Genomic DNA, 55,806 nt, shown 5'->3' with positions numbered 1-55,806 from the left:
CACCCGGGCCGTGGAAGTCCGAGCCACGCGACGCGAGCAGGCCGTAGTAACGCGCCACGTCGGCATAGCGACGGTACTGATCCGGCGTATGGCTGCCGGTCACGACCTCGACCGCACGGCCGCCGAGGGCCGTGAATTCGTCGAACAGCGCGTCGTGCTGTGTATCGGTGTAGTTGTAGCGGCCCGGGTGGGCCATCACGGCAATGCCGCCGGCCGCCCGGATCCAGCCGATAGCGTCGGACAGGTTCGCCCAGCGGTGGCCCACGTAGCCGGGCCTTCCTTCGGAAAGGTACTGGCTGAACACATCGCCGATCGTCGCACAGTGGCCCTGATCCACCAGCCAGCGCGCGAAGTGCGTGCGGGAGATCAGGTCGGGATTGCCAACGTACTTGAGCGCGCCCTGGTAGGCGTTTTCGATACCGATCTTTCCGAGCGCTTCGCCGATATCACGCGCGCGCCGTGCGCGGCCGGATCGCGTGTCGGCAAGCCCGTCGATCAACTCAGGAGCGAACGGGTCGATCTGCAGCCCGACGATATGCACGGTCTGTCCGGCCCAGGTCACCGAGATCTCGACACCGCAGACATAGCGCATGCCCAGCGCCTCGGCGGCGGCGCGCGCCTCCGCCTGGCCGCCAACCTCGTCATGGTCCGTGAGCGACCACAGCCGCACGCCGCCGGCATGCGCGCGTTCGGCAACGGCGCGTGGCGACATCGTGCCGTCGGACACGGTGGAATGGCAATGCAGGTCGGCGTTGATCGTTTGCAAGTCAGGCATATGCCTATTCTACTCTTGTATGTGCTTTCGGGCTGGCCCGCACGCATGCACTGCCCCCCACACAAAGCCCTTGCCGGCAACGCTGGCGTCGGGAGAATGGCGCCTTCCGCGCGGTATAGTCGGGTTTTGGAATCCCTCTGCCGCACCGCCAATGTCCACCGACAACACCACTGCCCTGCCCGGCGCCGGCGCCGCCGACACCACTACCACCGACGTGCTGATCGTCGGCGCGGGCCCGGTGGGCCTGTTCGCCGCGTTCCAGGCCGGCGTGCTCGGCCTGAAATGCGAGTTGATCGACGTCCTCGATCGCGCCGGCGGCCAATGCACGGAGCTATACCCCGAGAAGCCCATCTACGATATCCCGGCCGTACCAGGCTGCCTGGCCCAGGACCTGGTGGACCGCCTGCTGGAACAGTGCGCGCCGTTTGCCTTTCCGATGCACTTCAACCAGCGCGCCGAAAGCGTGGCAGAGGTGCTGCCCGCGCAGGACGGCGTCCATTCGCGCCTCCTGGTAACGACCGACAGCGGCAAGCGCTTCGACGTGGCCGCCGTGCTGGTCTGTGCCGGCGCCGGCGCGTTCGCGCCCCAGCGTGTATCGCTGCCTGAAGCACCCGGGCTAGAAGGCCGCCATGTGCACTATGCAGTGCGCGACGTATCGCGGTTTGCAGGCAAGCGCGTGGTAGTCGCAGGCGGCGGCGACTCCGCCCTCGACTGGGCGCTGGCGCTGCGCAAGGTCGCCGCGCGCGTGACGCTGCTGCACCGGCGCGAAGGTTTCCGTGCGGCCGATGGCAGCGTGGCCGAAATGCGCGCGGCCGTGGAAGCCGGCGAAATGGACTTCGTCATCGGCATGCTCGGTGCACTCAAGACCTCCGGCGAAGGCGAGCATGCGGCACTCATGGAGATCGAAATCCGCAGCCGCGACGGCGTGCAGACCCTCGCCGCTGACGAACTAGTGGCGCTCTACGGACTGGTGTCGGAGCCGGGCCCGATCGCTCAATGGGACATGGACATGCGCGCCGGCCGCATCCTGGTGGACACCACGACGTACGAAAGCTCGCGGCGTGGCATCTTCGCTGCCGGTGACATCGCCTATTACGCCAACAAGCAGAAGCTGATCCTTTCAGGCTTCCACGAAGCGGCGCTGGCGCTGCGCAAGGCCTATCACTACGCGTTCCCGCAGAAGTCGCTGGTGCACGTGCACACCAGCAACAACGCGGCGCTCAAGGAAAAGCTCACGCACGCCTGAGGCACGCGGCCCGCGTCAGGCAATGAACGATTCGATCAGCGCCGCCACCGCGGCGGGCTGGTCGTGGTGCAGCATGTGGCCCGCGTCGTCGATCACGACCTCGCGGAAATCGCGGAACGCGCGGAAGCGCTCGCGGAATTCTTCGAGCGTCTGCTTGTGGGCGATATGGCGCAACGTAGCCGAGTCGCGCGCCTCCACATGCAGCACCGGCGCGCTGACCTCCGCCCAGATCGCCATCACCTCGTCGACCCGGTACAGCACGGGATTCACCAGCTTGTGCGCCGGATCGCCGAGGATTTCCCACTGCCCTGCCTCATTGCGGCGCGACCAGTGCTCGGCCAGGAACGCGGCGCGATCGTCAGGCAGGCGCGGATTGGTTTTCTGCAGACGCGCCGCCACGCCACTCACATCGTCGTAGGTACGCAGTTCGGGCCTCTGGCGCAGTTCGTCGAGCCAACGCGCATAGCGCTTCGGCGCCTGCTCGGCACGCGTCTGCGTCAAACCAAACCCTTCGAGGTCCACCACACGGTGCACGCGCTCGGGCCGGATGCCCGCGTACAGGGAGGCCACATTGGCGCCCATGCTGTGGCCGACAAGATCGACCTGCCCGTTGGGCTGGTAGTGGTCCAGCAGCGCCTCGAGGTCGGCAATGTAGTCGGCAAACCAATAGGACTCGGTGCCCGGATAGCGCGTCGGCCAGTCGGTCTCGCCAAAGCCGCGCCAGTCGGGCGCGATCACGTGCCAGTCACGTTCGAGGCAGTCCACGAGGAACTGGAACGATGCCGCCACGTCCATCCAGCCATGCAGCATGAATAGCTTCGGCGCGCCCGGCGTGCCCCACTGGCGCACGTGGTAACGCAGGCCGCGCAACGTGATAAATTCAGAGCGCGAGGTTTCCTTGATTGTCATTTGTCTCCCCTGGTTGCGGTTCTTCTCATCCTTGCACGGAGTTTGGGGACCGGCGCCGAAGCCCGCATAAAATAGAACGACCGTTCGCAAATTATAACGAGACTCTCAAGGAGACAGCCATATGGCTGCAGCGGCCCTGCCGGCAAGCCGGCGCGACGATTACCAGGCGCTCTACGATTCCTTCCACTGGCACGTGCCCGAGCACTTCAATCTGGCCGAAGCCTGCTGTGGCCGCTGGGCACGCGATCCGGCCACCGCAGACCACATCGCGGTCTACACCGAGCATGAGGACGGGCGCCGCGACGCGTTCAGCTATGCGTACCTGCAAGCCGAAGCCAACCGGCTGTCTGCGGCATTGCAAGCGCTCGGCGTTCAGCGCGGCGACCGCGTCGCCATCGTGATGCCGCAACGGATCGAAACCGCCGTTGCCTATATGGCGATTTCCCAGCTTGGCGCCATCGCCACGCCGCTGTCAATGCTGTTCGGCCCCGAGGCTCTCGCCTACCGTATCAGCCATAGCGAAGCGATCGTGGCGATTGCTGACGAAACCTCGATCGACAACGTTCTCGCTGCGCGTCCCGAATGCCCGACGCTCGCCACCGTAATTGCTGCCGGCGATGCCCGCGGCCGTGGCAACCACGACTGGGACGTGCTGCTGGCCGCGCAACTGCCGACCTTCACGGCCGCGCAGACCAAGGCAGACGAGGCCGCTGTGCTGATCTACACCAGTGGCACCACCGGCCCGCCCAAGGGCGCGGTGATCCCGCACCGCGCACTGATCGGCAACCTGCCCGGCTTCGTTTGCTCGCAGAACTGGTATCCGCAGGACGACGACGTGTTCTGGAGCCCGGCTGACTGGGCATGGACCGGCGGATTATGGGATGCTCTGATGCCGGCGCTCTACTTCGGCAAGCCGATCGTCGGCTACCAGGGCCGCTTCACCGCCGAACGCGCGTTTGAGCTGCTGGAACGCTACGGCGTCACCAATACCTTCCTGTTTCCGACAGCGCTCAAGCAGATGATGAAGGCGTGCCCTGAACCACGGCAGCGCTACACGCTGAAGCTGCGCGCACTGATGAGCGCCGGCGAGGCGGTCGGCGAAACGGTGTTCACGTGGTGCCGCGACGCCATGGGCGTCGTCGTCAACGAGATGTTCGGGCAGACCGAGATCAACTACATCGTCGGGAACTGCACGGCCCAGCATGACGAAGCGCGCCTGGGCTGGCCAGCACGAGCGGGATCGATGGGCAGGCCCTATCCGGGCCATCGGGTACAGGTCATCGATGACGAGGGCCGCCCATGCGCAACCGGCGAAGACGGCGAAGTCGCGGTCTGCGCCACCGACATCCACGGCCACCCTGATCCGGTCTTCTTCCTCGGATACTGGAAAAACGAGGCGGCCACTGCCGCGCGATACGTCGAGCGCGACGGCCTGCGCTGGTGCCGCACCGGCGACCTGGCCCGCGTCGATGCCGACGGCTACCTGTGGTACCAGGGCCGTGCGGACGATGTGTTCAAGTCCTCGGGCTACCGCATCGGCCCGAGCGAGATCGAGAACTGCCTGCTCAAGCATCCGGCCGTGTCGAACTGTGCCGTAGTGCCGTCGCCGGACCCCGAGCGCGGCGCGGTGGTCAAGGCGTTCATCGTGCTGACCCCTTCGGTGACGCGCTCGTTCGACAGCGATGCGGCACTCGTGACCGCGCTGCAGGAGCATGTGCGCGGACAGCTTGCACCTTACGAGTATCCGAAGAAAATCGAGTTCATCGACCAGTTGCCGATGACGACGACCGGCAAGGTGCAGCGGCGCGTGCTCAGGCTGATGGAGCAGGAGCGCGCTGGCAGCAAGGGCTAACCAGCCGATGCCTCCAGCCACGCAAGCTCATCCTCGTCAAAGCCGGCCGCACGGCGCGCATCGAGGTTGAATGGCCCGCGCAGCTTCGGCGCGCGGTGCTGCTGCGCCAGCGAGACATAGGTCGATACCGGATCCACGCCGCGCTGCTCGCACAGCCAGCGGTACCAATGGTTGCCGATCGCCACGTGCCCGACCTCGTCGCGCAGGATGATGTCGATAATCTCTGCAGCGGCGTGGTCACCTGCGCCGGCCAGCTTGGCACGCACCGGGGGCGAGGCATCGAGCCCCCGCGCCTCCAGCGTGCGCGGCACCAGCGCCATGCGCGCGAGCACATCCCCTGCCGTGCGGTCGCACATCTCCCACAGGCTGTTGTGTGCCGGAAAATCGCCGTAGGCGAATCCCAGCGTGCCGAGATGGTCGGCCAGCAGCGTGAAATGGAACGCCTCCTCGTCGGCGACGCGCAGCCAGTCACGGTAATAGTCGGCCGGCATGCCGGCGAAACGCCACACGGCATCAAGCGCGAGGTTGATGGCGTTGAACTCGATATGGCAGAGCGCGTGGATCAGGGCGGCGCGGCCAGCGGCGGTATGCAGCGAGCGGCGGCGTTCCACGCGTTGCGGCGGCACCAGTTCGGGACGCGGCGGCCGGCCGGGGATGGGGAGCGCCGCTTGTAGGTGGTCTTCGGTGCCCAGAATCCCTTCGTCGGCTGCCGCGACGCCTTGGAAAAGCGCGCGCGCCGCGGCGGCCTTGGCCCGCGCATCGGTCAGGCAAAGTACATCAAGCGCCTGCCGGCGCAGCGTTTGTGAAGGATCGGGCAAACGGGCGGCGGGTGAAATCTCTGGCATGGGCGTAAAATCCGGTCTGCCGCCATTGTAGAGCCATGCCGGGCGCTGCCCGGCCATATATGGGGTGCTGCCGACCCACGCGGCAATACCCCAGCAGCAAACCCGGTGCTCTTTAAAGACTGGCGGCAATCCCCAGATAACTACCTTCGTGCAGGAGATTCCATGGCGCTGTACCAGCTCGGCGAACTCGTTCCCAATATCGACCAGGACGCCTATGTGGCGCCCGAAGCCACCATCATCGGCAACGTGACCATGAAGTCGCGCGCCAGTGCATGGCCCGGCGTCGTCATCCGGGGCGACAACGAACCGATCGTGGTCGGCGTGGACACCAACATCCAGGAAGGCTCCGTGCTGCACGTCGATCCGGGCTGCCCGTTGACGCTGGGCGACAAGGTTTCCATCGGCCACCAGGCCATGCTGCACGGCTGCACCGTTGGAGAAGGCTCGCTGATCGGCATCCAGGCCGTGGTGCTGAACCGCGCCGTGATCGGCAAGGAATGCCTCGTCGGCGCGGGCGCCGTGGTGACCGAAGGCAAGGTATTCCCCGACCGCTCGCTGATCCTTGGTGCGCCGGCGAAGGTGGTGCGCGAACTGACCGACCAGGACGTGGCCAACCTGTACCGCAATGCCGAGACCTACGCCACGCGCCAGGCCATGTACAAGCAACAGCTCAAGCGGATCGACTGACACGCGCCGCAGCAGCTACAACCGATTGACAGACAGACTATTGTGACCGATACGACCACTACCGACACCCTGCAAAAGTTCCTGTTCGACGCGGCCCCCGTGCGCGGCGAACTGGTGCGCATGGAAGCCACCTGGCGCGAAGTGCTGAACCGCCATGCCTACCCCGCTCCTGTGCGGCGCGTGCTCGGCGAGATGATGGCTGCCGCCGCGCTGCTGTCGGCAAACCTGAAGTTCAACGGTGCGCTCGTCATGCAATTGCACGGCGACGGCCCGGTGCGCATGCTGGTGGTGGAGTGCCTGTCCGACCTGTCGATGCGCGCCACGGCCAAGCTGGCCGAAGGCGTGCAGATCGCAGATGACGCCACGCTCGCGGACCTCGTCAATGTCCACGGCCACGGCCGCTTCGCTATCACGCTGGATCCGAAAGACAAGCTGCCGGGCCAGCAGCCGTACCAGGGCATCGTACCGCTGTCCGACGCCCACGGTCCGCTGGCGTCGATGAGCGCCGTGCTCGAGCATTACATGCAGGCCTCCGAGCAGCTGGACACGCGCCTGTGGCTGGCCGCGGACGACCACGCCGCAGCTGGCATGCTGCTGCAGAAGCTGCCGTCTTACGGCGGCACGCAGGAAGTCGGCGAGACCGGCGCTGCGCTGACGGAAGAGACCCGCGCGCAGGATCTGGATACGTGGGACCGTGCGTGCCAGCTCGGCAACACACTGAAGTCGGATGAGCTGCTGGCCGAGACGCCGGACACGCTGCTGCGCCGTCTGTTCTGGGAAGACCTGCAAGACGCCGGCCTGCGCGTGTTCGAGCCGCTGACCCCGCATTTCCACTGCTCATGCTCGCGCGCCAAAGTAGCGGGCATGCTGCAGTCGCTGGGCCAGGAGGAAATCGACGGCATCGTGGCCGAGCGCGGCCATGTGGAGATCCATTGCGATTTCTGCGGCCAGCGCTATGAGTTCGACGCCGTCGACTGCGCCCAGCTGTTCACGCCGGCCCATGTGGCCACCGGCGCCGGCGAAGGCGCCCATCACCACCACTGAGCCGGAAGCCGCCGGCCCAGCCGGCGGCATGGCACGCATGTCGGGTGCGAACCACCCTGCAGGGCGCAAGTCCAACAGCTAAGCTGTTATCAAACGGTCGCCATGCCCATGCCTGGCGCCGGCCGTTCTGACTTGCCACTTGTTGCTGCCATGTCTGCCGCCCGTTGCAACTGCTCCCTGCCTGTCTTGCCCGCCTTGCTGGCTGCCGCGCTATTGGCCGGCGGCTGTGCCGCGCCAGTGCCGCGCGATGTCAACGGAACCCCAGCCACGGCACGCCTGTCTCCGGATGCCACGACGACCGTACCGCTCACGGTCGAGCAGCTGCAGCAGTTGGACGCCCTGAACCAGCAGATCCTGCACGATCAGGAAGCCGCCATCCGCCAGCAGCAGGCCTACGAGGCCGCTTACCGCTCGGCCTACGCCTACCCGAATGTCAATTGGAATCTGTTTTACGGAGGCTGGGGTGGCGGCCACTGGGGCGCCGGGGTTGGTTTCAGCTCACCTGGCTACTGGGGCGGCTACCCATACTGGTGGTAAGCCTCCCGCCAAGGGGGCTCAGTGCCGGCCGGTAGCGGCCGGCGAATTCGGCGGTGGGGGCAGCGGCGGTGTGGCGCTGACCTTGGGCGCCGGCGCAACGAACTGCACGAAGACCTCGCCGTCCTTCACCATGCCCAGCTCGTAGCGGGCGCGCTCCTCGATGGCGCCGGTACCGTCCTGCAGGTCCTTCACCTCCCCTTCCAGCTTGGCATTGCGCAGCTTCAGCATCTGGTTGCGCGTGGCCTGCTCCTGCACCTGGTGATTGAGTTCCCAGACGCGCAGCCAACCGCCCTTGCCCAGCCAGAGTGGATACTGGATGGCGAGCAGCAGCACGAACAACAGCAAAGAAATCAGGCGCATGAGGCGTGGCGGACAGAAATTTCCGCACAATGATCAGCGAACTCGGGCCATAAGGCAATGCCGGCCAGATTTCGATACAAATCCGGATACAACAACGGCGGCGGCCGGATGGAAAACGTGCCGCCGCCGTCAGAGGCGAGTCAGTCGCCTGCCTTGGCTCAGCGCAGGTTGTAGAACGCGCTCTTGCCCGGGTAGCTGGCGATATCGCCGAGGTCTTCCTCGATACGCAGCAGCTGGTTGTACTTCGAGATGCGGTCCGAACGCGACAGGGAGCCGGTCTTGATCTGGCCGGCATTGGTACCGACAGCGATGTCGGCGATGGTGCTGTCCTCGGTCTCGCCCGAACGGTGCGAGATCACGGCGGTGTAGCCGGCGCGCTTGGCCATTTCGATGGCGGCAAACGTCTCGGTCAGCGTACCGATCTGGTTGATCTTGATCAGGATCGAGTTGCCGATGCCCTTGTCGATGCCTTCCTTCAGGATCTTCGTGTTGGTCACGAACAGGTCGTCGCCGACCAGCTGCACGCGCTTGCCGAGCTTGTCGGTCAGGGTCTTCCAGCCGTCCCAGTCGCCTTCGGCCATGCCGTCCTCGATCGAGACGATCGGGAACTTGTCGCACAGGTTGGCCAGGTAATCGGCGAATTGCGTCGACGACAGCTTCAGGCCTTCGCCTTCCAGCACGTAGACGTCTTCGGCTTCGTGGTAGAACTCGCTCGCGGCGCAGTCCAGCGCCAGCAGCACATCTTCACCCATGCGATAGCCGGCCTTCTCGACGGCCTGGACGATGGTGTTCAGGCACTCCTCGTTCGACGAGAAGTTCGGGGCGAAGCCGCCCTCGTCGCCCACGGCGGTGGACATGCCCTTGTCGGCCAGAATCTTCTTCAGCGCGTGGAAGACTTCGGCGCCGCAACGCAGCGCTTCACGGAAGCTGGTCGCCGACACCGGCATGACCATGAATTCCTGGATGTCCAGGCTGTTGTTGGCGTGCGCGCCCCCGTTGACGATGTTCATCATCGGCACCGGCATCTGCATGGCGCCCGAACCGCCGAAGTAGCGGTACAGCGGCAGACCGGCTTCCTCGGCGGCAGCTTTGGCCACGGCCATCGACACGGCCAGCATGGCGTTGGCGCCCAGGCGGCTCTTGTTCTCGGTGCCGTCCAGGTCGATCAGGGTGCGGTCCAGGAAGGCCTGCTCGGAAGCGTCCAGGCCCATGATGGCTTCGGAGATCTCGGTGTTGATGTGCTCGACGGCCTTCAGCACGCCCTTACCCAGGTAGCGGCTCTTGTCGCCGTCACGCAGCTCGATGGCTTCGCGCGAACCGGTCGATGCGCCCGACGGCACTGCCGCACGGCCCATCACGCCGGACTCCAGCAGCACGTCGCATTCGACGGTAGGGTTGCCGCGCGAGTCGAGAACCTCGCGACCGATGATATCTACGATTGCACTCATGAATTCCTCTCTGACTGTTGATTCTTGCTGCTGCTGATTACTGCAACCTGCTCGTGTGTCAGGGCGATGTCACGCGCCCCGAAAGTCCATTTCGGGAGCTGGCCGGCTCAGGCCACGCCCTCGACCACGATCATGTTCATGCGCGCCGCATGCTCGCGTGCCTTGCGGGCAGCGCGATAGGCCTCCCCGTCATGGAAGGCCTTGGCGGCTTCGACGCTCGGGAATTTCAGCACGACGACACGGGTCGGCGACCATTCGCCCTCGAGGTTCTCGGCCTTGCCGCCGCGCACCAGCACTTCCGCGCCATGGATCTGCATGGCCTTGCTGGAGAGCACCTTGTATTCCTCGTACTGCTGGGGGTCGGTTACGTCGACGTACGCGATGATAAAGCCCGCGGCCATGCTGTATCTCCCGATGTTTTGTATTGTCTTTCGATACGGATAGTCACGGCCGGGCCACCGGCCGCGACGATCCAGGGCCCGCTCAGGCGCAGGCCGGCCAGCCGAAGTTGTCCTCGAGGAAGCCGGCGCGCTTGGTCAGCGCGTCCAGGTCCCTGAGCACGGCCAGCAGTTCCTTCATGCGCGACAGCGGCACCGCGTTGGGGCCATCGGACATGGCCTTGTTCGGGTCCGGGTGCGTTTCCATGAACAGGCCGGCGATGCCGGTGGCCACGGCGGCACGCGACAGTACGGGTACGAACTCGCGCTGGCCGCCCGAGCTGGTGCCCTGCCCGCCCGGCAGTTGCACCGAGTGGGTGGCGTCAAACACCACAGGAGCACCGGTCTCGCGCATGATCGCCAGCGAGCGCATGTCCGAAACCAGGTTGTTGTAGCCGAACGAAACGCCACGCTCGCAGGCCATGAACACGTCGTCGGGCAGGCCGGCGTCGCGTGCGGCGTCGCGGGCCTTGTCGATCACGTTCTTCATGTCGTGCGGCGCGAGGAACTGGCCCTTCTTGATGTTCACAGGCTTGCCGCTCTGGGCGCAAGCGCGGATGAAATCAGTCTGGCGGCACAGGAACGCCGGCGTCTGCAGCACGTCGACGACGGCCGCGACGGGCTTGATCTCGTCGATCTCATGGATGTCGGTGAGCACCGGCACCCCGATCTCGCGCTTCACTGTCGCCAGGATTTCCAGGCCCTTTTCCATCCCAAGGCCGCGGAACGACTTGCCCGACGAGCGGTTCGCCTTGTCGAACGACGACTTGTAGATGAACGGAATACCCAGCTCGCCGGTGATGGCCTTGAGTTCGCCGGCGGTATCCAGCGCCATCTGCTCCGACTCGATCACGCACGGGCCGGCAATCAGAAAGAACGGCTTGTCGAGGCCAACCTCGAATCCGCAGAGTTTCATGACAGTCTCCTGCTCGGCGCCGGCTTCAGGCGCCCTTGCGCTGCTGGCCAGCCAGCGCGGCTTCGACGTAGGCCTTGAACAGCGGATGGCCGTCACGCGGCGTGGAGGTGAATTCCGGGTGGAACTGCACGCCGACGAACCACGGGTGCATCGACCCCGGCAGTTCCATCATCTCGGGCAGGTTCTCGGTCGGGGTACGGGCCGAAATCACCATGCCGGCGTTTTCCAGCGTCGGCACATAGTGGTTGTTGACTTCGTAGCGGTGACGGTGACGCTCGTTGACCTCCGCGCCGTAGATCGACGCCGCCTTGGTCCCTTCCTTCACCGGTACGCGTTGGGCACCCAGGCGCATGGTGCCGCCCAGGTCGGATTCGGCCGAACGCTGCTCGACCTTGCCTTCGCGGTCCACCCACTCCGTGATCAGCGCGACCACCGGATGTTCGGTTTCCAGGTTGAACTCGGTCGAGTTGGCGTCGGTCATGCCAGCCACGTGACGGGCGAACTCGATCACGGCGAGCTGCATGCCCAGGCAGATGCCCAGGTACGGAACCTTGTTCTCGCGGGCGTACTGGATCGCGCGGATCTTGCCTTCCGTGCCGCGCTTGCCGAAACCGCCCGGCACCAGGATGGCGTCCAGCGGGGCCAGCACTTCGAGATGGCCCGATTCGAGTTCTTCGGAATCGATGTACTCGATGTTCACGCGCGTGGCGGTGTGCATGCCGGCGTGGCGCAGCGCCTCGATCAACGACTTGTACGACTCGGTCAGGTCGACGTACTTGCCGACCATGCCGATGGTGATTTCGTGCTCGGGGTTTTCCTGCGCGTTCACCAGCTTCTGCCACATCGACAGGTCGGCCGGCTTCGGGTCCAGGCGCAGCTCTTCGCAGATCAGGCGGTCCAGGCCCTGCTCGTTGAGCATCTGCGGGATCTTGTAGATGCTGTCGGCATCCCACACCGAAATCACGGCGTCTTGCGGGATGTTGGCGAACAGCGAAATCTTGGCGCGCTCGTCGTCCGGGATCGGACGGTCAGCGCGGCACAGCAGCGCGGTCGGCGAAATGCCGATTTCACGCAGCTTCTGCACCGAGTGCTGGGTCGGCTTGGTCTTCAGCTCGCCGGCGCTGGCAATGAACGGCACCAGGGTCAGGTGCACGAACGCGCAGCGGTTGCGGCCCATGCGCAGGCTCATCTGGCGCGCGGCTTCCAGGAACGGCAGCGATTCGATGTCACCGACGGTGCCGCCGATTTCCACCAGCGCCACATCAGCCTTGCCGTCGTGCGACGCTGCAGCGCCACGCTCGATAAAGGCCTGGATCTCGTTGGTGATATGCGGAATCACCTGCACGGTCTTGCCCAGGTATTCGCCGCGGCGCTCCTTGCGGATCACCGATTCGTAGATTTGGCCCGTAGTGAAGTTGTTCGACTTGCGCATCTTGGCCGAGACGAAGCGCTCGTAGTGGCCAAGATCGAGGTCGGTTTCCGCACCGTCTTCCGTGACAAACACCTCGCCATGCTGGAAGGGGCTCATCGTGCCGGGATCGACGTTGATGTAGGGATCTAGCTTGAGGAGGGTGACTTTGAGGCCGCGCGACTCGAGAATAGCCGCGAGCGAGGCGGCAGCGATGCCCTTGCCGAGAGAAGAGACGACGCCACCGGTGACGAAGACGAATTTGGTCATAAACCGAGCTTGCCGGGGAAATTAGGATTATACATGAGACCCCGGCCCCCGAACGGCCGCGAATTGCGACACCACCGCCTTGCGCAACGCCTGCGGCGCATGCGCCGCTTGCGCTTCAGCGCCCGTCGCGCCGCATCGCCGCGATCAGTTCGCGGACCAGTTGCGCCGTCTCCTGCGGCCGCTCCATCGGATAAAGATGGCCGCCTTCGATAAAGCGCAGGTTCTCGCCGACCAGCTTGCGCGTTGCGTCGAGACCACATTGCCGGACCTCCCGCGAACGCGTACCGGCAACGAAGCTGACAGGCACCGGCGCACCGCGCGCAACCTTGCGCCCAAGGCTGGTGGGCAGCGTCCGATAGATCCAGTACTCGACCTCGCGGTTGAAGCGGAGCTGCCGTTCGTCGTCCTTGCCCGTCGGCTCGGTGCCGTGCATCGTGTAGTCGCGCAGCATGTCCTGATCCCAGACTGCGAAGTTCGGCTTGGAGCGGAAGTGCTCCCACACCGCCTCGGCATCAGGCCAGTGCGTGCGGCGGTTCTTGGTCACGGCGGCCGGCCCCGGCTTCTCGTCCATGCCGAACAACTGCGCCGTCTTCAGCAGCGACGCGCGCCAGCCAGCGATGATCGGCGAATCGAGCATCACCACGCCGCGCACCCACTCCGGGCGGCGCAGCGCGGCCATCAGTGACAGGAAGCCGCCCAGCGAATGCCCCACCAGCCACACCGGTTCCCGGTACTGGCGCTCCAGCGAATCCAGCAGCTCTTCCACGAGATGCGGCCAGCCGCGCGTCACCGGGAATTCAGGCCGGTGCCCGTAGCGCTCCACCGCGCGGAATTCGAAGTCGTCCTCGAGTTCGGCGAACAGCTTGCGGTACGTCGGCACCGGGAAGCCATTGGCATGGGAAAAATGAATGATGTCGCGCATTGCCCCGCCCGGCTCAGTCCTGCGCGCGGGAACGCTCGCGCGTGGCGCGCACCGGCTGGCCCCAGCGATCGGTTTCGTCCGTACGTGCAAGCGGAAACTCCGCCTCACGGGAAGCATCCCATTCGGGATCGTTGATCTCACCGAACACCTGGCGCAGCCGCTGGCCCCAGGTATCGCGGATCATGCGGAAGTAGGCGTTCCTTTCGTCGATGTTGACAAAGCGCGTCACCCGAAGCGCATCCGCCTCATAGACCATCAGGTCCAGCGGCAAACCCACCGAAATGTTCGACTTGAGCGTGGAATCCATCGAGATCAGCGCGCATTTGGCGGCTTCGCCGAGGGGCAGCGACGGATGCACGACGCGGTCCAGGATCGGCTTGCCGTACTTGGCCTCGCCGATCTGGAAAAAGCAGTTCTCGGGCGTGGCCTCGACGAAATTGCCGGCTGCGTAGACATTGAACAAGCGCATACGCTCGCCGCGGATCTGGCCGCCAAAGATCAGGCTGACATTGAACTCGATACCGGCATCGCGCAGCGCGTGGGCATCGCGCTTGTGTACCTGGCGTACGGCCTCGCCGACGATGGACGTGGCTTCGAACATATCGCGCGCGGTCCACAGTGAGCGCTTTTCGTCCCGCCCTTCGACCAGGCACTGGCGCACTGACTGGCTGATGGCGAGGTTGCCGGCGGTCATCAGCACCATCACGCGGTCGCCGGGCTCTTCGAACACGGTCATCTTGCGCGCGGTGGAAATGGCATCGACACCGGCGTTGGTGCGCGAGTCGGAAAGAAGAACCAGGCCGGCATCAAGCCGCATGGCAACACAGTAGGTCATGGTCTTGTCGGGTTCTACTTGGAACCGAGCGGAGTCGCAGCGGGAATTCTAGCGCCCCGAGCCGGGCTGCGGCCACCGGCCTCGCCGGTTTCGAGTCAGTGTTCAGATTTTGGGCCGGAGTGCTTTACTGGCAGGCTCTTCCCTTTTGTCGCCCGGACAAAAGATGGTCGCCGGCTACGCCGGCGAAACCGCAGCGTCTGTGAAGCACGAAGCGGTCGCAAGAACCGCTAACGCACCGCCAAAGGGACAAACCCGCACCGCATTGGCGCATCGCGCATCACATCAATCCACAACAGGGCAAATAGCAATATTCACCTGCAGCGTTTCACCGCTGCCACCTTCGAGAATGCCCCGCACCGGTGCGGCCGACTGGTAGTCGCGCCCAACGGCCAGCCGCACATGCCGATGGTCCGTGACGCAACGATGCGTCACGTCGATGCTGCACCACAGGTCGCGCCCCGCATCGAGACACACATCGGCCCACGCATGACTGGCCAGCTCCGTAGCGGCCGGGTCATAGAAGTACCCACTCACATAACGCGCCGGGATCCCGAACGCGCGGCAAGCGGCGACCATGACCTGTGCCTGGTCCTGGCACACGCCATTGCCAAGGCGGAACGCTTCTGCAGCGGAAGTGCCGACGTGGGTCGTATTCGACGCATAGCGCACGCGATCCGTGATGCCGCCGGCCAGCGCGAGCAGCGCCGGCACCTCGTGCCCCGCCACCAGGAAAGGTGCAGCGAAGGCGCGCATGTCAGGCGGCGCCGTCGTCAGTGGCGTGCCGCCGACGAAGTACAACGGGGAGACGCGCGACTCGCCGTGGGCCGGCACATCGCGGAATGCGTAGTGGCTGTCACGTCCGGCGTCGTCATGATAAGGCGTCACCTGCACCTCGCCGATCGCGGTAATCGCAATCGTGTCGGCCGGGCCGCTGACGGTGAAGTTGTGGACGATATTGCCGAAGCCATCGCGCGCCTCCGACAGGTTGCCAGGCGCCTGCAGCGCCCAGGCCTTGACGGCCTGCAGCGGGCCCGAGCGCGGTGCGAGGCGCAGCTCATGCACGCTGCGCCGCACCGGCTCCGCATAGCGGTAGACGGTCTGGTGGTGGATCTTGTATTTCACGGTATCCGGAGGGCCGCTGCGACGACTGCTGCACATAAGGCCCTCCTTGCGGTGTTCACGGCGCCTAGGCCGCCTGCAGCGGCACCAGGAAATCACGGCTGATGCCGTTGCCAATGTCGCCGATGCGCTCCAGGAAGCTCGTGAGGAAGGCGTGCAGGCCGACGGCAAAGATGTCGTCGATGCGGGCAAATTTCAGGTCGGCATGCAGTTTACCAGCCTGCCGCTCGGTCTCCCCCGACTGGTGGTTGCAGACCATCGCCAGGATCGCCACGACCTCGTCCATGCTCGACACCAGCGAACGCGGCATGTCGGGGCGCAGGATCAACAGTTCGGCCACGCGCTGCGGCGTAATCACCGCGCGGTAGACCTTGCGGTAGACCTCGAAGCCCGACACCGAGCGCAGCACCGCTGCCCAGTGATAAAAGTCGTTCTGCTCGCGGTTCGGGTCGCTGTCGTCGCTGCCCGACGCCTGGAATTTCACGTCGAGGATCCGCGCGGTATTGTCCGCGCGTTCCAGGAACGTGCCGAGCCGCATGAAATGGAACGCATCGTCCTTCAGCATGGTGCCGAACTGCACGCCGCGCGCGAGGTGCGAACGGAACTTGACCCATTCGAAAAAGCGCGACGGGTCTTCCTGCAACTCGCCGTCCGCGATCATGCGCTGTACATCGAGCCAGGTGGTGTTGACGGTTTCCCAGACCTCGGTCGTCAGCGAGCCGCGCACCGCGCGCGCGTTCTCGCGCGCGGCACGCAGGCAGCTCATGATCGACGACGGGTTGGTCATGTCGCGCACCATGAAGTCGATCACGTCGTCGCGCGTGAGCAGTCCGTACTTGTGATCGAAAGCGTTGGTCAGCTCCGAGATGTCGAGCATGGCCCACCAGCCCTGCTCCGCCACTTCCGCGGACTGCGGCAGCAGCGAGGTCTGGTAGTTGACATCCAGCATGCGCGCGGTGTTCTCGGCGCGTTCGGTATAGCGCGCCATCCAGAACAGATGGTCGGCGGTGCGGCTCAGCATGTTGGTTCTCCTCGCAATGCGGTGCTGGCGGCGGGCGCGTTCAGCGCTCCAGCACCCACGTGTCCTTGGTCCCCCCGCCCTGCGAGGAATTCACCACGAGCGAGCCTTCGCGCAGCGCTACGCGCGTGAGGCCGCCCGGCACCATGCGCACCTCGCGCCCCGACAGCACGAACGGACGCAGGTCGATATGGCGCGGCGCGATGCCCGATTCCACATACGTCGGACACGTCGACAACGCCAGCGTCGGCTGCGCGATGTACTGCTCGGGCCGCGACTTCACGACCTCGCGGAAGGTATCGATCTCCGCGCGCGTTGCCGCCGGCCCCACCAGCATGCCGTAGCCGCCCGCGCCGTGCGTTTCCTTCACCACCAGGTCCGCCATGTTGTCGAGCACGTACTGCAGGTCGTCCGGGCGCCGGCACATATAGGTCGGCACGTTGTTGAGGATGGCCTCTTCGCCGAGATAGAAGCGGATCATGTCGGGCACGTACGGGTAGATCGACTTGTCGTCGGCCACGCCCGTGCCAATGGCGTTGGAGATGGTCACGTTGCCCGCGCGATAGACCGACAGCAGACCGGCCGCGCCCAGCGCGGAATCAGGCCGGAACACGAGTGGGTCGAGGAAGTCGTCATCCACGCGCCGGTAGATCACGTCGATGCGCTGCGGGCCCTGCGTGGTACGCATGAACAGGTGATCGTCCTCGACGAACAGGTCGCTGCCCTCCACGAGTTCCACGCCCATCTGCTGTGCGAGGAACGCATGCTCGAAGTACGCGGAGTTGTACATCCCCGGGGTCAGCACCACCACGGTCGGATCGCTGATGGCCTGCGGCGAGACGCCGCGCAGCATGTCGAGCAGCAGGTCGGGATAGTGGGCCACGGGCGCGACGCGATTGCGCGCGAACAGGTCCGGGAACAAGCGCATCATCATCTTGCGGTTCTCGAGCATGTACGACACGCCCGACGGCACGCGCAGGTTGTCCTCCAGCACGTAGAACTCGCCCTCGCCGGCGCGCACCACGTCGATGCCGGCCACGTGCGCGTAAATGTCGCGCGGCACGTCGACGCCAAGCATCTCGGGACGGTACTGGGCGTTGTTGTAGATCTGGTCCGGCGGAATCACGCCCGCGCGGATGATGTCCTGCCCGTGGTAGATGTCGTGGATGAAGCGGTTCAACGCCGCCACACGCTGGCGCAGGCCCTTTTCCAGCGTGGCCCACTCGCTGGCGGGAAAGATGCGCGGAATCACATCGAACGGAATGGTCCGCTCGGTGCCGCTGTTGGATTCGTCCTTGTCGCCGTAGACCGCGAAGGTGATGCCCACGCGCCGGAAGATCAGGTCCGCCTCGGCGCGCTTGTTGGCCATCGTGTTCTCGGACTGCCGCGCCAGCCAGTCCGTGAAGTGCCGGTAGTGCGGCCGTACCACACCGCCCGGCAATGCCTGCCCCGCCTGGATGACCGGGGTATCGCCATCCCGCCAATCCAGCATCTCGTCGAAAAAGCGCGCCGCCATGATGGCCCTTCCCTCCGTGAAATGGGGGACGTCCTGGTCGCCTGGCCTCCCGGCCTCCCACCGGAACCGCCGCCCCCTTGTTTTTCCTGGCTGTACAGCTGTCGAGTGACTGGCCCTTTCAGCATACTTGTGCCAGCGAAAGCCGCAAGCTCGTGCGGTTGCGCAGCACGGAAACGGGTTAAGCAAGATGCCTGCCAAGGTCCTGGCAGGCGGTGCACCGCGCTGTCAGCGCGCGGCGGCGACGCGGTGCCGCTCGCCGTCGGCGAGGATGGCCTGGACCAGCGCTTCCGGCGACTGCCGGATATCGAGCACGAGCGCGCCATGGGGTTCTTCGAGCGTCTCGAGCTGGCTCTCCAGCAGTGCCGGGTTAAAGAAGTGGTCCGTGCGCGCAGACAGGCGCGAGCCGATCAACTGGGCGTCGCCCTTCATGTAGACGAACACCACGCCGCCGTCCGGCGGCGTCAGGCGGTCGCGGTAGACCTGGCGCAGCGCCGAGCAGGTGAACACATGGGTGCGGCCTTCGGCCCGGGCAGCGTCGATGGCCGCGCGCATGGCCGCCAGCCACGGCCAGCGGTCCTCATCCGTGAGCGGGATGCCCGCATGCATCTTGGCTTTGTTTGCGGCGCTGTGGAATTCGTCCGCGTCATGGAATGCGCAGCCCAGGCGTGTCGCGAGCAGTTCGCCGACCGTCGACTTGCCGCTGCCGGAAACGCCCATCAGGATATAGATCATGTCTGCTCCATCGATCATGGTGTCGGATGGTTTGCCCCATCCTTGTCGGTAGCCCGCGCGCTGGCAAACGGCGCGCAGGTGCCGGACGGCGGCTGCGCCGCCCGGGGATTCAAAAAAATTGCGGTGATACAGGCCCCAGGCCCGACTATTGTGCGACGGAATGCGTCGCCGCGGGAACGGCGTCGGCTTCGGACAGGTCGAGTGCACTGCCACCCTCTTCCGCCTTGCGCGCGTGGCGCCGGAACAGGCCGAACAGCCCCCGGCCGACGCTGAACTGGGCGAAGCCATCGTCCGGCGCGGGCGCGACCGAACGCGCGGCGAATTCCGCCGGATCGCCAAGCCAGGCAAGCGTGCCGGCAACGGCGTCCACACGCACGCGGTCGCCGTCACGCACCCGGGCCAGCGGGCCGCCAGCCAGCGCCTCGGGGCCGACGTGGATCACCGCCGGCACCTTGCCCGATGCACCGGACATACGCCCGTCCGTCACCAGCGCGACGCTGTGGCCGGCGTCCTGCAGCGCACCAAGCACGGGCGTGAGGCGATGCAATTCGGGCATGCCATTGGCATTGGGTCCCTGGAAGCGCACCACGGCTACCACGTCGCCGTTGAGCTCGCCTGCATTGAAGGCTGCCTGCAGCGCTTCCTGCGAATCGAACACGCGCGCCGGCGCCTCGACCACGCGGTGCTCCGGCGCCACGGCGGACACCTTGATCACGCCGCGCCCCAGGTTGCCCTGCATCAGGCGCAGGCCGCCTTCGGCGGAGAACGGCTCCGCCGCCGTGGCCAGCACCTGCGCGTCGCCGCTGGTGCTCGCGCCATCGCGCCAGCGCAGCACGCCATCGGCCAGCACCGGCTCCTGCGTGTAGCGCGCGAGACCCGGGCCGGCGACGGTCTGCACGTCCTCGTGCAGGAGCTCGGCCTCCAGAAGCTGGCCGATCACAAAGCCCGTGCCGCCCGCGGCGTGGAAATGGTTCACGTCCGCCGAGCCGTTCGGATACACGCGCGCCAGCAGCGGCGTGATGCCGGACAGCCGGTCGAAATCGTCCCAGTCGATCAGCACGCCCGCGGCACGCGCCATGGCGACCAGGTGGATGGTGTGGTTGGTGGAACCGCCGGTGGCCAGCAGGCCGACCATCGCATTGACGACGGCACGCTCGTCGACGATGCGCGCCATCGGCATGTATTCAGTGCCTCGCGCCGACAGCGCCAGCGCGCGCTGCGCCGCCGCTGCGGTCAGGGCATCGCGCAAGCCGCTGTCCGGGTGGACGAAGGCTGCACCGGGCAGGTGCAGGCCCATGATTTCCATCAGGAACTGGTTACTGTTGGCGGTGCCGTAGAACGTGCACGTACCTGCGCTGTGGTAGGCCTCGCACTCGGCTTCAAGCAAGGCTTCGCGGCCAACCTGGCCGGTCGCATAAAGCTGGCGCACGCGCGCCTTTTCCTTGTTCGGGAGGCCGCTCGCCATCGGCCCGGCCGGCACGAACACGACCGGCAGGTGGCCGAACTGCAGCGCGCCCATGACCAGCCCCGGCACGATCTTGTCGCACACGCCAAGCATCACCGCGGCGTCAAAGGTGTTGTGCGAGAGCGAGACCGCCGTGCTCATGGCAATTGCATCGCGCGAGAACAGCGACAGCTCCATGCCCGGGTTGCCCTGCGTAATGCCGTCGCACATCGCCGGCACGCCGCCGGCAACCTGCGCCACGGCGCCCACGGCACGTGCGGCCTCACGAATCACGTCGGGATAGCGCTCGTACGGCTGGTGCGCCGACAGCATGTCGTTGTAGGCCGTCACGATGCCGAGGTTCGGCGCGTGTTCGACGCGAAGCTTCAGCTTGTCATGCGCCGGCAGCGCGGCAAAGCCGTGGGCCAGGTTAGCGCACGAGAGGCCGCGCAGCGGGCCAAGCTCTGCCTGGGCGCGTTCGCAGCGCGCCAGGTAGGCCGCGCGGCTGGCGCGGCTGCGCTCGGTGATGCGCCGGGTTACGGCAAGGATTTCGGCATGGACGGCGTGGGGCATGGATGAACGTTCCTTTAGAAACCCGGGCGACTGACCGCCTCTGGCATGTAGATTTTCTACATTATAACGACAGAAAAACCTCACTCGCAGCCTTGCTTACATCACAATCACTCAGTAACCCCCTTGAATACGGGAAATCCCTAGCGACAGAACAACAGAATCATCTGTGTTCCGCAGCCCTTCGGATTGTAGAATATCTACATTCCCATTTATGCCGGCGACACCCGCCACCGTCATGCGCGACCGAATCCTTGCCGTCTACGACACGCTCCGCCCGTCCGAACGCCGCCTGGCCGACTATGTGGCCCGCCACGGCGCCAGCGTGATCCGGCTTTCGATGCCGGAACTGGCCGAGCGGGCCGGCGTGTCGCAGCCGACCATTGCGCGTTTCTGCGCGGCGCTGGGCTACGACGGCTTCCGTGAATTCAAGCTGCAGTTCGCGCAAAACGTAGGCGGCGGCACGCCGTTCGTCCACCAGGACGTGAAGGCCGAAGACGGCCCGGCCGACATTGCCGGCAAGGTGTTCGACCGCACCATCGCCACGCTGATGAGCGTGCGCAATGCGCTGTCGGCGGACCAGATCGAGCATGGCATCCGCCTGCTGGCCGGTGCGCGCCGCATCGAGTTCTACGGCTGCGGCAATTCCGGCATTGTCGCGCTCGATATCCAGCACAAGTTCTTCCGGCTGGGCATGCCGACCACGGCTTACTCCGATCCGCACGTATTCAGCATGTCCGCCGCGCTGCTCGGGCCTGGCGACGTGGCAGTACTGGTGTCCAACAGCGGCCGCACGTGGGACATGCTGACCGCCGCCACGCTGGCGCGTTCGAGCGGCGCCAGCGTGCTGGCGCTCACGCACAGCGGCTCACCGCTCGCGAAGCTGGCCGATGTCTGCGTGTTCTCGGATGTGGAGGAGGACAGCGAGGTCTATACGCCGATGACCTCGCGCATCTGCCACCTCGTGCTCGGCGACGTGCTTGCGGCCGGCGTGGCGCTGGAACGCGCCGACACCGTCGCCGCGGGCCTGCAGCGCGCGAAGGCCCATCTGCGCGAGCGCCGCATTGGCGGCGCCGAGCCGGCGCGGGCGCCACAGGAAGCTGATACGCCAGAGCCGGCGCCCCGGCGCAAGACGGCGTCGCCTGCACGCGCTCGCACCGCGAGCTGACGCCGGCTTGCGCTAGCGCGGCGCCGCAGGCGCCTCACGCCAGTAGCGACGCTCGGTCTGGCGAAACGCTTCCATCGAGTAGGCCCCGCCCTGCGTGACCATCGTGACCGCGCCAGTTTCGTCCGTGCGGTAGCGCAGGATGCCGGCATCGCCATAGCGCTGCCAGACATCGGCGCGCGGATGCTGGTAACGGTTGCGGTAGCCAAGTTGGAACACCGCCGCGCCGGGACTGACGGCCGCGAGCCACTCGGAACTGGATGAGGTGCCGCTGCCATGGTGCGGCACGACTAGGACATCGGCACGCAGCCTCTCCGCAGGTATCCGCTCGACCAGTTCACGCTCTTCCGCCTTGCCGATATCGCCAGTCAGCAGCACGCTATGGCGGCCGTTGTCCACGCGCAGTACGCAGCTGCGCGCATTGCTCCCGATCGCCGCATCGCGCGATTGCCCGGCGTCGGGATGCAGCACCGTGAAATGGACGCCATCCCACTCCCAGTGCTCGCCCGCCACGCATGCCACCCAATCGGCCTTGCCAAGCAGCGCATGGCCGGCCGGCGCGGCCGTGGACCGGATATCGACGGACACGGCATCGATGACGTGGCGCGCGCCACCCGCGTGGTCGGCATCTTCGTGGCTGACCATCAAATGGTCGAGCCTGCGTATGCCGAACGCGCGCAGATAGGGCACGATGACCTGCGCTCCGGCGCTGCCCCCGGAGGCATAGGCTGGCCCGGCGTCGTAAAGCAAGGCGTGCGCGCGCGTTTGCACCAGCACCGCGGTGCCCTGCCCGACATCGAGCATCGCGGCCCGGAATTCGCCATGCGCCACATCGTCGCCGCGCGCGACCACCATAGGCAGGATCAACAGCACCCCGTGCAGCCGTATGCGCAATCCGAACACGGCAGGTGCCAGCAGGATGAGCGTGCCAGCCAGCGCCAACACCGTTTCCAGCACGCCGGCCTGCGCCGTCTCCCAGACCGCCCACTCGGACGATGCCAGCCACTGCAGCACAAGCACCAGCCACGCCAGCGCCCCATGCGCCAACACCAGCAATGGCGCGGCCAGCGTCATCGGTACCACCGCACCGAGCAGCGCAAGCGGCGTGACGAACATGCTGACCACGGGAATGGCAACAGCATTCGCAATCGGGGAAATGACCGGAAACTGCCGGAAGAGCAGCAACGTCAGCGGCACCAGACCGACCGTTACAGCCCATTGCGTGCGCGCTGCGGAGAGGAGCGCCGCGCGTATGCGTGGCCACCACCCGCGCACCGGCACGTGAGGACGCGATGCCGCCAGGAAGATCACGCCGACCGCACCGAACGACAACCAGAACCCCGGTTGCGTCACCGCCCACGGGTCCAGCAGCAGCGCGACGAAAGCCGCCCACGCGAGCACCATCGATGCCGGTGGCGTCCGAGCGCTCCACGCGGCCAGCGCGGCGATGGACAGCATGGCCACCGTACGCAGTGCCGGAATTTGCAGACCGGCGATCAGGCCGTATCCCAGCCCCGCGAGCACTGCCGCAACGAGCGCCGCCTGCCGCGCCGGACACCACAGCGGCAACGGCCGGCGCAGACGGCGGCCTAACCCGAATGAATGCCGCCACGCCCATTGCACCAGGCCCGCGGCAAAGCCCGCGATCATCGTGATATGGAGTCCGGAAATGCTGACGAGGTGGCCGATGCCAGTGCGATTGAACAGCAGCCAATCATCGCCATCGATGCCGCGCTGGTCGCCGACGACGAGCGCCACAAGCACCGGCGCGAAACGGGCGTCCGCGGGCAGCGCGGCGCGGATGTGGTCGCGCAACGTGGCACGTTGCGCCCCGATGCGCCATGCGATCCGTTCGTGCGCCGCTTCCTGCGGCCCGTTGTGGACGGTACGCACGTAACCCGTCGCGCCATAGCCTTGCGCCAGCAGCCAGTATGCGTAGTCGAAACCGTGGGGATTGGCGAGCCCGCGCGGACGACGCAAGCGCACCGTGAAGGTGTAGCGCTGGCCGGGGCGTAGCTCAGGCGTGGCCTCGCGCCAGCTCAGCTGCACGCGGGCCGGCACTTGTTCGCCGTGCTGCGCGGCCTCGACCGTGAAGGCAAAGCGGGCGCCGGGCGACAGTTCGGCAGGCAGGCCGGAGACCACGCCGGTCACCTCGATATCGCGCGCCTCCAGCTGCGTGGGCAGCCAGTCGCCCATGCGCGAATGCGCGCGCCACGCCGCCCAGCAGAAGCCCACTGAGACCGCCACCAGAATCGCGAGTCCGTGTGCGAGCCGCTTGTTGCCTCCGTACCGGACCAGCCAGACGACGAGGATTGCGAGTGCGGCAGAGGCGAAACCCAGCGCGCTGTACGCAGGCAGCGAGCCCTGCCGCTGCAAGGCCCAGCAGCCGACCACGAAACCCAGCAGGATCAGGCGCACGAAGCTCCCCGGCAAGTTCAGAGGGCCATCGTTGTACCCTCGCCTTGCCGTGAAAAGCTTGTCAGCGTGTCAGAAGTTGGTGTCGGAAATGTCAGGCGCCGGCCGGCGCCATCGCCTCGGCGAATGCCGCCAAGCGGGGCAGCGCGGCGACCGAATTGCGCCACATGGCTTGCGCCAAAGCATCCGGCTCCATCTCTCGCAACTCCCCAAGTACCCGTGCGACGCCAGCCACTTCGGCAGGCGTATTCCGGGCCTTGTGCTGCTCCCCGAACTGGTCGTCGGACAGCCACGCGGGCGCGATATCGGGCGCGTCGGTTTCCAGCACCAGCGCGTCAAGCGGCAACTCGGTGGCGAGCCGGCGGATCTGCCGCGCGCGGCTGAACGTCACGTTGCCGCCAAAGCCGAGCTTGAACCCCTGGTCGATAAAGCGGCGTGCCTGCTCATGACTGCCATTAAAGGCGTGTGCGATCCCCTGCCGCACCCCGAGCTTGCGCAGTTGCGCGCCAACCTGGTCCTGCGACTTGCGCACGTGCAGCAGCACCGGCAGGTCGAATTCGCGCGCGATCTTGAGCTGTTCGATGTAGAGCCAGGTCTGGTGGTCGACATCCAGACCGGCGACAAAGAAGTCGAGTCCGATCTCGCCGATGCCGACGAAGCGAGGATCAGACATCGAGGCCGCCACCTCCCTGCGCAACGCATCGACATCGGCCTGCGCCGCGCCCGGCGAGCATAGCGGATGAATGCCGAGCGCATAGACGCAGCGTTCATCCTGCCGGGCCAGCGTGCGAACTGTGTCGAAGTTCCACACCGCCACGGCCGGCACAACGATGCCGGTTACGCCGGCGGCCTCGGCGGCGTCGGCAACCCGGCCGCGATCCGCATCGAATTCACGGGCATCGAGATGGCAATGGGTGTCGATCCACATAGCCGTACGCGGTCACCGCTCCTGGTGAAGGTGCCCGTCGCGCAGCCGCAGTACGCGGTCGCAGCGGCCGGCCAGGTCCAAGTCGTGCGTGACGATGACAAAACTGGTGCCAAGCGTGCGCGACAACTCCAGCATCAGGTCATAGACCCCGCCTGCGGTGTGATCGTCGAGGTTGCCGGTCGGCTCGTCGGCCAGCACGCAGGCCGGCTGCCCGACCAGCGCGCGCGCAATCGCCACGCGTTGACGCTCACCGCCCGACAGTTCGCCCGGACGATGCTTCGAACGGCCGCCCAGGCCAACACGCTCGAGCATGGCTTGCGCCGCATCGCGCGCCTGCTGCTGGGTCAGCCCGCGGATACGCATGGGCATGGCCACGTTATCGAGCGCCGTGAATTCCGGCAGCAGGTGGTGGAACTGGTAGACAAAGCCGAGCGAGCGGTTGCGCACCACATTGCGCTCGCGCTCGCGCAGCGCCGTGAACGGCTTGCCGTGCAGCGCCACGCGACCCGCGTCGGGGTTGTCGAGCCCGCCCAGGACATGCAGCAGCGTGCTCTTGCCCGAGCCCGAAGCGCCGACGATGGCGACCTTCTCGCCCGCGTCCACGCGCACGTCCACGCCCTTGAGCACTTCGACATCGAGCCCGCCCTGGCGGAAACGCTTGAACAGGCCTTCGCCCATCAGCACCGGCGTACCCGGCTGTTGCCCGGTGACGGGCTTCGTATCGGCTTGCAGCATCGCTTCACTCATAGCGCAGCGCCTCCGCCGGATTGACGCGGGCGGCGCGCCAGCTTGGGTAGAGGGTTGCCAGCGTGGCCAGCACGAAGGAAATGATGCCGATGGTGGCGATATCGTTCACACGCGGGTCCGAAGGCAGTTCGCTGATGAAATAGATGTCGCGCGGCAGGAACTGCACGTGCAGCAGCCGCTCGATGAAAGGCACGATCACGTCGATATTGGTGGCGATCAGCGTGCCGCCCGCGACGCCCAGCAACGTGCCGATAAAGCCGATGGCCACGCCCTGCACGATGAAGATCTTCATGATCGAACCGGGTTGCGCGCCCATCGTGCGCAGGATGGCGATGTCAGCCTGCTTGTCGGTCACGGTCATCACCAGCGTCGACACCAGGTTGAACGCAGCGACGGCGATGATCAGCGTCAGGATGATGAACATCATGCGCTTCTCGGTCTGCACGGCCGCGAACCAGTTGCGGTTCTGCTTGGACCAGTCGCGCAGATAAAGCTCGCCCGACATCGTGCCGGCCAGTTCGTTGGCAACCTGCGGCGCACGCTGCATGTCCGCGAGCTTCAGCCGCACGCCGGTCGGGCCGGTCATGCGGAACAGCGTCTCGGCATCGCGGATATTGACGAGCGCGAGCGCGCTGTCGAATTCGAAATGGCCCGAAGAGAACACGCCGACCACGGTGAACTGCTTCAGCCGCGGCAACACGCCGGCCGGCGTGATGGTGCCCTGCGGCGCCAGCAGCGTGATCTTGTCGCCGACCTGCACGCCCATGGCGTTGGCCAGTTCATTGCCGAGCGCAATGCCGAACTCACCCGGCTGCAGGCTTTCCATATGGCCAGCCTTGAACTGCTTGCCGATGTCCGAGACCTTCGGTTCTTCCGCCGGGTCCACGCCGCGCAGCAGCACGCCGCGCACAGCGTCCTCGCGCGTGAGCATGGCCTGGGCGGCCACGTACGGCGCGGCACCGATGACTTCCTTGTTCCGCATGGCCTCTGCCGCGGTGCGCTGCCAGTCGGGCAGCGCCGACGGGCCGATCACCTCGATGTGAGACAGCACCGAGAGCATGCGGTCGCGCACTTCCTTCTGGAAGCCGTTCATCACCGACAGCACCACGATCAGCGCGGCCACGCCCAGCGCGATGCCGAGCATCGAGATCATCGAGATGAACGATATGAACGTATTGCGGCTGGCGCGCTTGCTTGCGCGGGTGTATCGCCAGCCAATCTGCCACTCGTAGGGAAATTTCAAGAGGGTTCCTGTTGTTTCGGGAAAGCGCACGGGGCGGTGGCGCAGGTGTCCCGCGCCACACGCCAGGCTGGCGCCGGCCAGCCGGAAGTTTACAATCTCGCCACCATGATGACGCACCTGACCCTGATTGTGCCCTTTTCCGTCCCGCCCGGCGCCGGCGACGACGCCACGGACGATGTCGTGCCCGGCGCGCTGCTGCGGCAATTGGAGTTGCCGGCGCTCGGAAAGTTGCTGACCCGGGCCGCGCCGGGCCAGCGCGAGCGGCACGACGACCCTTGGCTGCGCAGCCTGCCGCATGAGCGCTGGCTCGCCGGCAAGGCGGGACTCGATACGGGCCGGGTGCCGATGGCGCCTTATATGCGGCTGGCCGACAGCGGCGGCGCGGCGCCGGCCGATAGCGAAGCCTGGACCTGCCTGCAGCTCGTGCACATTCATGCGGCCCGCGACCATCTTGTGCTGATGCATCCCGACCAGCTACGCGTACGTGACGAAGAAGCCACGTCGCTGTTCGCCGCGATCGAGCCGCTGCTGCGCGAAGCCAACATCACGCTCGAAGCGCCCTGCGCGGCGCGCTGGTACCTGCCCGAAGCCGTATTCGGGCCGCTGGACGCCACCACGCCGCTCCGGGCGACCGGCCGCAATATCGACATCTGGCTGCAGGCTGGCGAGCGCGCGCGCGACTGGCGCCGGTTGCAGAACGAGATCCAGATGACGTGGTTCGACCATCCGGTCAACCAGGCACGTGAAGCGGCTGGCGAATTGCCCATCAATTCGGTCTGGCTGTACGGCGGCGGCACCATGCAGGCGGTGCCCAAGCTGGCCGACGTCATCATGACCGGCGATCCGTTCCTGACCGGCCTCGGACTTGCAGGCGGCAGCCGGGTTGCAGCCATGCCGGCCGGATTCACCGGCATTCAGGCCCACGGCGCGGTCCTCGCCATGCTAGACAGCGCCACCGAAGCCCATATTGCCGAGGACTGGGGCCTGTGGATCGAGCGCATGCATGCGCTGGACGCCGACTGGTTCGTACCGGCGCTTCAGGCGCTCGCCGACGGCAGTATCGAAGCTGTCACGCTCGTGCTCGGCGGCGAGAACCACTTCGCCGAATTCACGGTGCGCCGGGCCGACCTGCGCAAGTTCTGGCGCGGCATGGGCCAGCGCGGCGACTGGCGCGCGCTGCTGTCCGACCTTGCCTACACCGCCTGAGCCCCGCACACAAAGAGAAGCAGAACGCCCCATGACCCGGATTGCCATCCGCACCTATTCCGCCGAGCACGCCAATACCCTGGCGGCCGCCGGCCTGCACCCGACCCTGGCCCGCATCCTGTCCGCGCGTGGCGTGGCGCAGCCGTCCGAACTCTCCACCGAACTGCCGGGGCTGGTACCGCCTTCGGCCATGAAGGGCATCGGCCATGCCGCCGAGTACCTGGCCGACGCGATCGCGGCAGGCAAGCGCCTGCTGATCGTCGCCGACTATGACTGCGACGGCGCGACCGCCTGCGCGGTCGGTGTGCGCGGGTTGCGCATGCTGGGCGCGCGCGTCGAGTACATCGTCCCGAACCGCTTCGAGTACGGCTACGGACTGACGCCGGAGATCGTTGCGCTGGCTGCGAAGCAGCAGCCCGATGTGATCGTCACCGTCGACAACGGCATTGCCAGCGTCGACGGCGTCGCAGCCGCCAACGCGGCCGGCATCGACGTGGTGGTGACCGACCACCACCTGCCTGGGTCGGAACTGCCCCCGGCCGCGGTGATCGTCAACCCGAACCAGCCCGGCTGCGAATTCCCGAGCAAGAACCTGGCCGGCGTGGGCGTGATGTTCTACGTGCTGATGGCGCTCCGCGCCGAACTGCGCAAGCGCGGCGTCTACACGCAGCAAACCCAACCGCCGCTGCAGACGCTGCTGGATCTGGTCGCACTGGGCACGGTGGCCGACGTGGTCAAGCTCGACACCAATAACCGCATCCTGGTCGCACAGGGCCTGAAGCGCATGCGCGCGGGCCGCATGCAGCCGGGCGTGGCAGCGCTGTTCCGTGCCGCGGGCCGGGAAGCCGCGCGCGCCAATACCTTCGACCTTGGCTTCGGGCTGGGCCCGCGGCTCAATGCCGCGGGGCGCCTTGCCGACATGTCGCTTGGCATCGAATGCCTGCTGACCGACGATGCCAACCGCGCTTGGGAGATCGCGCAGGAACTGGACGGCATGAACCGCGAGCGGCGCGACATCGAGGCGGGCATGCAGCAGGAAGCGCTGCAGATCCTCGAGCAGCCGCTGGCCGGCCCCGATCCGTCATCCCGCTTTACGGTCAGCGTGTTCAACGACACGTGGCACCAGGGCGTGATCGGCATCGTCGCATCGCGACTGAAGGACAAGTTCCATCGCCCGACCATCACGTTCGCGCCCGGCGACGAGACCACCGTCAAGGGCTCTGGCCGCTCGATCCCCGGCTTCCACCTGCGCGATGCGCTCGACCTGGTATCCAAGCGCTGCCCGGGCATGATGGTCAAGTTCGGCGGCCACGCCATGGCGGCCGGCCTGACCGTGCATGCCGATCGCTTTGCCGAGTTCCAAGAAGCGTTTGAAGCCGTCGGCAAGGAATGGCTCAGCGACGAACAACTCGCGCGCGTGATCGAGACCGATGGCGATATCGAGGACCAGTGCTTCAGTCCGGAATTCGTCACGCTGCTCGAACAGCAGGTGTGGGGCCAGGGCTTTCCGGCGCCGACCTTCTGCGGCGAGTTCGACGTGCTGCGCCAGAGCGTACTCAAGGGCAAGCACCTGAAGCTGCAACTGGGGCGCGGCAAGCAGCGCTTCGACGCGATCTGGTTCAACCACGCCGACGAACTCGGCGCGAGCGCGCAGATCGCCTACCGGCTCGACAACAACACCTTCAATGGCATCACGCGCGTGCAGCTCGTGATCGAGCACGCGCAGTAACGGCAGTTCAGCCGCGCGCCGGCAGGTAGTTGGCCGGATCGACCGGCTTGCCGTTGCCGCGCACCTCGAAATGCAGGTCGGCGCCGGCGCTGCCCATGCGGCCAACGTCCTGGCCCGCGGCGACGCGCGCGCCTTCGCTGACCAGCGGCTTGTCGAGGTTGCCGTAAACCGTCAGCCAGTCGTCGCTGTGCTTGACGATCACCAGCATGCCGTAGCCGCGCAGGTCGCCGACATGGATCGCCCACCCCGCTGCCGCCGCTTTCACCGTGCCGCCCGGCGGCACCGCGATGGTCAGGCCCTTGCTCGCGGGCGGCGCGAAGCGTGCGGTGACCTTGCCATCGGCAGGCCACTGCAGCCGGGGCGCGCTCGAGGGCGGCTTCGACTCGCCGCCGGCATCCACGCGTGGCGTATCCGTCACCGTCTGGGACGACGAGCCTGCTGATGCGGTGGCCGTGCCCGCACCCGGCGGCTTGACGCGGATGAGTTGGCCCACTTCGATGCGGTCTGCGCTCGGCAGGTTGTTCCACCGCACCAGGTCGCGCACGTTGCGGCGGTGTTTGCGCGCGATCGAATACAGCGTATCGCCGCTTTCCACGCGGTAAAAACCTTCCGGCGCGGGTTCGGTGGACATCGTACCGCACCCGGCGGCCAGCGCCGCGGAGGCCGCGGCTAGCATCCATCCCAGCATCCGGCGGCGGCCGGCGGTGTCTGCGGAGTCTTGTCTTGTTGGCGTCATTCGTCCCTGTTGATATGGTCTTCCGGGGGGCGACTTGCGTGTGTGCAGCGCGCCTGTAACGGCCCTATTATCGCTGCCCCCGCCACACAGCCCGCCAAATAGACCATGCGAAGGGCCACGCGTTCGCGGCAGAATGGGCTGCCAGCGCCGCGCGGCGGTCCGAAATACGGCCCGATTCCGCTATAATTCAAGGTTTTCGAAGCGCAGGATCATCATGGAAGCAGAACGCCTCAACGCCATCTCCGGTGCCATCTCCGATCTCCGTTCCCGGACGGAAGATCTACGGGGGTATCTTTGACTACGATGTCAAAGTAGGAAGGCTGGAAGAAGTCAACGGTTTGCTGGAAGACCCGGACGTCTGGAACAACCCCAAGCGCGCCCAGGATCTCGGCAAGGAAAAGAAAGCACTCGAGGGCGTGGTAAGCGTTCTCGGCAAGCTCACGGACGACCTCAACGGTGCCGATGAGCTGTTTGAACTCGCCAAGGAAGAAGGCGACGACGAAACGCTCGAGTCGATCGAGACCGACGTCAAGGGCTTCGAGGAAATCGTCGCCGGCATGGAATTCCGCCGCATGTTCGCGGGCGAGATGGACCAGGCCAACGCCTTTATCGACATCCAGGCCGGCGCCGGCGGCACCGAAGCGTGCGACTGGGCGTCGATGCTGCTGCGCCAGTACCTGAAGTACTGCGAGCGCAAGGGCTTCAAGGCCGAGGTGCTCGAAGAGTCCGAAGGCGACGTGGCCGGCATCAAGAGTGCGACGATCAAGATCGAAGGCGAATACGCGTTCGGCTACCTGCGCACCGAAACCGGCGTGCACCGCCTCGTGCGCAAGTCGCCGTTCGATTCGTCGGGCGGGCGCCATACGTCGTTCTCGTCGGTGTTCGTATACCCGGAAGTCGACGACTCGTTCGAGGTCGAGGTCAACCCGGCCGATCTGCGCGTCGATACCTACCGCGCTTCGGGCGCCGGCGGCCAGCACATCAACAAGACCGATTCGGCCGTGCGTATCACGCACATCCCGACCGGCATCGTCGTGCAGTGTCAGAACGACCGTTCGCAGCACCGCAACCGTGCCGAGGCCATGTCGATGCTGAAGTCGCGCCTGTACGAGCACGAGATGCGCAAGCGCCAGGCCGAAGCCGACAAGCTCGAAGCCGGCAAGACCGATGTGGGCTGGGGCCACCAGATCCGTTCGTACGTGCTGGATCAAAGCCGTATCAAGGACCTGCGTACCAACGTCGAAATGTCCAACACCCAGAAGGTGCTGGACGGCGACCTGGACCCGTTCATCGAGGCCAGCCTCAAGCAGGGACTGTAAGGCCGCTGCCGTGCCCGCCATGCGGGCATGGCCGACCGCAACCGCCAACGACTCACCGCCCGGCGCGGCGGCTCCTCCAACTGGGGCACCATGAGCGAAGCAGACCACCTCTACATCATCACCGGCGCCTCTCGCGGGCTCGGCGCGGCACTGACCAATGCGCTGCTAGTGCCGGGCAACCGCCTGGTTTGCGTGGCGCGCAGCCGCAACCAGGAACTCGAGCGTGTCGCCACCATGAGCGGCGTGCCGGTAGCCTGGCACCTGCAGGACCTGTCGCAACCCGCGTCGGCCGCGGGCTGGCTGTCCAGCGTACTGGAAAGCCAGGACCCGCCCGCCAGCGTCACGCTGATCCTGAATGCCGGCGTGGTCGAGCCGATTGGCCCCGTGTCGCGCCTGCAGGAAGGCACGCTGCTGCCGCACCTGCTGACGAACCTGGCCACGCCGATGATCATGACCGGCGCGTTCCTCGATCGCACCGAGAAGTTCAACTGCCCGCGCAAGGTGCTCGCGATCTCGTCCGGTGCGGCACGCCGCCCGATCGAGGGCTGGAGCGCCTACTGCGCCGGCAAGGCCGGGCTGGACATGTTCATCCGCTCGGTCAACGCCGAGTACGCCCATACGCCGGAGCCGCGCACCGTACGCGCGGTGTCGCTGGCGCCGGGCGTAGTCGATACCGGCATGCAGGCCACCATCCGCAATGCCGACTTTGCCGGCGTGGAGCGTTTCCGCGACCTGAAGGCGAACCAGCAGCTCGCCTCGGCGGAGGACACCGCCGGCCGTATCATCGCCTATCTGCATCGCCCGGACTTCGGCAGCACCGAGCTGGACGACCTGCGCAATTACTGAAGCCATACTGAACCCGCGCGCGGTACGCCGCGTGCGATCCGACAAGACATCATGACTGAACCCAACCGCGCCCAGGCCGCACCGGCCTCTCCGACCGCAGAGCTGCCCGCCGCAGACGAGAACAAGATCATCGCCGAGCGTCGCGAGAAACTGGCGGCCCTGCGCCGGCAAGGCGTGGCCTTCCCCAACGATTTCCGCCCGACCCACCAGGCCGCCGCGCTGCACGAGCAGTACGGCGAGACCGACCAGCCCGCGCTGGAAGCGACCCCGGTGGAAGTCGCCATTGCCGGCCGCATGATGCTCAAGCGCGTCATGGGCAAGGCAAGCTTCGCCACCGTGCAGGATGGCAGCGGCCAGATCCAGTTCTACATCACGCGCGACAAGGTTGGTGAAGACGTCTACGCCGCCTTCAAGCACTGGGACCTTGGCGACATCATCAGCGCGCGCGGCGTGCTGTTCCGCACCAACAAGGGCGAGCTGTCCGTGCAGGTGCAGGAACTGCGCCTGCTGTCCAAGTCGCTGCGCCCGCTGCCGGACAAGTTCCACGGCCTGGCCGACCAGGAAATGAAGTACCGCCAGCGCTATGTCGACCTGATCGTCTCGCCGGAAACCCGCAACACCTTCCGCGCGCGCACCAAGGCCATGTCATCGCTGCGCCGCCATATGTCCGACGCCGGCTTCATGGAAGTCGAAACGCCGATGCTGCACCCGATCCCGGGCGGCGCCGCGGCCAAGCCGTTCATCACGCACCACAATGCGCTGGACATGCAGATGTTCATGCGCATCGCGCCGGAGTTGTACCTGAAGCGCCTGATCGTCGGCGGCTTCGAGCGCGTGTTCGAGATCAACCGCAACTTCCGCAATGAAGGGGTGAGCCCGCGCCACAACCCCGAGTTCACGATGATGGAGTTCTACGCGGCCTACACGGACTACCGCTGGCTGATGGACTTTACCGAGAACCTGATCCGCCAGGCCGCCATCGACGCCAGCGGTACCGCGGTGCTGACCTACCAGGGCCGCGAGCTGGACTTGTCGAAGCCGTTCCACCGCCTGACCATCTGCCAGGCGATCCAAAAGTTCGCGCCGCAATACACCGACGCGCAACTGGCCGATGCCGATTTCCTGCGCACCGAGCTGAAGAAATTTGGCGTGAACACCAGCGCGCCGCAGTTCCTCAATGCAGGCATCGGTACGCTGCAACTCGTGCTGTTCGAGGAGACCGCGGAAAGCCAGCTGTGGGAGCCGACTTTCATCGTCGATTACCCGGTGGAAGTCTCGCCGCTGGCACGTGCATCGGACACAGTGCCGGGCATCACCGAACGCTTCGAGCTGTTCATCACGGGCCGCGAGATCGCCAACGGCTTCTCGGAGCTCAACGACGCAGAAGACCAGGCCGATCGTTTCCGCAAGCAGGTCGAGCAGAAGGACGCCGGCGATGAAGAGGCAATGTACTACGACGCCGACTACATTCGCGCGCTGGAATACGGCATGCCCCCGACGGGCGGCTGCGGTATCGGTATCGACCGACTGGTGATGCTGCTGACGGACAGCCCGAACATCCGCGACGTCATTCTGTTCCCGCACCTGCGCCGCGAAGACTGAGCGCTGAGCGCGGCCGCAAGGAAATACGACGCTGAACAGCAAGAACCCCGCCTCTATGGCGGGGTTTTTCTTTTGATCCGATGATCGGGAATATTAAAAGCTAAGGGATCAGACGTGTGCTGCCAGATGCACCCCATGTATAATCCCCCGCCCTTCTCGCGCCGCAGCCATGCCACAGATCCTAGTCAGTCAACTGCGCAAGACATACCGTATCCACGAACGCGATCCGGGCGTGCTCGGCGCGCTGCGCGCGCTGGTTCGCCCACGCTATCGCACGGTCGAGGCACTGGCTGGTGTGTCGTTCGAACTGGAGCGCGGCGAACTGCTCGGCTTCATCGGTCCGAATGGCGCAGGCAAATCGACGACCATCAAGATCCTCTCGGGTATCCTGCGGCCCGATAGCGGCCGTGTCGAAGTCAACGGCCGCGTTCCGTTCGACGACCGCGAGCGCCATGTCGCCCGTATCGGCGTGGTATTCGGGCAGCGTACGCAGCTCTGGTGGGATCTGCCGGTCGGCGACGGGTTCGCACTGTTGCGCGATATCTACCGGCTCGACCCGGTTCGCTTTGGCCGCACGCGCGACGAGTTGGTGGCGCTGTTGAATCTCGAACGACTGCTCGACCAGCCCGTACGCCAGTTATCGCTAGGCCAACGCATGCGCGCCGAGATCGCGGCCGCCCTGCTCCACGAGCCCGACATCCTGTTCCTCGACGAGCCGACCATCGGCCTCGATGCCCCGTCCAAGCTCGCAGTTCGCGACTTTATCCGGCGTGCCAACCGGGAGCGCGGCACCACGGTGCTGCTGACCACGCACGACATGCACGACATCGAGGCACTCGCACGGCGGGTGATCGTGATCGGCCACGGACGCGTGCTGGCGGACTGCGACGTCGAGGCCTTGCGGCAGCAGGTGCTGGCCGCACGCCGTCTCGATGATGGCCTGCCCGACGACGCAGAAGACGAGGGCATGGCCATCGAAGCCGTCATCGCGCGCTTCTACGCGATGCACGGCGCAGCGGAGGCTTGAGCCATGATGGCGCCGCGCGAGCTCGCGCGCCCCTATCTGGCCGCGTTCCGGTCGCGGTTCCTGCAGATGCTGCAGTACAGGCTGGCGGCCTACGCGGGCTTTTTTACGCAGTGCTGGTGGGGCGGCATCAAGATCATGGTGCTGGCGGCGTTTTATGGCAGCGCTTCCACGCGTGAGGCCCCGCTCACGCTCGGTCAGGTCATCACCTATACCTGGCTGGCGCAAGGACTGCTGGCGCTGCTGCCATGGAGCGGCGATCCTGAAGTAGCGCAAGCCGTGCGCACGGGCGCCGTCGCGTACGACCGGCTGCGGCCGGTCAATGCCTACGCGTTGTGGTTTGCACGCACCGCGGGCTGGACGGCAGCGCGCGTATTGCCACGCGTGACGATGATGCTCACCTTCGCCGGCGTCTTGCTGCCCATTGTCGGACTCGGCGATTGGGCCTGGGAGCCGCCGGCGGGTCTGGCCGCGGGCATGGGTTTCATCGCGTCGGCACTGCTGGCCCTGCTGCTGTCCACATCGCTCGTGATGCTGCTCAATATCGCGGCCGCAGCGGCACTCAATGAACGGGGCATCAATACGCTTGCGGTGCCAATGGTCATCGTGTTGTCGGGAAACCTGTTGCCGCTGGCGCTGCTGCCCGATGCCTGGCAGGCGGCGCTGCTGGCGCAGCCGCTGGCCGGCGTGATGGACATCCCGGCACGCATCTATTTCGGGCAACTCGGCGGCGCGCAGATGTTCACCGCGTTGGGTCTGCAATGCCTGTGGATCATGCTGCTGGTGGCAACCGGCCACGCTGCCATGGGCCGCACGATGCGCCGGCTTGAAGTGCAAGGTGGGTGACGCGCATGAATTCCCTGGCATTGTTCGCCCGCCTCGTGACGGCCTCGCTAAGCGGCCAGGCACGCTATCCCGGCTCGGCCATGATGCTGACCTTCGGGCAGTTCCTGGTCACGGGCATCGAGATGGTCGCAGTGTGGGCACTGTTTCACCGCTTCGGCGATGTGCAGGGCTGGAAAATCGGCGAAGTCGCGCTGTTCTTCGGCCTCGTGAACTGCATGTTCGCGATTGCCGATGCGCTTGGACGCGGTTTCGACGTGCTCGGTACCACGTTGCTGCGCACTGGCGACTTCGACCGCTTGCTGCTGCGGCCGCGTCCGCTTGCCCTGCAACTGATGGGCTACGACGTGCGCGTCAGCCGGCTCGGACGATTGCTGCAAGGGCTCGCGGTGATAGCGTTTGCGACCGTACAGGCTGGCATCGCGTGGACGCCGGCATCGGTCGCCATGGCCTTGTTCGCTCTCGCCGGTGGCGTCGCATTGTTTCTGGGCATCCTGGTGGTGCAGGGCACGCTGTCGTTCTGGACGATCGAAAGCCTGGAAATTGCCAATGTCCTGACGTACGGCGGTGTGGAGGCCGCGCAATACCCGATGGCGCTGTACGCGCGATGGTTCCGCCATGTCCTTACCTTTGCCGTCCCGCTAGCTTGCGTTGCCTACTACCCGGTGCTCGCCATCCTGGGCAAGGCCGATCCGCTCGGCGCGCCGGCGTGGCTGGGACTGGTGTCGCCGCTGGCGGGCTTTGTTTTCTTGGCGGCGGCCCTCGGTGCATGGCGCGTGGGGGTGCGCCATTACACGTCGACAGGCAGCTAACACCGCGTTCGAAGTTGGGGGGCGCGAATATTCCGTAACAAACACGCACCGCCCGGCCCCGGCTGCCATTGCTGCACTTTGCTATGATTTCTGAGCGTCCCCGGCTCATCGGAATCCTCGAGATGCAATGCGCCAACCGCAGGACCCGAAGGATCTGGCAGCGTGCCGCGCCCCTGGCTGGCGCACTGCTGCTAGCCATGATGCAACATGCGGCACATGGGCAAGAGCTCCTGCTGATGGGCGGGGCCCACACCAACCCGCCGATCCATGGTGACGATGACGGCAGCGCGGTCTATGCCTACAGCTACCAGCAGAACCTCACTGACAACTGGTACGCAACCTACACCTACCTGAACGAAGGACACGTGAGCGGCCACCATCGGGACGGCCACAGCGCCCAGCTATGGTGGCGCTGGCTGACTCCGGGCCGCCAGTTTGCGCTTTCCGTCGGCGCAGGTCCGTACCTGTTTTTCGATACCACCGAAGCACAGGACGATGGCAGCTACCGAAACCACCATGGGCTCGCACTGCAGGCCAGCGCGGCCGCGACCTGGTATGTCAATGGTGGCCCCTGGATGGTGCAGGCGCGCTACAACCGCACGCGGGCCTGGTCAAGCTTCAGCTCGAACACGGCCCTGCTTGGCGTCGGCTACCAGCTCGATCATGGCCGGCGCGACGGGCCTTTCATTGCAGGTACGCGTATCACGGCGCTGACCGGCGATGAGTTGACCGTGTTCCTGGGCGCCAGAATCGTGAACAGCTTCGAATCGGAAACGGGCTTCGCGGCGGCGGTGGAGTACCGGCACGGATTCTGGCGGGGCGTGGAAGGAACCATCAGCTACTTCTCGGAAAGCAGCTCCGATCTGGTTCAGCGCCGCGGCGTAGCGGCGCAGGCGTGGCTGAACGGGGGCTTCTTTGACGACCGGCTGACGCTTGGCGTTGGCGCGGGCCCGTATTACGCGACCACGTTGCATGTCCGCGGACCCGACGCGGAGATTTCGCCCTCACGCTGGTCTGCCCTGCTGACCTTGTCGGCCAGTTACCGGCTTAGCGACCACTGGCTCGGCCGATTGTCGTGGAACCGCGTGATCACCGGCTATGACCGCGATGCCGACCTCTTCCTCGCCGGTGTCGGCTATCGCTTCTGACGATGAGGCAGCGGCTTAGCTCGTTTCCTCGATCCAGGCGGCCTGAATCGCTTCGAGAATCTTTTCGCCCGAACGCTCCGGCAGGTCGCTGAAGCCGTCCAGTTCCAGCACCCACTTGCGCAGGTCCGTGAAGCGGATCGTCACGGGGTCCACGTCGGGAAACTTGTCATACAGCGCCGCGGCGATGTCGTAGGTATCGGTCCACTTCATGGAATTCTCCGGGCCTTAGTGGCCTTCTTTCGCGTGATTGATGGTGTACTTCGGGATCTCGACGGTCAGATCCTCGTCGGCGACGATGGCCTGGCACGACAGGCGCGAATGGGGCTCGAGGCCCCAGGCCTTGTCGAGCAGATCTTCTTCCTTTTCCTCGGCCTCGTTGAGCGAGTCAAAGCCCTCGCGCACGATCACGTGGCAGGTCGTGCAGGCGCACGACTTCTCGCACGCGTGTTCGATGTCGATGTCGTTGGCCAGCAGCGCGTCGCAGACGCTGACGCCGGTCTTGGCTTCGATCACGGCCCCTTCCGGGCAGTATTCGGCGTGGGGCAAAACGATGATCTGTGGCATGTCGTGTCCTGGTATTGATGCTGTGCGATACGGGAGCCGGTGATCAGCCGAGTTCCTGCACCTTGCGCCCGGCCAGCGCGCTCTTGATCGAGCGGTCCATGCGGCGGGCGGCGAATTCGTCGGTGCCGCGCGACAGCGTCTCGACGGCAGCCTTGATGGCGTGATGATCCTCGCCGGTGGCGATCTCGCGCACCGAGGCGATCAGCGCCTCGACCGCGGCACGCTCGTCGGCCGACAGCAGGTCGCCGTCGGTCTCCAGCGCACGCGTGGTGGCTTCGACCAGGCGGTCGGCCTCGACGCGCTCTTCAGCCAGCGCGCGACTCTTCATGTCGTGTTCGGCCTCGCGGAAGCCTTCCTGCAGCATGCGCGCGATGTCGTCATCGGCCAGGCCATACGACGGCTTCACGGTGACCGACGATTCCACGCCCGAGTGCGTCTCGCGCGCAGTGACCGACAGCAGGCCATCCGCGTCGACCTGGTAGGTCACGCGGATGCGCGCCGCGCCAGCGACCATCGGCGGGATGCCACGCAGCTCGAAGCGTGCAAGCGAACGGCAGTCGCTGGCCAGTTCGCGCTCGCCCTGCAGCACGTGGATCGCCATGGCGGTCTGGCCGTCTTTGAACGTGGTGAACTCCTGCGCGCGCGCCACGGGAATCGTGCTGTTGCGCGGGATGATCTTCTCGACCAGGCCGCCCATGGTTTCCACGCCGAGCGACAGCGGAATCACGTCGAGCAGCAGCCAGTCCTCGCCCGGCGCATGGTTGCCGGCCAGCAGGTTGGCCTGCATGGCGGCGCCGAGCGCGACGACGCGGTCCGGGTCGAGATTGGTCAGCGGCGGCTGGCCAAAGAAGTCGCCCACTGCCTTGCGGATGGCCGGCATGCGCGTCGCGCCGCCGACCAGCACCACGCCCTGGACTTCGTCGGGCGTCACGCCCGCGTCGCGCAGCGCCTTGCGCACCGGCGCCAGCGTCTTCTGCACGAGATGCGCGGTGATGCTGTCGAAGATTTCGTCAGTCAGCGTCAGGTGCACAATCTCGCCCGAGTCCAGCACCGCGTCGATCACCGTGCTGTCGCCTTCCGACAGCGCTTCCTTGGCGGCGCGCGCGCGCACCATGAGCAGGCGCATGTCCTGCGCCGACAGCGGCTGCAGGCCTGCCTGCTCGACGATCCAGCACAGCAGGCGCTGGTCGAAATCGTCGCCACCGAGCGCGGAGTCGCCGCCCGTGGACAGGACTTCGAACACGCCCTTGGTCAGCTTCAGGATCGAGATATCGAAGGTGCCGCCGCCGAGGTCATAGACCGCATAGATGCCCTCGGACGCATTGTCGAGGCCATAGGCAATGGCTGCCGCGGTGGGCTCGTTAAGCAGGCGCAGCACTTCCAGCCCGGCCAGGCGTGCGGCGTCCTTGGTGGCCTGGCGCTGGGCCTCGTCGAAATAGGCCGGCACGGTGATGACGGCGCCGACGAGGTCATCGCCGAGCGAATCTTCGGCGCGCTGGCGCAGCGTCGCAAGAATCTCAGCCGAGACTTCCACGGGGCTCTTCACGCCGGCCACGGTCTTGATCTGCACCATGCCTGGCGCATCGACGAAGTCGTAGGGGCTGTGCTCGTTATGGGCCACGTCCTTGAGGCCACGGCCCATGAAGCGCTTGACCGAAACGATGGTGTTCTTCGGATCGCGCACCGCCTCGTCCTGGGCGCGGTAGCCGATATGCGTGGTACGGTCCGGCAGGTAGCGCACCACCGAGGGCAGCAGCGCACGGCCGCGCTCGTCGCCGAGGACTTCGGGAATGCTGTTGCGCACGGCCGCCACCAGCGAGTTGGTGGTGCCAAGGTCGATGCCAACGGCCAGCCGGCGTTGATGGGGCGCCGGCGACATGCCGGGTTCGGAAATCTGGAGCAGTGCCATGATGATTCTTCGCTTTCTCGTGCGCGATGATGTCCGCCGCACAGGCGGCTTTCGCGACGGGCGCCATTGTCACATGGCCCCGCCAAACGTGCCGGGACTACCCTTCCAGCCGGTCGATCGCCTCGCTGGTATCGTGTTCGATCTTCTCGATGAACATCAGCTGCCGCACCGCCGCGCCTGCGGCTTCGTTGTCTCCGGCATCGAGCAGCTTGCCAAGCGCGGTGTGCCGCTCGCGCTTTTCCTGGCGCAGGCCGCGCAGCAAGCCATCAAGGCGATCGACATCACGGGACTCGACGGCGTCCTGCAGATCCTCGCGCCACTCCATCTGCTGCATCAGGAACGCGGGTGACATGGCGGTGTTGTTCTCCGCCTGCACGTCCACGCCGCGCAGTCCCAGCAGGTAGATCGCGCGTTTGAGCGGCTGGCGCAGCGTACGGTAAGCCTCGTTGGCATGCGCGGCCCACTGCATGGCCACGCGCCGCTCAGCCTCGCCCGCCTTGGCAAAGCGGTCCGGGTGTGCCTGCGACTGCACGGTGCGATACGCGGCGTCCAACGCCGCTTCATCGACGCCGAACTGCACCGGCAGGCCGAACAGCGCAAAAAAATCGTCTTTCAAAGCTTCCCCAACAAAAAGGAGCGGCCGCGCCGCCCCCTTGTGCATTCACGTCAACCGCGTCCGGCGCCTTGAGTGAACTGCGCCCATTCGGCCGGCGGTTCATTGCGATCGCATTTGAGGCAGTTCACCACGGCGCCAAGCCGCGCCGCCCTGCCCTGCTCCGTGTTCGTCCACGGCCGCAATTGCCAGGGCGGGTTGTGTCGCATGTGCTGCCCGTGACCGCAATCGAGTTCGGCGACCCAGTCGCCTTCCTCATCCCGATGGAACCCGACGATGCTGCGTTCCATGCGGTGCCTTACCAGCCAGCGCTCAGACCGTGAACGATTCGCCGCAGCCGCACTCGTCCTTGACGTTCGGGTTGTTGAAGCGGAAACCTTCATTCAACCCTTCGCGCGCATAGTCGAGTTCGGTGCCGTCGATATACGGCAGGCTCTTGGCGTCGACGATGACCTTGATGCCATGCGACTCGAACACCTCATCTTCAGGGTGCAGCTCGTCGACGTACTCCAGCTTGTAGGCCAGGCCCGAGCAGCCAGTGGTCTTCACGCCCAGGCGCAGGCCCACGCCCTTGCCACGGCGTTCCAGGTAACGGGCCACGTGCCTGGCGGCCTTCTCGGTCATCGTGATCATCGTTGCGTCTTCCTTCTTCTTTCGGAACCCAAGAAACTCAGGCGGCCTTCTGGTCAGCTGCCGGGTGCTTCTTCTTGTAGTCCTCGACAGCCGCCTTGATGGCGTCCTCAGCGAGGATCGAGCAGTGGATCTTGACCGGCGGCAGCGCCAGTTCTTCGGCGATCTGGGTGTTCTTGATCTCGAGGGCCTGGTCGACGGTCTTGCCCTTGACCCACTCGGTCACGAGCGACGACGACGCGATGGCCGAGCCGCAGCCATAGGTCTTGAACTTGGCGTCTTCGATCACGCCGGCCTCGTTCACCTTGATCTGCAGCTTCATCACGTCGCCGCAAGCCGGGGCGCCGACCATGCCGGTACCCACATCGTCGTCGTTCTTGTCGAACGAACCGACATTGCGGGGGTTTTCATAGTGGTCGAGAACCTTCGTGCTGTATGACATTTTGCTTACCTCTTGCGTATCTTTTACGGGGGTCTTGCTTTTATTCTTGCGGGATCCGGCGAACGCTCAGTGCGCGGCCCACTGGATCGAGTTCAGGTCGACGCCGTCCTTGAACATCTCCCACAGCGGCGACAGGTCGCGCAGCTTGCCGATCTTGTTCTTGAGCAGTTCGACGGTGTAGTCGACTTCCTGCTCGGTCGTGAAACGGCCGACCGTGAAACGGATCGAGCTGTGCGCGAGTTCGTCATTGCGGCCCAGTGCGCGCAGCACGTACGACGGCTCCAGCGAGGCCGAGGTGCAGGCCGAGCCCGACGACACGGCCACATCCTTGATCGCCATGATCAGCGACTCGCCTTCGACGAAGTTGAAGCTGACGTTCAGGTTGTGCGGCACGCGCTGTTCGAGGTCGCCGTTCAGGTAGACCTCTTCCATGCTCTTCAGGCCATTCCACAGGCGGTCGCGCAGCATGCGGATGCGTTCGTTCTCGGTCGCCATTTCTTCGCGGGCGATACGGAACGCTTCGCCCATGCCGACGATCTGGTGCGTGGCCAGCGTGCCCGAGCGCATGCCGCGCTCATGGCCGCCACCGTGCATCTGCGCCTCGATGCGGACGCGCGGCTTGCGGCGCACGTACAGCGCGCCGATACCCTTCGGGCCATAAGTCTTGTGGGCCGAGAACGACATCAGGTCGACCTTCAGCTTGTTGAGGTCGATCACCACCTTGCCGGTCGCCTGCGCGGCGTCGCAATGGAAGATGATGCCCTTCTCGCGGCAGATCTCGCCGATCTGCTCGATGTCCTGGATCACGCCGATCTCGTTGTTCACGAACATGACCGACACCAGGATCGTGTCCGGGCGGATGGCCTGCTTGAGCACATCCATGTCGATCAGGCCGTTTTCCTTCACGTCGAGGTAGGTCACCTCGAAGCCCTGGCGCTCCAGTTCGCGCGTGGTGTCGAGCACGGCCTTGTGCTCGGTCTTCACCGTGATCAGGTGCTTGCCCTTGCCCGAATAGAAGTTCGCGGCGCCCTTGATCGCGAGGTTGTTCGACTCGGTCGCCCCAGACGTCCACACGATTTCACGCGGATCGGCACCGACCAGCGCGGCCACCTGCTCGCGTGCTTCTTCCACCGCACGCTCCGCTTCCCAGCCATATGCGTGACTGCGCGACGCGGGATTGCCGAACTGCTCGCGCAGGTACGGAATCATCTTGTCCGCCACGCGCGGGTCCACCGGCGTGGTGGCCGAGTAATCCATGTAGATGGGGAAATGTGGGGTGCTCATCGTTATGACTGCCTTTTTCAGGGGGACCGCTGATCGCTTGTATCGCTGCTTGCTACCGGGCGCTTCAGGACTGCGCCAGGCTGAAAACCGAATTCACCATCCGGGCACGGACCGGCTTTTCGGCGGCCTTTTCCGCCTTGCCGCGCGCCGCGGGTGCCGCCTGCTGCACGGCAGCGTCTTCGCGCATGTCGTGCAGGACGGCCGGCTGCTTGGCGCGCTGCTGGTCCACCAGGTTCTTGAGGGAGACGGAATCGAGATATTCGACCATTTTCTGGTTCAGCGTCGCCCACAGCTCGTGGGTCATGCAACGCCCGGAGCCGTCATCTCCGTTACAATTGCCCTTTCCACCGCACTGGGTGGCATCAAGCGGCTCGTCCACGGCGATGATGATGTCCGCCACGGTGACGTCTTCCGCCTTGCGCGCGAGGCTGTAGCCACCGCCCGGTCCGCGCACGCTTTCGACGATCTCATGCCGGCGCAGCTTGCCGAACAGCTGTTCCAGGTAGGACAGCGAGATCTTCTGCCGCTGGCTGATGCCCGCGAGCGTGACGGGCCCCTGGTCCTGGCGCATGGCCAGGTCGATCATCGCAGTGACCGCAAAGCGGCCTTTGGTGGTCAGTCTCATGATGCAGGGCTAATACTTGATCGTTTCCGTCAAGTATAAAGGTACCCGACTATTTCAGTCAACTACCCCTACGGCACCGCATCAAACCCGGCGGCCGCCCGCGACTGGCGCCGCGCCTGCCGTCCGGGGCGGCACGATCAGCAGCAACGGGTGTTTCAGGATGCGGCGCCGCACGGCCGCGCTGAGTTCGGCCCGGTCCACGCGCCTCAGGTGGCGTGATCGCAGCGCCATATTGAACGCCAGCGCAAAGCTCACGCCCACGTTGAGCACGCCCATCAGCGCGATGCCAGCCACCGCAAGCCAGAGCGACGGTAACCGCAAGGCGTCGAGCCCCAACACGCCCAGTGCCGTGCCCACCGAGCCGGTCGACAGCGTGACGTGCCGCACTTCCATGTGCGGTCCGAAGAAACTCAGGATCTCGGGCCCCAGCCCCAGCAGGAAGCCGAGCGACACGTTCGCGCTGATACCCGACATATTGCGCTTCCAGAAATCCGCGAGACGCAGCGCGCCGCGCTCGCCCAGCACGTAGCGCAGGCGCCGGTTGTACGCCATGACATCGTGCACCTTGTGCAGCGCGAACCAGTTGTCGGCCCAGCCCGCGATCAGGCTCGACAGCCACAGCAGCACGCCCGTGAACGCCGCGTAGAGCGGCGTCGGCCCCAGGATCGAGAATGATTCGATCGTGGCGATCGCCTTGGCCGGCGTGATTAGGTTCGCACCGAGGATTTTGCTGGCCAGCCACTGGATCGCCAACGCGACGGGAAACACCACGGCCAGGTTGCCGAAGATCGCCGCCGCATTGGAACGGATCATCGAGATGGTGTCGTCGACGAACACTTCGCGCCCCTCCGGACGCCTCGCCCCGTCAAGCCGGTGCGCGAGTGCCGGGCCGGTCATGGCTGGCTGCTTGGTGGCTAGCGTGAAATGCGCGAAGTGGATGGCGAGGAAGCTGCCCGCGTAGTTGAACGAGGCGAGCAGCCCTTCTATGAACTTGTCGAGGTGCAGGCCGTAGATGAAGAACTTCAGGTACACGGTCGCCACGGTGATCAATCCACCGCCGGCCGCGGCACGCATAAGCTCGCCGTATTCCTTGCGATCGCGCGTGATGTAGTGCTCGCCGGTTTCCGCTGAACGCTCCACCACGCGGCGCGCCAGTTGCGCGAACGACACGCCGGCCAGATCGGATACGCTGCGGCGCGCCTGCGTCGAGCGGATCAGTTCCGCGACCAAGTTCGCGTGCATGCCCGGACGATTCGGCTCCACCCATGCGGCCAGCAGCAGTTCAATGCGCGCAAGCTGCACCTTCATCCGTTCGATCTGGAACACGACTTCGACCGAAACGCCGTTCTCTTCGAGGTCCGCGTAGACCTGTTGCGCGGCGGCGTGGCATTCGTCCAGCAGTGCGCGGAAATAGTTGAGGCGGTGGCCGAATGCGTCGTCGCTGTGGGCCAGGTCCGGTTCGCACAGGGCCTTGATGGCGCTGTCGAGGTGATAGAACGGTGTGTCCTCGACGTTGCCGCGCAGCCGCGAACGCACGGACTGGCTCAAGCCGGTGGCGCGCACCTGGCTCACGAGCACGGCAATACTGGTGGACAGCGTGTGTCCGAGTGCATCCCAGTAGCGCATCATGGCCTGCGCTCGCGCCTCCGGCTGCCCGGCGTCGGTCGTGCTGTCGCGCATCACGCGCGCGAGCCGACCCAGCAGATCATCGTCCAGCGCCTCGACCCAGTCCGCGTCGTGCGGCCCGACAAACAGCAGCGCGAACAGTGCCGCCATGTCGCTCAGGTTGGGCGGCGGGGGCAGGAAGCGCGCCTGCAGCCGGTGCATCATCTCGCTGACGAAGCCGGGGTGCGACGCCACGCCGGTATCGCAGAACAGTGCCGTCGGGTCGTTGTCGCGCACGATGCTGCGCACCGTGGCGCCAAAGCGCCCGGCCCAGTCGGGATGCCGCTCCAGCACCTGTATCAGGTAACGCATGCGTACATGCTCGCGATGGCTGCGGGCATCGCCCCCGGCACGCTCGCCGCCGTCGACCTCGACACCGGCCATGCCGTCGCGGCGGACCCAGAAACCCAGTTCGATCAGCCAGCGGTTGCGGTCCGCCAGCGGCGCCTCGGGATCGGCCGCCGTCAGGATGGCGTCAAGTTGCAGGCTGGCATTGCGCGATTCGCGCCATTTCCGGAACAGGTTTCGAAGCATCAATTCTCACAAAGGGTGGCGGACGGCCTGTGCCGTGCGGCAGGCAGGCTAGCGACGCAGGCGCTCGCGCAGCATCTCGACGATGCCGTCGCAGGCGTCTTCCACGTAATCGAGCACGCGCTCGAAGCCGTCGCCTTCGCCGTAGTAGGGATCGGGCACCTCATCCGCCTCATGGCGGGTGGCGAAGGTCATCAGCAGCCGCAGTTGCTGCGCCGGAGCCTGCGGGCAAAGGGCCGACAGCCGCTCGAGGTTGTCCCGGTCCATCGCGAGCACCAGATCGAAACGCGTGAAATCCGGCACAGCGACCTTGCGCGCGCGCAGCGCCGAGAGGTCATAGCCGCGTTGTTGCGCATAGCGCTGCGTGCGAGGGTCCGGGGCGCGGCCCAGGTGATAGTCGTGCGTGCCGGCCGAATCGAGCTCGACGAGATCGGCGAGCCCCGCGGCGACAAGCTTGGCGCGCAACACGCCCTCAGCCGTGGGCGAGCGGCAGATATTCCCCATGCAGCACATCAGGATGGCGTACTTCTTCATGGCTTCCCGTCCGGTGAGTGGATGAAACGCCGCAGCAGGCATCATCCACCCGGCGCAGAGCGCCAGCCATGGGCCGGACCACACCTGGTGTCGCGCGTGGGTGCCTTGCCGGCGAAGGGGGCGATTTTAACGCCCCTGGCAGTGGCAACCCTCTAGAGCCGTTTGGCCAGCCGCTCTCCGTGCACAAATCCGGCGATTTCCGCCGCTTCGGCAGATTTGTAGTGGTCGGTGATCAGCGATTTCTCGGTCAGCGTCGCGGCCGCGCGGATATTGCAGCCAGCGCGGCAGACCCGGACGGTGTATTCCCACTCGCTCTGCGAGCGGAGCCGCACCTGGACCTGCACTTCGTGGGTTTCATAAACCTTCTTCTTCCATTCGCCGATTTCGGCCATAACCGTCTCCAGGAATGATGGGCGTGCCGGCGTATTGCGCGCTGGTGCGTGGTTGTCAGTTCACCTCACCGGCGTCGATGGCGCGCATGGCAGCCGCTTCCGCCATGGCCACCGCGGCTTCCGGTGTCGGCGCCTTGCCGGCCAACGCCTCGAACGTGGGGCCGGAAGGTTCGCCAAAAGAGTCGCCAATGCGCAACTGTGCGGCAAAGCCGCCGCCCGCTTCCGGGACCGCGCTGGCCACCACCGTGTAGCCGCCGTATTCGAACTGTCGTTCCATGTCGAGCCTCCCGCCGTTCAAGGCAGCTTGGCTGCCAGGACTTCGAGCTTCTGGATCGGCGGCGCGGCGACGAGCAGATCGGGCGCTTTCGCCATCAGCGCAGCCGCCACCTTGCCTGCCAGATGCGCATCGCGCGCGCCTTCATCGGGAAACGCATCGAAGATGCCGAACGTCGAGGGTCCCAGCCGCAGCGCGAACCAGGCCGTGGTGCCGGCCTCCTGCTCGACCAGCGGCAGGCCGTCGCGCAGGAACTGCTCCACTTCCGCTTCCTTGCCGGGCTTGGCCTGAAGCGGCACCCACAGCGCTAACTTGACCATGGCGCATCTCCTGATCTGGCGTGACGCTTTCCACTATAGGCCAGCCCGTGCGCGGCGCGCCGCCGCAGCGTTACACCGGCGGCATTGGCGCTTCCTCGCCGCTGGCACCGAACAGTTGGGCCTTGAGCTTGGCGAGCTGGTCGCGCACCTGCGCCGCCTTCTCGAATTCGAGGTTCTTGGCGTGATCCATCATGAGCTTTTCGAGCCGCTTGATCTCCTTCGAGACCTGCTTCTCGCTCATGTCCTCGTAGCGCGCGCGCTCCTGTGCCGCCAGCAGTTCGGCCTTGACCTCGCCCGCATCGTAGACGCCGTCGATGATGTCCTTGATCCGCTTGATCACGCCGCGCGGCGTGATGCCGTTGGCCTCGTTGAACGCCATCTGCTTGGCGCGGCGCCGCTCGGTCTCGTCGATGGCCTTGCGCATCGAATCGGTGATGCGGTCGGCGTACAGGATCGCGGTCCCGTTCACGTTGCGCGCGGCACGGCCGATGGTCTGGATCAGCGAACGCTCGGCGCGCAGGAAGCCTTCCTTGTCCGCGTCGAGGATGGCGACCAGCGACACCTCGGGGATATCCAGCCCTTCGCGCAGCAGGTTGATGCCCACCAGCACGTCGAACGTCCCCAGGCGCAGGTCGCGGATGATTTCCACGCGTTCCACCGTGTCGATATCCGAGTGCAGGTAACGCACCTTGACGCCATTCTCCGACAGGAACTCGGTCAGCTGCTCGGCCATGCGCTTGGTGAGCGTGGTCACCAGCACGCGTTCGCCGGCCTCCACGCGCAGGTTGATCTCGGACAGCAGGTCGTCGACCTGTGTGGTAGCGGGCCGCACGATGATGATCGGGTCGACCAGCCCGGTCGGCCGCACGACCTGCTCCACGACTTGCCCGGCGTGCTCCTTCTCGAACTGCGCAGGTGTCGCCGAAACGAACATCACCTGGCGCATCTTGCGTTCGAACTCCTCGAACTTGAGCGGCCGGTTGTCGAGCGCGGACGGCAGCCGGAAGCCGTATTCAACCAGCGTGGTCTTGCGCGCGCGGTCGCCGTTGTACATGCCGTTGAGCTGGCCGATCAGCACGTGCGATTCGTCGAGGAACATCAGCGCGTCCGACGGCAGGTAATCGACCAGCGTCGGCGGCGGCTCGCCGGGCTTCGCGCCCGACAGGTGGCGCGAATAGTTTTCGATGCCCTTGCAGAAGCCGAGCTCGGAGAGCATTTCCAGGTCGAAGCGAGTGCGCTGCTCGAGCCGCTGCACCTCCACGAGCCGGTTTTCCTTGTGGAAGAACTCAAGCCGGTCGCGCAACTCCGCCTTGATGTCCTCGATCGCGCGAAGGACAGTTTCGCGCGGCGTCACGTAGTGGCTCGACGGATAAACGGTGAAGCGCGGAATCTTCTGCCGCACGCGGCCGGTGAGCGGGTCGAAGAACTGCAGCGACTCCACTTCGTCGTCGAACATCTCGAGCCGCACCGCCATTTCCGCGTGTTCGGCCGGGAAAATGTCGATGGTATCGCCGCGCACGCGGAACGTGCCGCGCTGGAAATCGGTCTCGTTGCGCGTGTATTGCATGGCAATCAGTCGAGCGATCACGTCGCGCTGGCTGATCTTGTCGCCCGTACGCAGCGTCAGGATCATCTGGTGGTATTCGTTCGGGTTGCCGATACCGTAGATGGCCGACACCGTGGCCACGATGATCGTATCGCGGCGCTCCAGCAGGCTCTTGGTGGCCGACAAGCGCATCTGCTCGATGTGCTCATTGATCGACGAATCCTTCTCGATAAACAGGTCGCGCTGCGGGACGTAGGCCTCGGGCTGGTAGTAGTCGTAGTAGCTGACGAAGTACTCGACGGCATTGCGCGGGAAGAACTCGCGGAATTCGGAGTAAAGCTGGGCAGCCAGCGTCTTGTTGGGTGCAAAGACGATGGCCGGGCGCCCCATGCGCGCGATCACGTTGGCCATCGTGTAGGTCTTGCCTGAGCCCGTCACGCCGAGAAGCGTCTGGAACGACAAGCCGTCCTCTATCCCTTCCACCAGTTGCCGGATAGCCTCCGGCTGGTCGCCCGCCGGGGGGAACGGCTGGTAGAGCTGGAACGGCGAGCCCGGAAAAGTGACGATTTTGTCTTCGTCCAGGGCCGGCGCGACTTCGGCAAGGTTTGACATAGGCGACTAGGGGAAAAACCTGAGAAAAGGGGGCGAGTGCGGGGGCAGATACGCTAGAATCTTGGGGTTGCACAGCCTAGCTTCAAGTCAGTCAACGCCCGCAAGCAGGTCTGCCGCACGCCCCCCAGCGCAGTCCGAAGCATTCTACGCCTTCCCGTTTTCTTACATTGCCGACCACGAGAGTCCAAATGAGTTTGTTTTCTGCCGTCGAAATGGCCCCGCGCGACCCGATCCTGGGCCTGAATGAAGCTTTCAATGCCGACACCCGCGCCACCAAGGTGAACCTGGGCGTTGGCGTTTACTTCACCGACGAAGGGAAAATTCCGCTGCTGCGCGCCGTGCAGGAAGCGGAAAAGGCGCGCCTGACCACCGCCACGCCGCGCGGCTACCTGCCGATCGAAGGCATTGCCGCCTATGACCAGGCCGTGCAGTCGCTGCTGTTCGGCAAGGAATCGCCGCTGATCACGGAAGGCCGTGTTGTGACGGCTCAGGCACTGGGCGGTACCGGCGCGCTGAAGATCGGCGCCGACTTCCTGAAGCGCCTCTACCCGACTTCGAAGGTCGCGATCAGCGACCCGAGCTGGGAAAACCACCGCGCGCTGTTCGAAGCCGCCGGCTTTGAGGTCGTGAACTACGCCTACTACGACGCCCCGACCCACGGCCTGAACTTCGCCGGCATGGTGGAATCGCTGAAGTCGTATCCGGCCAACACCATCGTCGTGCTGCACGCTTGCTGCCACAACCCGACCGGCGTCGACCTGTCGGCCGACCAGTGGAAGGAAGTGGTCGCGCTGATCAAGGAACGCAACCTGATCCCGTTCCTCGACATGGCCTACCAGGGCTTTGCCGACGGCATCGACCCGGACGGCGCAGCCGTGCGCCTGTTCGCGGATTCGGGGCTGCCGTTCTTCGTGTCGAGCTCGTTCTCGAAGAGCTTCTCGCTGTACGGCGAACGCGTGGGCGCCCTGTCGATCGTCACGACCGGCAAGGAAGAAGCGCAGCGCGTGCTGTCGCAGGTCAAGCGCGTCATTCGCACCAACTACTCGAACCCGCCGACGCACGGCGGCACCGTGGTAGCTACCGTGCTGAACAGCCCGGAACTGCGCGCCATGTGGGAAGAGGAACTGGCCGAAATGCGCGACCGCATCAAGCTGATGCGCCACGCGCTGGTCGACAAGCTGGCCGCCAAGGGCGTGAAGACGGACTTTTCGTTCGTGAAGGCGCAGCGCGGCATGTTCTCGTACTCGGGCCTGACCTCGGCGCAAGTCGACCGCCTGCGTAACGAGCATGGCATCTACGCCGTCGGCACCGGCCGCATCTGCGTGGCCGCGCTGAACAGCCGCAATATCGACGCCGTCGTCGACGCTATCGCGGCAGTGCTGTAAAGACCGCATTGTGAAGTGCTGCCGACACGCCGGCAGCACTGGCATGATGCATGCGTCATCAAAAGGCAGCTACGTGCTGCCTTTTTCTTTTTGTCATTCCGTTTTGTCATGCGGAATTAAGGCCTTTGGGCTATTGTCTTTTCCCGTTGCCGTCGTACCTTAGGGTATATGCTGCACAGCACGATCGTTCGGTTGCGTGCATAATCGGCACACAGTCGCACGGTGGTGCCCCCATCGAGAAAGACGTTTTCATCGTATTCGTATCACCAGGCCAGACCGCCATGCTCTACCAACTGCATGAGTTCCAGCGTTCGATGCTGCACCCGCTGACCGCGTGGGCACAGGCGACCGCCAAGACTTTCACCAATCCCCTCAGTCCGTTGTCCCTGGTTCCCGGCGCCCCCCGCCTGGCTGCCGGCTACGAACTCCTGTACAGGCTCGGAAAGGAATACGAGAAACCCGCGTTCGACATCAAGTCGGTACGCTCGAACGGCCGCGAAATCCCGATCGTCGAACAGACCATCATGGAAAAGCCGTTCTGCCGCCTGGTCCGCTTCAAGCGCTACGCCGATGATCCGGACACCATCAAGCTGCTCAAGGACGAGCCCGTGGTGCTGGTCGCCGCACCGCTGTCGGGCCACCACGCCACGCTTCTGCGCGACACGGTGCGCACGCTGCTGCAGGACCACAAGGTCTATGTGACCGACTGGGTCGACGCGCGCATGGTGCCGGCCGAACATGGCCCGTTCCACCTGTCGGACTACATTTATTACATTCAGGAGTTCATTCGCCATATCGGCGCGGACAAGCTCCACGTCATTTCGGTGTGCCAGCCCACCGTGCCGGTGCTGGCAGCGATTTCGCTGATGGCCTCGGCGGGCGAGAAGACGCCGCTCACCATGACCATGATGGGTGGCCCGATCGACGCTCGCAAGAGCCCGACAGCGGTCAACTCGCTTGCGACCAACAAGTCGTTCGAGTGGTTCGAGAACAACGTGATCTACACCGTGCCGGCCAACTATCCCGGCCACGGGCGCCGTGTCTATCCGGGCTTCCTGCAGCATGCCGGTTTCGTGGCGATGAACCCGGACCGCCACCTGTCGTCGCACTACGACTACTACCTGAGCCTGATCCAGGGGGATGCCGATGACGCGGAAGCTCACGTGCGGTTCTACGACGAGTACAACGCCGTGCTCGACATGGCAGCCGAGTACTATCTCGACACGATTCGCGAGGTCTTCCAGGAGTTCCGCCTGGCCAACGGCACGTGGACCATCGACGGCAATCCGGTGCGCCCGCAAGACATCAAGGGCACTGCGCTGCTGACCGTCGAAGGCGAGCTCGACGACATCTCCGGCGCCGGCCAGACCTCCGCGGCGCACGACTTGTGCGCAGGCATTCCACAGACGCACAAGCACCATCTGTCCGCAGCGAAGTGCGGCCACTACGGGATCTTCTCGGGCCGCCGCTGGCGCGATGAAATCTATCCGCAGCTGCGCGATTTCATCCGCAAGTACCGGTGACCTGACCGTCCGCCATGCAAGAACGCCCGCAACCGCGGGCGTTTTTTTCTGCGCCGTGGATGCAACGCGCCGGTCAGCGCCGCAGGTAGCTCAGGAGCATGTCGGTGTGCAGTTCGGCGAAGCGTTCGTGCTCGTCCTGCGAAGCCACGTCCCTGCCAATCACTGCACTGATGGTGTAGCGGTTGGACAGCACGTAATAGCCCAGCGCCGAAATGGTCAGGTAGAACTGCGGAACGTCGATGTTGTCTCGGAACAGCCCGTGCTGCTGGCCGCGACGGATGATGTCCGCCAGCACGTTGACGATCGGATTGACTAGCTGGTGCAAGTGCGCCGATTTCTTCAGGTGGCGCGCCTCGTGCAGATTCTCGCTGTTGACGAGCCGAATGAACTCCGGGTGCTGGTAATACCAGTCCCAGACGAAGCGGGCCAGCGTGCGGACCGCGGCGACGGGGTCTTCGTCGGTGATATGGAGCCGTTCCTCATCGGCGCGGAACTCGGCGTACTGCTTCTCAAGCACGGCCAGGAACAGCCCTTCCTTGCTGCCGTAGTAGTAGTACAGCATGCGCTCGTTGGTCTCGGCACGGCGCGCAATCTGGTCGACTCGGGCGCCGGCCAGGCCGCCCTTGGCAAATTCCTCCGTGGCCGCCGCCAGGATGCGGCGGCGCGTGCCCTCTGGGTCCCGCTTGGTTCTGGTCTCGTTTGACATGGGATAAGGGTCGATGTTTGCGCGGATTATGGCACACCCGCGCACGCTTCTGGCCCGCTGGCCGTCGCGCATGATGGCCGGTTCTGTCCGATCGTGAAATCGGGGATAATCCGTGCGGCGCATGGCCCGCAGAGGCCGGCCCGCGATGTTGCCGGCAGCCTGCCGCCATCACGAATACTCCTGTTCCCGCTATTCCTGCTGTTGTCGTGAGTTCCACCCAAACCCTCGCAGACCGCCTGGAGGCGCTGCTGCCGCAAACCCAGTGCACCAAGTGCGGCTTCAACGGCTGCCGTCCGTACGCCGAAGCCATGGCCAGCGGCGAAGCCGCGTCCAACCGCTGCCCGCCCGGCGGCGCGGAGGGAATCCGTCGCCTGTCCGCGGTGCTGGGCACCGGAGCGCTGCCGCTCGACCCCGAACGCGGCGTCGAGCAGCCGCGCGCCGTTGCGCGCATCGACGAAAGCCTGTGCATCGGCTGCACGCTGTGCATCCAGGCCTGCCCGGTTGACGCCATCGCCGGCGCAGCCAAGCAGATGCACACGATCATTCCAGAGCTGTGCACCGGCTGCGACCTCTGCGTGCCGCCCTGCCCCGTCGACTGCATCGACATGGTGCCCGTCACCGGCGAGCGCACGGGCTGGGACGCCTGGACGCAGGAACAGGCCGACGCCGCGCACGCCCGCTATGTCGCGCGCAAACAGCGGCTGGTGCGCGAGCGCGAGGAGAACGATGCCCGCCTAGCAGCCAAGGCCGCCGCCAAGCTGGAAGCGCTGCAGGCGGAAGCCGCCCAATCCGAAACCGAACGCGCCGCGCAGGAACGCAAGCGCGCCATCATTCAGGCCGCCATCGAACGCGCGCGGCAGAAGCAACAGGCCGCGCGCAGCAGCACCGCCACGCCAGACAACGGCAGTGCGGGCGACGACAACAACGACAAACCGACGCCACCAGAACGATGAATGTAGCCAAGGTTCATGCGCTGTTCGAGACCCTGCGCGAGGTCAATCCCGCGCCGGCCACCGAACTGGAATACAGCTCGCCGTTTGAACTGCTGATCGCCGTACTGCTGTCGGCGCAGGCGACCGATGTCGGCGTCAACAAGGCGACGCGCCGGTTGTTTCCGATCGCTCACACACCGCAGCAGATGCTGGATCTCGGCGAGGAAGGGCTGAGCGAGTACATCAAGACCATCGGGCTCTACAAGACCAAGGCAAAGCATGTGATGCAGACCTGCCGCATCCTGGTCGAGCAGCACGGCGGCAAGGTGCCGCCGGACCGCGCCGCGCTGGAGGCGCTGCCCGGCGTGGGCCGCAAGACTGCCAACGTGGTACTCAATACCGCCTTTGGTGAGCCGACCATCGCCGTCGACACGCACATCTTCCGCGTGGCCAACCGCACCGGGCTCGCGCCCGGCAAGAACGTGCAGATCGTCGAGGACAAGCTGCTCAAGGTGGTCCCAAGAGAGTTCCTGCACGATGCCCACCACTGGCTGATCCTGCATGGCCGCTACGTCTGCAAGGCGCGCAAGCCGGAGTGCTGGCACTGCGTGATCGAGCCGCTGTGCGAGTACCGCGACAAGACCGAAGCGCCGCAAGGCTGATTGC

At 65.6% G+C, this 55,806-nt stretch carries 55 protein-coding genes (1 of these 55 only partly in view); 19 read left to right on the top strand and 36 right to left on the bottom strand.

The features are described 5' to 3' along the window. Nucleotides 1-775 carry the 5' portion of a 3',5'-nucleoside bisphosphate phosphatase gene (locus ACIGJG_RS05500; RefSeq protein ID WP_011297282.1) on the bottom strand. It extends 71 nt beyond the left edge of the window, so only the first 775 of its 846 coding nucleotides appear in the window; the start codon lies at nucleotides 773-775; its stop codon lies beyond the left edge, outside the window. A 151-nt stretch (nucleotides 776-926) separates the two neighbouring features. On the opposite strand from ACIGJG_RS05500, the gene ACIGJG_RS05495 reads away from it, so the two are divergent. Beyond that, nucleotides 927-2,021, top strand: coding sequence for an NAD(P)/FAD-dependent oxidoreductase (locus ACIGJG_RS05495; protein WP_483672857.1), 1,095 nt, complete (start codon nucleotides 927-929; stop codon nucleotides 2,019-2,021). Nucleotides 2,022-2,036: 15 nt separating this feature from the next. Here ACIGJG_RS05495 and ACIGJG_RS05490 read toward each other — a convergent pair whose 3' ends face one another. Beyond that, nucleotides 2,037-2,930 (bottom strand): alpha/beta fold hydrolase, encoded by an 894-nt coding sequence (locus ACIGJG_RS05490; RefSeq protein WP_483672856.1) that lies wholly within the window; start codon nucleotides 2,928-2,930, stop codon nucleotides 2,037-2,039. A gap of 121 nt (nucleotides 2,931-3,051) precedes the next feature. Here ACIGJG_RS05490 and ACIGJG_RS05485 point away from each other — a divergent pair, with 121 nt between their 5' ends. Then, entirely contained in the window at nucleotides 3,052-4,782 is a 1,731-nt protein-coding gene (locus ACIGJG_RS05485) for an acetate--CoA ligase (RefSeq protein ID WP_011297279.1), read from the top strand. Here ACIGJG_RS05485 and ACIGJG_RS05480 read toward each other — a convergent pair. Further along, nucleotides 4,779-5,627, bottom strand: coding sequence for a ferritin-like domain-containing protein (locus tag ACIGJG_RS05480; RefSeq protein WP_220631459.1), 849 nt, complete (start codon nucleotides 5,625-5,627; stop codon nucleotides 4,779-4,781). The two genes, ACIGJG_RS05485 and ACIGJG_RS05480, sit on opposite strands and share 4 nt — an antisense overlap. 162 nt (nucleotides 5,628-5,789) lie before the next feature. On the opposite strand from ACIGJG_RS05480, the gene ACIGJG_RS05475 reads away from it, so the two are divergent. From ACIGJG_RS05475 to ACIGJG_RS05465, 3 genes are all read left to right on the top strand, one after another. Continuing rightward, nucleotides 5,790-6,314, top strand: a complete 525-nt coding sequence (locus ACIGJG_RS05475) for a gamma carbonic anhydrase family protein (protein WP_011297277.1) — start codon at nucleotides 5,790-5,792, stop codon at nucleotides 6,312-6,314. A gap of 42 nt (nucleotides 6,315-6,356) precedes the next feature. Then, on the top strand, nucleotides 6,357-7,358 hold the full coding sequence (gene hslO / locus ACIGJG_RS05470) for an Hsp33 family molecular chaperone HslO (RefSeq protein ID WP_140949028.1): 1,002 nt from the start codon (nucleotides 6,357-6,359) through the stop codon (nucleotides 7,356-7,358). A gap of 150 nt (nucleotides 7,359-7,508) precedes the next feature. After that, the gene (locus tag ACIGJG_RS05465; RefSeq protein WP_049796404.1) at nucleotides 7,509-7,895 is read left to right on the top strand and encodes a hypothetical protein; all 387 of its coding nucleotides are present in this window, start codon (nucleotides 7,509-7,511) and stop codon (nucleotides 7,893-7,895) included. Nucleotides 7,896-7,913: 18 nt separating this feature from the next. On the opposite strand, the gene ftsB is transcribed toward ACIGJG_RS05465, so the two are convergent. The 12 genes from ftsB to edd all read right to left on the bottom strand — a co-directional run bounded on the left by ftsB (nucleotide 7,914) and on the right by edd (nucleotide 20,893). Beyond that, the gene (gene ftsB, locus ACIGJG_RS05460; protein WP_011297274.1) at nucleotides 7,914-8,255 is read right to left on the bottom strand and encodes a cell division protein FtsB; all 342 of its coding nucleotides are present in this window, start codon (nucleotides 8,253-8,255) and stop codon (nucleotides 7,914-7,916) included. A 158-nt stretch (nucleotides 8,256-8,413) separates the two neighbouring features. Next, entirely contained in the window at nucleotides 8,414-9,703 is a 1,290-nt protein-coding gene (gene eno / locus ACIGJG_RS05455) for a phosphopyruvate hydratase (protein ID WP_011297273.1), read from the bottom strand. A gap of 107 nt (nucleotides 9,704-9,810) precedes the next feature. Beyond that, on the bottom strand, nucleotides 9,811-10,104 hold the full coding sequence (locus ACIGJG_RS05450) for a DUF1330 domain-containing protein (protein WP_011297272.1): 294 nt from the start codon (nucleotides 10,102-10,104) through the stop codon (nucleotides 9,811-9,813). An 82-nt stretch (nucleotides 10,105-10,186) separates the two neighbouring features. Then, a complete protein-coding gene (gene kdsA / locus ACIGJG_RS05445; protein ID WP_011297271.1) occupies nucleotides 10,187-11,056 on the bottom strand; it encodes a 3-deoxy-8-phosphooctulonate synthase in 870 nt (289 codons plus the stop codon). Nucleotides 11,057-11,081: 25 nt separating this feature from the next. After that, complete coding sequence (locus ACIGJG_RS05440) at nucleotides 11,082-12,734, bottom strand: CTP synthase (protein WP_011297270.1); 1,653 nt, start codon at nucleotides 12,732-12,734, stop codon at nucleotides 11,082-11,084. Between the two features lie 115 nt (nucleotides 12,735-12,849). Beyond that, entirely contained in the window at nucleotides 12,850-13,656 is an 807-nt protein-coding gene (locus ACIGJG_RS05435) for an alpha/beta fold hydrolase (RefSeq protein ID WP_011297269.1), read from the bottom strand. Between the two features lie 13 nt (nucleotides 13,657-13,669). After that, a complete protein-coding gene (locus ACIGJG_RS05430; RefSeq protein WP_011297268.1) occupies nucleotides 13,670-14,491 on the bottom strand; it encodes a proteasome-type protease in 822 nt (273 codons plus the stop codon). Between the two features lie 282 nt (nucleotides 14,492-14,773). Beyond that, nucleotides 14,774-15,613: a transglutaminase family protein gene (locus tag ACIGJG_RS05425; RefSeq protein ID WP_219916580.1), complete on the bottom strand. Its 840-nt coding sequence runs from the start codon at nucleotides 15,611-15,613 to the stop codon at nucleotides 14,774-14,776. A 64-nt stretch (nucleotides 15,614-15,677) separates the two neighbouring features. Continuing rightward, the gene (locus tag ACIGJG_RS05420; RefSeq protein ID WP_011297266.1) at nucleotides 15,678-16,631 is read right to left on the bottom strand and encodes an alpha-E domain-containing protein; all 954 of its coding nucleotides are present in this window, start codon (nucleotides 16,629-16,631) and stop codon (nucleotides 15,678-15,680) included. Nucleotides 16,632-16,671: 40 nt separating this feature from the next. Next, entirely contained in the window at nucleotides 16,672-18,144 is a 1,473-nt protein-coding gene (locus ACIGJG_RS05415) for a circularly permuted type 2 ATP-grasp protein (RefSeq protein WP_011297265.1), read from the bottom strand. Nucleotides 18,145-18,369: 225 nt separating this feature from the next. Beyond that, nucleotides 18,370-18,876 carry a gluconokinase gene (locus tag ACIGJG_RS05410; protein ID WP_011297264.1) on the bottom strand — a complete coding sequence of 169 codons (507 nt, stop codon included), beginning with the start codon at nucleotides 18,874-18,876 and terminating at the stop codon, nucleotides 18,370-18,372. A 145-nt stretch (nucleotides 18,877-19,021) separates the two neighbouring features. Further along, nucleotides 19,022-20,893 (bottom strand): phosphogluconate dehydratase, encoded by a 1,872-nt coding sequence (gene edd, locus ACIGJG_RS05405; RefSeq protein ID WP_140949031.1) that lies wholly within the window; start codon nucleotides 20,891-20,893, stop codon nucleotides 19,022-19,024. Nucleotides 20,894-21,128: 235 nt separating this feature from the next. On the opposite strand from edd, the gene ACIGJG_RS05400 reads away from it, so the two are divergent. Then, nucleotides 21,129-22,058, top strand: coding sequence for a MurR/RpiR family transcriptional regulator (locus ACIGJG_RS05400; protein ID WP_245001925.1), 930 nt, complete (start codon nucleotides 21,129-21,131; stop codon nucleotides 22,056-22,058). Between the two features lie 12 nt (nucleotides 22,059-22,070). On the opposite strand, the gene ACIGJG_RS05395 is transcribed toward ACIGJG_RS05400, so the two are convergent. The 4 genes from ACIGJG_RS05395 to ACIGJG_RS05380 all read right to left on the bottom strand — a co-directional run bounded on the left by ACIGJG_RS05395 (nucleotide 22,071) and on the right by ACIGJG_RS05380 (nucleotide 27,388). After that, entirely contained in the window at nucleotides 22,071-24,473 is a 2,403-nt protein-coding gene (locus ACIGJG_RS05395; protein ID WP_483672855.1) for a DNA internalization-related competence protein ComEC/Rec2, read from the bottom strand. 91 nt (nucleotides 24,474-24,564) lie between these two features. Beyond that, the gene (locus tag ACIGJG_RS05390; protein ID WP_011297260.1) at nucleotides 24,565-25,398 is read right to left on the bottom strand and encodes a TatD family hydrolase; all 834 of its coding nucleotides are present in this window, start codon (nucleotides 25,396-25,398) and stop codon (nucleotides 24,565-24,567) included. A 12-nt stretch (nucleotides 25,399-25,410) separates the two neighbouring features. Next, entirely contained in the window at nucleotides 25,411-26,145 is a 735-nt protein-coding gene (gene lolD / locus ACIGJG_RS05385; RefSeq protein WP_011297259.1) for a lipoprotein-releasing ABC transporter ATP-binding protein LolD, read from the bottom strand. Beyond that, the gene (locus ACIGJG_RS05380; protein WP_011297258.1) at nucleotides 26,138-27,388 is read right to left on the bottom strand and encodes a lipoprotein-releasing ABC transporter permease subunit; all 1,251 of its coding nucleotides are present in this window, start codon (nucleotides 27,386-27,388) and stop codon (nucleotides 26,138-26,140) included. The genes lolD and ACIGJG_RS05380 overlap by 8 nt, the downstream gene beginning before the upstream one ends. 105 nt (nucleotides 27,389-27,493) lie before the next feature. Between ACIGJG_RS05380 and ACIGJG_RS05375 the strand changes: the two genes are divergently transcribed. Together ACIGJG_RS05375 and recJ are read left to right on the top strand one after the other, a co-directional pair. After that, entirely contained in the window at nucleotides 27,494-28,594 is a 1,101-nt protein-coding gene (locus tag ACIGJG_RS05375; RefSeq protein WP_011297257.1) for a hypothetical protein, read from the top strand. A gap of 31 nt (nucleotides 28,595-28,625) precedes the next feature. Further along, nucleotides 28,626-30,323 (top strand): single-stranded-DNA-specific exonuclease RecJ, encoded by a 1,698-nt coding sequence (gene recJ, locus ACIGJG_RS05370; RefSeq protein ID WP_011297256.1) that lies wholly within the window; start codon nucleotides 28,626-28,628, stop codon nucleotides 30,321-30,323. Nucleotides 30,324-30,330: 7 nt separating this feature from the next. Here recJ and ACIGJG_RS05365 read toward each other — a convergent pair whose 3' ends face one another. Further along, nucleotides 30,331-31,059 carry a peptidoglycan DD-metalloendopeptidase family protein gene (locus ACIGJG_RS05365; RefSeq protein ID WP_011297255.1) on the bottom strand — a complete coding sequence of 243 codons (729 nt, stop codon included), beginning with the start codon at nucleotides 31,057-31,059 and terminating at the stop codon, nucleotides 30,331-30,333. A 214-nt stretch (nucleotides 31,060-31,273) separates the two neighbouring features. Here ACIGJG_RS05365 and prfB point away from each other — a divergent pair. From prfB to ACIGJG_RS05330, 7 genes are all read left to right on the top strand, one after another. Then, a protein-coding gene (gene prfB, locus ACIGJG_RS05360; RefSeq protein WP_166486990.1) for a peptide chain release factor 2 occupies nucleotides 31,274-32,378 on the top strand; the annotation gives its coding sequence in 2 pieces (ribosomal slippage) (nucleotides 31,274-31,354 and nucleotides 31,356-32,378; 1,104 coding nt in all). Between the two features lie 90 nt (nucleotides 32,379-32,468). Continuing rightward, on the top strand, nucleotides 32,469-33,224 hold the full coding sequence (locus ACIGJG_RS05355) for an SDR family oxidoreductase (RefSeq protein ID WP_041679868.1): 756 nt from the start codon (nucleotides 32,469-32,471) through the stop codon (nucleotides 33,222-33,224). A 51-nt stretch (nucleotides 33,225-33,275) separates the two neighbouring features. Then, nucleotides 33,276-34,826, top strand: a complete 1,551-nt coding sequence (gene lysS, locus ACIGJG_RS05350) for a lysine--tRNA ligase (protein ID WP_011297252.1) — start codon at nucleotides 33,276-33,278, stop codon at nucleotides 34,824-34,826. A 169-nt stretch (nucleotides 34,827-34,995) separates the two neighbouring features. Continuing rightward, nucleotides 34,996-35,853: an ABC transporter ATP-binding protein gene (locus ACIGJG_RS05345; protein ID WP_011297251.1), complete on the top strand. Its 858-nt coding sequence runs from the start codon at nucleotides 34,996-34,998 to the stop codon at nucleotides 35,851-35,853. Between the two features lie 6 nt (nucleotides 35,854-35,859). Further along, a complete protein-coding gene (locus tag ACIGJG_RS05340; protein WP_483673052.1) occupies nucleotides 35,860-36,696 on the top strand; it encodes an ABC transporter permease in 837 nt (278 codons plus the stop codon). 5 nt (nucleotides 36,697-36,701) lie between these two features. Then, on the top strand, nucleotides 36,702-37,505 hold the full coding sequence (locus ACIGJG_RS05335; protein ID WP_011297249.1) for an ABC transporter permease: 804 nt from the start codon (nucleotides 36,702-36,704) through the stop codon (nucleotides 37,503-37,505). Between the two features lie 122 nt (nucleotides 37,506-37,627). Beyond that, complete coding sequence (locus ACIGJG_RS05330) at nucleotides 37,628-38,653, top strand: porin family protein (RefSeq protein WP_140949037.1); 1,026 nt, start codon at nucleotides 37,628-37,630, stop codon at nucleotides 38,651-38,653. Between the two features lie 15 nt (nucleotides 38,654-38,668). Here ACIGJG_RS05330 and iscX read toward each other — a convergent pair whose 3' ends face one another. The 15 genes from iscX to uvrB form a co-directional block, all read right to left on the bottom strand. Then, nucleotides 38,669-38,863, bottom strand: coding sequence for a Fe-S cluster assembly protein IscX (iscX, locus tag ACIGJG_RS05325; RefSeq protein ID WP_011297247.1), 195 nt, complete (start codon nucleotides 38,861-38,863; stop codon nucleotides 38,669-38,671). Between the two features lie 15 nt (nucleotides 38,864-38,878). Continuing rightward, nucleotides 38,879-39,217: an ISC system 2Fe-2S type ferredoxin gene (fdx, locus tag ACIGJG_RS05320; RefSeq protein ID WP_011297246.1), complete on the bottom strand. Its 339-nt coding sequence runs from the start codon at nucleotides 39,215-39,217 to the stop codon at nucleotides 38,879-38,881. Between the two features lie 43 nt (nucleotides 39,218-39,260). Further along, the gene (gene hscA / locus ACIGJG_RS05315; protein WP_140949038.1) at nucleotides 39,261-41,126 is read right to left on the bottom strand and encodes a Fe-S protein assembly chaperone HscA; all 1,866 of its coding nucleotides are present in this window, start codon (nucleotides 41,124-41,126) and stop codon (nucleotides 39,261-39,263) included. Between the two features lie 97 nt (nucleotides 41,127-41,223). Then, nucleotides 41,224-41,742 carry a Fe-S protein assembly co-chaperone HscB gene (gene hscB, locus ACIGJG_RS05310; protein ID WP_011297244.1) on the bottom strand — a complete coding sequence of 173 codons (519 nt, stop codon included), beginning with the start codon at nucleotides 41,740-41,742 and terminating at the stop codon, nucleotides 41,224-41,226. Between the two features lie 50 nt (nucleotides 41,743-41,792). Beyond that, on the bottom strand, nucleotides 41,793-42,029 hold the full coding sequence (locus tag ACIGJG_RS05305) for a DUF3565 domain-containing protein (protein ID WP_011297243.1): 237 nt from the start codon (nucleotides 42,027-42,029) through the stop codon (nucleotides 41,793-41,795). A gap of 22 nt (nucleotides 42,030-42,051) precedes the next feature. Continuing rightward, complete coding sequence (iscA, locus tag ACIGJG_RS05300; RefSeq protein WP_011297242.1) at nucleotides 42,052-42,372, bottom strand: iron-sulfur cluster assembly protein IscA; 321 nt, start codon at nucleotides 42,370-42,372, stop codon at nucleotides 42,052-42,054. 37 nt (nucleotides 42,373-42,409) lie between these two features. Next, complete coding sequence (iscU, locus tag ACIGJG_RS05295; protein WP_011297241.1) at nucleotides 42,410-42,811, bottom strand: Fe-S cluster assembly scaffold IscU; 402 nt, start codon at nucleotides 42,809-42,811, stop codon at nucleotides 42,410-42,412. A gap of 66 nt (nucleotides 42,812-42,877) precedes the next feature. After that, complete coding sequence (locus tag ACIGJG_RS05290; RefSeq protein WP_272956352.1) at nucleotides 42,878-44,101, bottom strand: IscS subfamily cysteine desulfurase; 1,224 nt, start codon at nucleotides 44,099-44,101, stop codon at nucleotides 42,878-42,880. Nucleotides 44,102-44,159: 58 nt separating this feature from the next. Beyond that, nucleotides 44,160-44,720 carry a Fe-S cluster assembly transcriptional regulator IscR gene (iscR, locus tag ACIGJG_RS05285; RefSeq protein ID WP_011297239.1) on the bottom strand — a complete coding sequence of 187 codons (561 nt, stop codon included), beginning with the start codon at nucleotides 44,718-44,720 and terminating at the stop codon, nucleotides 44,160-44,162. A gap of 81 nt (nucleotides 44,721-44,801) precedes the next feature. Next, nucleotides 44,802-46,919, bottom strand: a complete 2,118-nt coding sequence (locus tag ACIGJG_RS05280) for a site-specific recombinase (RefSeq protein WP_483672854.1) — start codon at nucleotides 46,917-46,919, stop codon at nucleotides 44,802-44,804. 48 nt (nucleotides 46,920-46,967) lie between these two features. Continuing rightward, nucleotides 46,968-47,450 (bottom strand): low molecular weight protein-tyrosine-phosphatase, encoded by a 483-nt coding sequence (locus ACIGJG_RS05275; protein WP_140949040.1) that lies wholly within the window; start codon nucleotides 47,448-47,450, stop codon nucleotides 46,968-46,970. A gap of 152 nt (nucleotides 47,451-47,602) precedes the next feature. After that, nucleotides 47,603-47,842 carry a hypothetical protein gene (locus ACIGJG_RS05270; protein WP_011297237.1) on the bottom strand — a complete coding sequence of 80 codons (240 nt, stop codon included), beginning with the start codon at nucleotides 47,840-47,842 and terminating at the stop codon, nucleotides 47,603-47,605. Between the two features lie 55 nt (nucleotides 47,843-47,897). Next, complete coding sequence (locus tag ACIGJG_RS05265) at nucleotides 47,898-48,119, bottom strand: hypothetical protein (RefSeq protein ID WP_011297236.1); 222 nt, start codon at nucleotides 48,117-48,119, stop codon at nucleotides 47,898-47,900. A gap of 17 nt (nucleotides 48,120-48,136) precedes the next feature. Further along, nucleotides 48,137-48,436, bottom strand: a complete 300-nt coding sequence (locus ACIGJG_RS05260) for a putative quinol monooxygenase (protein ID WP_011297235.1) — start codon at nucleotides 48,434-48,436, stop codon at nucleotides 48,137-48,139. Nucleotides 48,437-48,506: 70 nt separating this feature from the next. Beyond that, nucleotides 48,507-50,594: an excinuclease ABC subunit UvrB gene (uvrB, locus tag ACIGJG_RS05255; protein ID WP_011297234.1), complete on the bottom strand. Its 2,088-nt coding sequence runs from the start codon at nucleotides 50,592-50,594 to the stop codon at nucleotides 48,507-48,509. A gap of 188 nt (nucleotides 50,595-50,782) precedes the next feature. Between uvrB and ACIGJG_RS05250 the strand changes: the two genes are divergently transcribed. Further along, entirely contained in the window at nucleotides 50,783-51,979 is a 1,197-nt protein-coding gene (locus tag ACIGJG_RS05250) for an amino acid aminotransferase (protein ID WP_011297233.1), read from the top strand. Between the two features lie 281 nt (nucleotides 51,980-52,260). Further along, nucleotides 52,261-53,502 carry a polyhydroxyalkanoate depolymerase gene (locus ACIGJG_RS05245; RefSeq protein WP_011297232.1) on the top strand — a complete coding sequence of 414 codons (1,242 nt, stop codon included), beginning with the start codon at nucleotides 52,261-52,263 and terminating at the stop codon, nucleotides 53,500-53,502. A 73-nt stretch (nucleotides 53,503-53,575) separates the two neighbouring features. Here ACIGJG_RS05245 and ACIGJG_RS05240 read toward each other — a convergent pair whose 3' ends face one another. Further along, on the bottom strand, nucleotides 53,576-54,208 hold the full coding sequence (locus ACIGJG_RS05240; RefSeq protein ID WP_011297231.1) for a TetR/AcrR family transcriptional regulator: 633 nt from the start codon (nucleotides 54,206-54,208) through the stop codon (nucleotides 53,576-53,578). 191 nt (nucleotides 54,209-54,399) lie between these two features. On the opposite strand from ACIGJG_RS05240, the gene rsxB reads away from it, so the two are divergent. Together rsxB and nth are read left to right on the top strand one after the other, a co-directional pair. Next, on the top strand, nucleotides 54,400-55,161 hold the full coding sequence (rsxB, locus tag ACIGJG_RS05235; RefSeq protein WP_041679528.1) for an electron transport complex subunit RsxB: 762 nt from the start codon (nucleotides 54,400-54,402) through the stop codon (nucleotides 55,159-55,161). Next, nucleotides 55,158-55,802 carry an endonuclease III gene (gene nth, locus ACIGJG_RS05230; RefSeq protein ID WP_011297229.1) on the top strand — a complete coding sequence of 215 codons (645 nt, stop codon included), beginning with the start codon at nucleotides 55,158-55,160 and terminating at the stop codon, nucleotides 55,800-55,802. The genes rsxB and nth overlap by 4 nt, the downstream gene beginning before the upstream one ends. Nucleotides 55,803-55,806: the final 4 nt, after the last annotated feature.

The sequence above is a fragment of the Cupriavidus sp. C1SS-2L genome (assembly GCF_057073735.1).
This window is presented reverse-complemented; position numbering and strand designations above follow the sequence as displayed.

What these genes read in the sequence shown, in the direction of transcription:
- ACIGJG_RS05400 (WP_245001925.1), top strand. Translation starts at nt 21,129, where the DNA reads ATGCGCGACCGAATCCTTGCCGTCTACGACACGCTCCGCCCGTCCGAA.
- ACIGJG_RS05375 (WP_011297257.1), top strand. Translation starts at nt 27,494, where the DNA reads ATGATGACGCACCTGACCCTGATTGTGCCCTTTTCCGTCCCGCCCGGC.
- ACIGJG_RS05465 (WP_049796404.1), top strand. Translation starts at nt 7,509, where the DNA reads ATGTCTGCCGCCCGTTGCAACTGCTCCCTGCCTGTCTTGCCCGCCTTG.
- ACIGJG_RS05260 (WP_011297235.1), bottom strand. Translation starts at nt 48,436, where the DNA reads ATGGTCAAGTTAGCGCTGTGGGTGCCGCTTCAGGCCAAGCCCGGCAAG.
- nth (WP_011297229.1), top strand. Translation starts at nt 55,158, where the DNA reads ATGAATGTAGCCAAGGTTCATGCGCTGTTCGAGACCCTGCGCGAGGTC.
- ACIGJG_RS05340 (WP_483673052.1), top strand. Translation starts at nt 35,860, where the DNA reads ATGGCGCCGCGCGAGCTCGCGCGCCCCTATCTGGCCGCGTTCCGGTCG.
- fdx (WP_011297246.1), bottom strand. Translation starts at nt 39,217, where the DNA reads ATGCCACAGATCATCGTTTTGCCCCACGCCGAATACTGCCCGGAAGGG.
- ACIGJG_RS05330 (WP_140949037.1), top strand. Translation starts at nt 37,628, where the DNA reads ATGCAATGCGCCAACCGCAGGACCCGAAGGATCTGGCAGCGTGCCGCG.
- lysS (WP_011297252.1), top strand. Translation starts at nt 33,276, where the DNA reads ATGACTGAACCCAACCGCGCCCAGGCCGCACCGGCCTCTCCGACCGCA.
- ACIGJG_RS05390 (WP_011297260.1), bottom strand. Translation starts at nt 25,398, where the DNA reads ATGTGGATCGACACCCATTGCCATCTCGATGCCCGTGAATTCGATGCG.
- ACIGJG_RS05480 (WP_220631459.1), bottom strand. Translation starts at nt 5,627, where the DNA reads ATGCCAGAGATTTCACCCGCCGCCCGTTTGCCCGATCCTTCACAAACG.
- ACIGJG_RS05250 (WP_011297233.1), top strand. Translation starts at nt 50,783, where the DNA reads ATGAGTTTGTTTTCTGCCGTCGAAATGGCCCCGCGCGACCCGATCCTG.
- ACIGJG_RS05415 (WP_011297265.1), bottom strand. Translation starts at nt 18,144, where the DNA reads ATGGCGGCGCGCTTTTTCGACGAGATGCTGGATTGGCGGGATGGCGAT.
- uvrB (WP_011297234.1), bottom strand. Translation starts at nt 50,594, where the DNA reads ATGTCAAACCTTGCCGAAGTCGCGCCGGCCCTGGACGAAGACAAAATC.
- recJ (WP_011297256.1), top strand. Translation starts at nt 28,626, where the DNA reads ATGACCCGGATTGCCATCCGCACCTATTCCGCCGAGCACGCCAATACC.
- ACIGJG_RS05495 (WP_483672857.1), top strand. Translation starts at nt 927, where the DNA reads ATGTCCACCGACAACACCACTGCCCTGCCCGGCGCCGGCGCCGCCGAC.
- ACIGJG_RS05485 (WP_011297279.1), top strand. Translation starts at nt 3,052, where the DNA reads ATGGCTGCAGCGGCCCTGCCGGCAAGCCGGCGCGACGATTACCAGGCG.
- ACIGJG_RS05335 (WP_011297249.1), top strand. Translation starts at nt 36,702, where the DNA reads ATGAATTCCCTGGCATTGTTCGCCCGCCTCGTGACGGCCTCGCTAAGC.
- ACIGJG_RS05355 (WP_041679868.1), top strand. Translation starts at nt 32,469, where the DNA reads ATGAGCGAAGCAGACCACCTCTACATCATCACCGGCGCCTCTCGCGGG.
- ACIGJG_RS05435 (WP_011297269.1), bottom strand. Translation starts at nt 13,656, where the DNA reads ATGCGCGACATCATTCATTTTTCCCATGCCAATGGCTTCCCGGTGCCG.
- iscU (WP_011297241.1), bottom strand. Translation starts at nt 42,811, where the DNA reads ATGTCATACAGCACGAAGGTTCTCGACCACTATGAAAACCCCCGCAAT.
- hscA (WP_140949038.1), bottom strand. Translation starts at nt 41,126, where the DNA reads ATGGCACTGCTCCAGATTTCCGAACCCGGCATGTCGCCGGCGCCCCAT.
- lolD (WP_011297259.1), bottom strand. Translation starts at nt 26,145, where the DNA reads ATGAGTGAAGCGATGCTGCAAGCCGATACGAAGCCCGTCACCGGGCAA.
- ACIGJG_RS05280 (WP_483672854.1), bottom strand. Translation starts at nt 46,919, where the DNA reads ATGCTTCGAAACCTGTTCCGGAAATGGCGCGAATCGCGCAATGCCAGC.
- ACIGJG_RS05450 (WP_011297272.1), bottom strand. Translation starts at nt 10,104, where the DNA reads ATGGCCGCGGGCTTTATCATCGCGTACGTCGACGTAACCGACCCCCAG.
- ftsB (WP_011297274.1), bottom strand. Translation starts at nt 8,255, where the DNA reads ATGCGCCTGATTTCTTTGCTGTTGTTCGTGCTGCTGCTCGCCATCCAG.
- ACIGJG_RS05305 (WP_011297243.1), bottom strand. Translation starts at nt 42,029, where the DNA reads ATGGAACGCAGCATCGTCGGGTTCCATCGGGATGAGGAAGGCGACTGG.
- ACIGJG_RS05475 (WP_011297277.1), top strand. Translation starts at nt 5,790, where the DNA reads ATGGCGCTGTACCAGCTCGGCGAACTCGTTCCCAATATCGACCAGGAC.
- edd (WP_140949031.1), bottom strand. Translation starts at nt 20,893, where the DNA reads ATGCCCCACGCCGTCCATGCCGAAATCCTTGCCGTAACCCGGCGCATC.
- ACIGJG_RS05265 (WP_011297236.1), bottom strand. Translation starts at nt 48,119, where the DNA reads ATGGAACGACAGTTCGAATACGGCGGCTACACGGTGGTGGCCAGCGCG.
- iscA (WP_011297242.1), bottom strand. Translation starts at nt 42,372, where the DNA reads ATGATCACGATGACCGAGAAGGCCGCCAGGCACGTGGCCCGTTACCTG.
- ACIGJG_RS05270 (WP_011297237.1), bottom strand. Translation starts at nt 47,842, where the DNA reads ATGGCCGAAATCGGCGAATGGAAGAAGAAGGTTTATGAAACCCACGAA.
- ACIGJG_RS05430 (WP_011297268.1), bottom strand. Translation starts at nt 14,491, where the DNA reads ATGACCTACTGTGTTGCCATGCGGCTTGATGCCGGCCTGGTTCTTCTT.
- ACIGJG_RS05410 (WP_011297264.1), bottom strand. Translation starts at nt 18,876, where the DNA reads ATGATCTATATCCTGATGGGCGTTTCCGGCAGCGGCAAGTCGACGGTC.
- ACIGJG_RS05490 (WP_483672856.1), bottom strand. Translation starts at nt 2,930, where the DNA reads ATGACAATCAAGGAAACCTCGCGCTCTGAATTTATCACGTTGCGCGGC.
- iscX (WP_011297247.1), bottom strand. Translation starts at nt 38,863, where the DNA reads ATGAAGTGGACCGATACCTACGACATCGCCGCGGCGCTGTATGACAAG.
- ACIGJG_RS05365 (WP_011297255.1), bottom strand. Translation starts at nt 31,059, where the DNA reads ATGACGCCAACAAGACAAGACTCCGCAGACACCGCCGGCCGCCGCCGG.
- ACIGJG_RS05245 (WP_011297232.1), top strand. Translation starts at nt 52,261, where the DNA reads ATGCTCTACCAACTGCATGAGTTCCAGCGTTCGATGCTGCACCCGCTG.
- ACIGJG_RS05345 (WP_011297251.1), top strand. Translation starts at nt 34,996, where the DNA reads ATGCCACAGATCCTAGTCAGTCAACTGCGCAAGACATACCGTATCCAC.
- ACIGJG_RS05420 (WP_011297266.1), bottom strand. Translation starts at nt 16,631, where the DNA reads ATGCTGAGCCGCACCGCCGACCATCTGTTCTGGATGGCGCGCTATACC.
- iscR (WP_011297239.1), bottom strand. Translation starts at nt 44,720, where the DNA reads ATGAGACTGACCACCAAAGGCCGCTTTGCGGTCACTGCGATGATCGAC.
- ACIGJG_RS05275 (WP_140949040.1), bottom strand. Translation starts at nt 47,450, where the DNA reads ATGAAGAAGTACGCCATCCTGATGTGCTGCATGGGGAATATCTGCCGC.
- kdsA (WP_011297271.1), bottom strand. Translation starts at nt 11,056, where the DNA reads ATGAAACTCTGCGGATTCGAGGTTGGCCTCGACAAGCCGTTCTTTCTG.
- ACIGJG_RS05440 (WP_011297270.1), bottom strand. Translation starts at nt 12,734, where the DNA reads ATGACCAAATTCGTCTTCGTCACCGGTGGCGTCGTCTCTTCTCTCGGC.
- eno (WP_011297273.1), bottom strand. Translation starts at nt 9,703, where the DNA reads ATGAGTGCAATCGTAGATATCATCGGTCGCGAGGTTCTCGACTCGCGC.
- ACIGJG_RS05240 (WP_011297231.1), bottom strand. Translation starts at nt 54,208, where the DNA reads ATGTCAAACGAGACCAGAACCAAGCGGGACCCAGAGGGCACGCGCCGC.